Origin of the sequence: Nioella sediminis, assembly GCF_001879695.1 — a bacterium.
Classification (GTDB): Bacteria; Pseudomonadota; Alphaproteobacteria; order Rhodobacterales; family Rhodobacteraceae; genus Nioella; species Nioella sediminis.
In genome coordinates, this window is record NZ_MNBL01000032.1 from 1 (window position 1) to 56,705 (window position 56,705).

Genomic DNA, 56,705 nt, shown 5'->3' on the forward strand with positions numbered 1-56,705 from the left:
CCGCCCCGAAAAATCTTCCCGAAGATTTTTCATGCCATGAAGGATTTTCTGGAAAATCCTTCTGCGTCGCCGCATGCGCAAATTTTGGTCTTTGTCTGCACGCCCGGTGTACGGGGGGTGTACAGGGGGTGTACGGGGGGCACCCCCCCTCTTTCGCGGCCAAATCGCGCATTGCCGCAATGCAGCACTTGCGTGCCGCGACGCAATAATCTACCCAAGGCGGGAACTTTTACGACATATCCTTGCCCAAGGGGAACCACCCATGTCCTTCCGCCTGCAGCCCGCTGCCCCCGCCCGTCCGAACCGCTGCCAGCTTTTCGGCCCCGGCTCCAACACCAAGCTGTTCGCCAAAATGGCCGCCTCCGCCGCCGATGTGATCAACCTCGATCTGGAAGATTCCGTCGCACCCTCCGACAAGGAGCAGGCCCGCGCCAATGTGATCGAGGCCATCGGCAATGTGGATTGGGGCACCAAGACGCTCTCGGTGCGGATCAACGGGCTGGACACCCCCTATTGGTACCGCGATGTCGTTGATCTGCTTGAACAATCCTCGGCCCGGCTCGACCAGATCATGATCCCGAAAGTGGGCTGCGCCGAGGATGTCTACGCCGTGGATGCGCTGGTCACCGCGATTGAGGCTGCCAAAGGCCGCACGAAGAGAATCGCCTTCGAAGTCATCATCGAATCGGCCGCCGGCATCGCCCATGTCGAAGAGATCGCCGCATCCTCCCCGCGGCTGGAAGCCATGAGCCTCGGCGCCGCCGATTTCGCCGCCTCCATGGGCATGCAGACCACCGGCATCGGCGGCACGCAGGAAAACTATTACATGCTGCGCGAGGGGCAGAAATACTGGTCCGACCCCTGGCACTGGGCTCAAACCGCCATCGTCGCCGCCTGCCGCACCCACGGCATCCTGCCGGTCGATGGCCCCTTCGGCGATTTCTCGGATGACGAGGGCTATATCGCGCAAGCCATGCGCTCTGCCACTCTGGGCATGGTCGGCAAATGGGCCATCCACCCGAAACAGATCGCACTTGCAAATCAAGTGTTTACGCCGTCTGAAGCCGCCGTTGCAGAGGCCCGCGAAATCCTTGCCGCGATGGAAGAGGCCAAGGCCTCGGGTGCGGGGGCGACCGTCTACAAGGGCCGTCTCGTGGACATCGCCTCGATCAAACAGGCCGAGGTGATCGTGAAGCAATCCGAGATGATCGCCGCCGGCTGATCCCTCAAAGGCCCCGCGCCACATGCCCGGGGCCTTTTCTTGCGATGCGGAACGTTGCAAATCCCGTCCACCCCCTGCATATAGCCAAGGGTCAGACGGAGGCTTTGCATGAACTATCTCGACTTCGAAAAACCCCTCGCCGAGATCGAGGGAAAGGCCGAAGAGCTGCGGGCCATGGCGCGCGGCAACAAGGAGATGGATATCGAGGCCGAAGCCAAGGCGCTCGACAAGAAGGCCGCCGACATGCTGGCCGACCTCTACAAATCGCTGACGCCCTGGCGCAAATGCCAGGTGGCGCGCCACCCCGACCGGCCCCATTGCCGCGACTATATTCAGGCGCTGTTCACTGAATACACGCCGCTGGCGGGCGACCGGAACTTCGCCGATGACCATGCGATCATGGGCGGGCTGGCCCGCTTCAACGACCGTCCCGTCGTGGTGATCGGCCATGAAAAGGGCCATGACACCAAGACCCGGATCGAACGCAATTTCGGCATGGCCCGTCCCGAGGGCTACCGCAAAGCGGTGCGCCTGATGGATCTTGCCGACCGGTTCAACATGCCCGTCGTGACACTGGTGGACACGCCCGGCGCCTATCCCGGCAAGGGCGCGGAGGAACGCGGCCAGTCAGAGGCGATTGCCCGTTCGACCGAGAAATGTCTGCAGATCGGCGTACCGCTTGTCTCCGTCGTGATCGGTGAAGGCGGATCGGGCGGGGCCGTGGCCTTTGCCACCGCCGACAAGGTGGCGATGCTGGAACACTCGATTTACTCGGTGATCAGCCCCGAGGGCTGCGCCTCGATCCTTTGGAAGGACGGGGCCAAGATGCGCGAAGCGGCCGAGGCGCTGCGCCTGACCGCGCAAGACCTTGAAAAACTTGGCGTCTGCGACCGGATCATCAAGGAACCGCTTGGCGGCGCGCAACGCGACCGGGCGACCACCATCACCCGCGTGGGTGAAGGGATCGAGGCGCTGCTGGCCTCCATGGACGGAAAATCCCGCGACGACCTGATCGCGGGCCGCCGCAGGAAATTCCTCGATATGGGCTCAAAAGGGCTGGCCGCGTAAGGCCCCCTACCGACCGAACCACATCCGCTGAAACAGCCCGTCGCGCAGCATGATCTGGTGGTAAAGCGCCCCCAGAATGTGCAGCGCCAGCATCGCCATGATCAGCTTGGCAAGAATGCCGTGGATCACGCGCGGGCTGAATTCAAAGAAGCTGTCGGGCAGCGGCGTGGTACCGGCCAAGGCATCCGAGAGGCCCGACATGCGGCCCAGAACCATGCCCGACACGGCCATCAGGATCACGAAGATATTCAGAAGCTTGGGCATCGCCTGCCCCAGCTTGTCCAGAAAGGCGCTGCCGGTTTTGGCGTGCTCAGGCGCGGGCATGAACCGGCGCAGGACAATCCGCAGGACGGTCAGCACGAGGATCACCAGCCCGATCAGCCGATGCGTGGCCAGCATCGACAGCTTGTCGGGGTCGGCATTGTCCATCGGTTCCAGCACGAAGGTGCCCACCCCCAGCATCAAAAGCATCAGCACGGCAACGATCCAGTGCAGGGCGACGGTAACGGGGTGGTAACGGTAAACGGACATGGCGCATCCTTTCGCGGCACTGGTACGTTCGGTCAGCGGTATGGTCACCGCCTTTAGTTGTCAACGGCAAGTATATTTCCCGGTCAATCCGCCGCAACGGCATGCTTGCCCGAATTCCCTGCCCGCGTCACCATCCCCCGCAAGGAGGACCCCAAATGCCCAACCATCTGTGGATGCAGGACGACCATCACGCCTATGCCGACACCGTTCGCCGGTTTCTGGACGAGGAATTCCAGCCGCATCGCGACGAATGGAAAGAGGCGGGCAAGATCCCCAAGGATTTCTGGCGAAAGGCCGGGGATCTGGGCATTCTTGGCGCGACCACGCCCGAGGCAAACGGCGGCCTCGGCCTGTCCCGTCATTTCGATGCGGTGACCTATATCGAACAGGCCAAGGCAGGGGATAGCGGATGGGGATTTGCCGTCCACAACATCGCCGCCCACTACATCATTGCCTATGGCACCGACGAACAGAAGGCGCGCTGGCTGCCCAAGCTGGCGACCGGCGAGATGGTCGGTGCCATCGCCATGACAGAACCGGGGACCGGCAGCGATTTGCAGGCGGTGCGCACAACGGCGGTGCCCGACGGGAATGAATACCTGATCAACGGCTCCAAGACCTTCATCACCAACGGTGGCAGCGCCGATCTGCTGATCCTCGTGGCCAAGACCGACCCCACATCGCGCGCCAAGGGCGTGTCGCTGATGGTGGTGGAAACCGAAGGGCTGGAGGGTTTCCGCGTGGGCCGCAAGCTCGACAAGATGGGGATGCGGAGGAACGACACGGCGGAGCTGTTCTTTGAGGACGTCCGCATCCCGCGTGACCACCTGCTCGGGACCGAGGAAGGTCAGGGGTTTTACCAACTGATGCGGCAATTGCCGTGGGAGAGGCTGATCCTCGGCTACGCCGCACTCGGGTCGTCGCAATGCGCGCTCGATGTGACGCTCGCTTATGTGAAAGAGCGCAAAGCCTTCGGCCAGCGGGTCATGGATTTCCAGAACACCCGCTTCAAGCTGGCCGAATGCGCGACCAAGGTGGAAATTCTCGCGGCCTTCCTCGACCAATGTCTGGAGGAGCTGGAACAGGGCACCCTGACCGCCGAGAAAGCCGCCATGGCCAAGTGGTGGGGCAGCCAGACCCAATGCGAGATTGTGGATGAATGCCTGCAACTGCATGGCGGTTACGGCTACATGAACGAGTACCTGATTGCCGAGCTCTATGCCGATGCCCGTGTGCAGAAGATCTATGGAGGCACGAATGAGATCATGAAGGAGCTGATCGCACGGGACCTGGACCGCGACTGACGCGATCGCCGCGTTTACTGGGCCATTGCCGCAGGCACGGCACCATGGCACCGTCTGTTCGACCCGCAACAGGACCAACGACGATCACACCCATGACGCTCATTCCCCCCCGCATACGCTACAGGCTGACGGGCGTAGAACCCCCGACGGAGTTTAAACGCCGGATGGAGGACCGCCTCCAGCGATGGTATCGCGGCACGGATCCGCATCCCGATCCGGCCCTGCAACGCAGGCGGCTGTCGGTGGCGGCTCTCGCCAACAAATCGGCAATGCGCGCCTATGCACAGCAGATGAACCTGCCGCTGCCCGAGCGCTACGCCGAGGCGAATGACGTGGACGGCCTCGACATACCCGCGCTTCCGCAAAGGGTGGTCATCAAGCCAGACAACCTGTCCAGCAACAAGGGCGTGTTGCTGTTCGACGGAGAGACAGAGGTCTTTTCCGGCGACACCGTGCCCTTGTCCGAACGCGGGGCCTATGTGAAACGCAGGATGGACCCATTGATTTCCGCCAAGCCCGCAACCCGACTGATTGCCGAGGAGTTTCTGAAGGATATCGACCCTGGCAAGGTCATTCCCCGCGATTTCAAGACCTTCGTGGCAGGCGGTCGGACGCATGTGATCAAGGTCGTCGACAGGAACGGCAAGGCGGGAACGACCTTGGAACGGTACTATCGCCGGACCTGGAAACCGTATCGGGATCTGCAATATTCAAACAGCCTGGCCCCGCCGATCCCCAGACCCGAGCGATACGAAGAACTGCTCGATCTGTCCGATCGGATTGCGCGCGACATTCAGTGCTTCATGCGGCTGGATTTCTACATCACGCAGCGCGGTGTGGTGTTCGGGGAATTCACATCCTACCCCAATGCGGGCAACAAGCACACGGCCCGTGGCAGCCGCGTCTTTTGCGAGTTGATGGACCGCTATCCGGACCCGTTCTGAACCGTGGTTCACCCGACCCAGTTGCCGAGCCTTGCGCCCTGCGACGGTCGGAGCGGGTGCAATGCGACCGACCAATCGAATTTTCGCAAAATCCTCTGAACACGCCACGAAAATTCCCGCATTGGGCCGCTGATGCGCACGGCTGACGGACGACACCCAAAGGGTTCATTCCGCAATCCCCATAGCCAACCGGAGGTCCGATCCCATGAAACCCACCCGTCTCGTTGCAACCGTCCTGACCTTGACCGCCCTGTCATCCGGCGCGGCGCTGGCCCAGACATACACCACGCCCGACGGCTGTTCCTACACCCGCGCGCAGGCGCCGGGCTATCCCGCGACATGGCATCTGATTCTTAACCCCGAGCGGATCGGTCTGCCGACCCCCACGGCCCGCTGTGCCGCGATGCTGTAGGTCAAAGCGACAAGGGCGCCAGCCGGTCGTGCAGGATTTGTGCCGACCGGCGCAGGGCGGCTTCCTCGCCCTCGCTCAGTTCTGGCCACAGCGTCGCGGTCACGCCCTCGCGCCCCACCGTGCGGGGCAGCGACAGGGCCACATCCGGCACGCCCAGAACATCCGGTTCCACGACCGACACGGACAGCACCGCCTGTTCGTCGCCTGCAATCGCCGCCACGATCCGCGCCAGCCCGCCGCCGATGCCGTACCATGTCGCGCCCTTGCCTTCGATGATCGTATAGGCCGCGCCGCGCACGCCTGCGTCGATCCTTTGGCGCACATCTTCGGTCAGTGGCGCCGAGACCTGCGCGGCGAAGCTTTCCAGCGGCACCGACCCGGCCCGCGCGCTGGACCAGGCCAGCACCTCGGAATCGCCGTGTTCGCCCAACACATAGCCATGGACCGACCCCGGAGAAATCCCGAGATGCCGCCCCACCAGCCAGCGAAACCGCGCGGTGTCGAGGATCGTGCCCGACCCGATCACGCGCCCCGGCGGCAGGCCTGTCAGCCGCGTGGTGATCTGAGTCATCAGATCGACTGGGTTAGAGGCGACCAAAAGGATCGCCCCGGGACTGACCGCCATGACCTGCCCCACCACCTGCCGGAACACATCCGCATTCCGTTCCAGCAGCGCCAGCCGCGTTTCCCCCGGTTTCTGCGACACGCCACAGGACAGGATGACCACTCCCGCCCCGTCCAGATCGGCATATTCGCCCGCGCGCACGATGGCGGGCGAGGCGAAGGGAATGGCATGGGCGATATCCTCGGCCTCGGCCCGCGCACGCGCGCGGTCAACGTCCACCAGAACGATCTCGGACGCTTCGCCCTGCATGACCAATGCGAACGCGGCCGTAGCCCCGACCATGCCTGCCCCGACGATTCCGACTTTCACTGCATGCCCTGCCAGCTTGTGAGACCTGCCTCAGGGTAGCGCAGCACCGCCATGGCTGACCAGAGCGGAAACCCGCGTCAGCACAGCCGCTGGCTGAGCCGCTCCAGCAGGCCCAGACACTGGCCCATCTGGGTCAGTTCGATGAATTCATCGGGCTTGTGCGCCTGCTCGATAGAGCCCGGACCGCAGACGACGACCGACATGCCCAGATCCTGAAAAAGCCCCGCCTCGGTCCCGAACGGCACCAGCCCCGCGCCATTCGCGCCGGTCAGTTCCATGACGATATCGCGCGCCTCGTTCTCGCTGGCCGGGATCAGCCCGTCGACCTCGCCCACGACCTCCGTTTCGATACGCGCATCGGGGCTGACAGAGCGCATCGCCGGCAGCAGCACCTCCTCGCAATAGCGGTGCAGGTCGCCCCGCACGAAATCGGCATCCGATTTCTGCACGGGCCGCATTTCCCAATCCACCTGCGCGCGGCCGGGGATGACATTATGCGCCACGCCGCCCACAAGCGCGCCGGTGTTGATCGTGGTCCAGGGCGGTTCAAAGGCACTGTCTGCGGGCGCGCGGGTCTTCAGCGCCTCTTTCAGCTCCATCAGCCGGTTCACGTAGCGCACCGCGTATTCCACCGCGTTCACCCCGTGGTCGGGGGCGGACCCATGCCCTTCAAGCCCGGTGAAATGGGTGGAATATTCGCAGCACCCCTTGTGCCCTTCGATGATCCGCATCGAGGTGGGTTCGCCCACGATGGCCATGTCGGGCAACAAGTCGCGCCCGCGCAGCGCCTCTACCAATGCCTGAGCCCCGAGGCAGCCGACCTCCTCGTCATGGGTAAAGGCGAAATAGACCGGCTTCTTCAGCGCCCGCTCGGCAAAGAGCGGCGCCATCGCGACAGAGGCCGCGATAAACCCTTTCATGTCACAGGTGCCGCGCCCAAAAAGCTTGGCGTCGTCGGCGCGCATCCGAAACGGGTCGCTCGTCCAGTCCTGGTCCGCCACCGGCACAACGTCGGTGTGACCCGACAACATGATGCCCCCCGGCACCTCCGGCCCGATCCGGGCAAAGAGATTGGCCTTGCGCCCGGTCCCGTCCTGCAACACCTCCACACGCGCGCCCGCCGACTCCAGGTGATTGGCAAGGCAGGCGATCATGTCGAGGTTGCTGTCGGGCGAGATCGTCGGATAGGCGATCAGCTCCTCCAGCAATGCGGTGGTCTCGGGCAGCCCGGTCATGGCTTGACGAAGAGCTTGCGCTCCACGTTGCACAGCGTTTCCGCCGGACCGTCCTCCTTGATCAGGATGGTTTCCGTGGTCTCAAGGCCCCAACTGTCCATCCACAGCGCGGGCATGAAATGGAAGGTCATGCCCGGTTGCAGCACGGTCTCATCCTCGCCCCGAATGGACGCGGTGCGCTCGCCCCAGTCAGGCGGGTAGGACAGGCCGATCGGGTAGCCCATGCGTCCCTTGCGGTCGAACCCGTGCTTGTGCAGCACCTCCATGAAGGCGTTGAACACGTCGCGCGTCTGGTTGCCCGCGCGCGCGGCGTTCAGCCCCGCCTCGATCCCCTCCATCTGCGCGGCCTCGACCCGGCGCATCTCGTCCGACGGCGTGCCAAGGAAGATCGTCCGGCACAGTGGCGCGTGGTAGCGGCGATAACAGCCCGAAAGTTCGAAGAACGTGGCCTCGCCCTCGCGCATCTCGTCCCCGTTCCAGGTCAGGTGCGCAGCGGTGGCATCAAGCCCCGAGGGCGTCAGCGGCACAATCGCCGGGTAATCGCCCCAGATATCGTCCACCCCGGTGATCCCAGCATGCATGATGTCCGCCACAAGGTCATTCTTGCGCACCCCCGGCGCGGCACGTTCCAACGCGACCCCGACAACCTTTTCCGAAATCTTGGCCGCCTTGCGGATAAAGCCGATCTCTTCCTCCGACTTCACCAGCCGCTGCCAGTTCACCAGCGCCGTGGCATCGACCAGCGTCGCATTGGGCAGTTCGGCCCCCAGAACCGCATGCGCCTTGGCGGAGTAATAGTAGTTCTCCATCTCCACCCCGATCCGCGCGCCCGCAAGGCCCAACCGGGTGAAATGTTCCGCCAGATCCTGCATCGGGTGATAGACGCTCGACTGAATGTAATGGTCGGAATAACCGTGGATGTTTTCCGCCGCCATCCAGCAGGTCCGTTGCCCACCAAGTGCGTCCATGGAGCGACCCCACCATTCCGGCTCGCCCTCCATGCGCAGGATCACGCCCTGATGCACGTAGAAGGACCAGCCGTCATAGCCCGTCAGCCAGGCCTGGTTCGACGGGTCGGCCACGAAAATCGCATCGAGCCCGGCGTCCGCCATCGCGGCCCGTGTCTTGGCAATCCGCCGGTCATATTCCGCTTGGCTGAACGGTGCGCATCCCGCTGGCATGTCATCTCTCCCTGTCTGGCTGTCCCGGTCACGCTAGGGGAAATCGTAGACACCGCAACAGCTTTTCCGACACCGCGCTTGCCGAACGCGTCAGGATCGGTCAGGACCGGGGGCAGCGAAAGGCGAGGCAATGACCAGACTGATCCTATTCAACAAGCCCTACGACGTGCTCTCGCAATTCACCGACAAGGGCACCGAGGGCAGCACCCGCCGCACCCTGTCGGAATTCATCGACGTGCCGGGGGTGTACGCGGCGGGCAGGCTCGACCGCGACAGCGAGGGGCTGATGGTCCTGACCGATGACGGCCGGTTGCAGGCCCGCATCACCAGCCCCCGCGCGCAGACGCCCAAGACATACTGGGCACAGGTCGAGGGCACCCCGACGGAAGGCCAGTTGCAGGCCCTGTGCAAAGGGGTCACGCTCAAGGACGGCCCCACGCGGCCTGCCAAGGTGCGGCTGATGGAGGAACCGGAAGGCCTCTGGCCCCGAACCCCGCCCGTGCGCTTTCGCAAGACCGTGCCCGACGCGTGGCTGGAACTGACAATCACCGAAGGCCGCAACCGCCAGGTCCGCCGCATGACCGCCGCCGTGGGCCTGCCCACCCTGCGCCTGATCCGGGCCCGCGTGGGCAAATGGGCACTCGACGGCCTCGCCCCCGGCGACTGGCGCGATGCAACGGCAGAACTCGCCGCCCCTTCCCCCCGCCGCAAACCGCGCTAAACCCGAAGGGCATGAGCTTGATGCCAGACCCCGCCAACCGCCCCCGCCTGCGCCACCTGCCGTGGCTCGCGCTCGGCTGGACCGCCGTGGCGCTCGGCTTCGCGGGCGTGGTCCTGCCGATCCTGCCGACGACACCCTTCCTGATCCTCGCGGCCTTCGCCTTCTCCAAAAGCTCCCCCCGCCTGCGGCAATGGCTGGTGGATCACAACATCTTCGGCGGACCGATCCGCGATTGGGAAGAAAAGGGCGCGATCCGCCCGCGCTACAAGGTCATGGCCTGCACCGCGATGGCGCTGGTCCTGCTGGTCAGCATCCTCTCCAACCTCAGCGGCATGGTCATCCTGATCCAGATCATGGCCATGGGCGGCGCGGCGGCCTTCATCCTGTCCCGACCGAACGGCGACTGATCGCCCCGCCCTTTTCATCTTGGCCAAAATACCTCCGCCGGAGGCGTCCCGCCCTCTCAGCTCGCGGGTCATCCGTGACAGCGAACCTCCAGCAGCCACGAACCCGTGGCAACGCGGCCCGAGGAGGGCGCCAGAGGCGCCTGACGAGGGGCGCTCCCGGATCGTCGCGCGATGCGCGGCGAAACGAGGGAACACTCTGCCAGGAGATCGCCGATGTTTGACCGAGAACCCGCCGGGATGCTACTCCGAAGGACAACCCGGACGCGGCCATGGGGCCGGTGGTCACCGCCGCGGACCGGGGCAAGAGGCCGTGGCAAGAACGGATCGGGCGCTTAGCGTACCCGCCGGAGGCTTTTCTTGACCTGTTTTTCCCGATCCCTTTTCGTGGCCCTCTTTTCCGTGGCCCTTCTGCACGCCCCTCAGGCAGGCGCCCAGATGCACAGCTATACCTGTAGCGATGCCGATGCGTTCTTCGGATCCGTCTACGCACCGGGCTGGGACTACATCTCCGGCTACGGCTCCCGCTCTGACTGCGAGAACGCCTGTTGGGGCTTCGCCAACTGCGAGGCCTATTACTGCACCACCATCGGCTATTGCGTCGCGCTCCATGCCGGTCCGAGTGCCTCAAGCAGTGGCACCGGAGGCGGGGCCGGGACCGGCTCGGTCGGGCCAAGCCGGTCCAACCTGCCCTTCGGCGCGGCCTGCGGCTTCAACTCCGAATGTCAGTCCGGTCAGTGCTGGCTTGGCTTCTGCCAGTAGCGGATTTCGCGTTTCGTCTGCACGCAGGGTGCACGGGGGGTGCACAGGGGGTGTACGCCCGGCACCCCCCCTTTTTTTTCGCCGCCGGACGGGCCGGAACAGGCCCGCCGCTAGCGGCTCAAGGTCCGCGCCACGGCGTCCTTCCACCCGGCATATAGCCGCGCGCGCCCGGTCTCATCCATCCCCGGCTCGAATTCCCGCTCCAGCGCCCAGGTATCGGCAAACCCGTCACGGTCCGGGTAGATCCCGGCCTTCATCCCGGCCAGCCACGCGGCCCCGAGCGCGGTGGTTTCCAGGATCTCGGGCCGGTGCACCGGCGCGCCGAGAATGTCCGCGAGAAACTGCATGGTCCAGTCCGACGCGCTCATCCCGCCATCGACGCGCAGGATGCCGTCTCCGCCCGCCCCCTGCCAGTCGGCGCGCATCGCTTCCCACAGGTCACGTGTCTGATATCCCACGCTTTCCAGGGCCGCGCGCGCGAATTCCGCGGGGCCGGAACTGCGCGTCAGACCGAACACAGCCCCCCGGCAGTCCGCATCCCAATAGGGGGCACCAAGGCCGGTGAAGGCCGGAACGAGATAGAGGTGTTGTTCGGGATCAGCGGATTCGGCCAATCCCTGTGTCTGAGGCGCCGCGTCGATGATCTTCAGCCCATCCCGCAGCCATTGCACCACCGCCCCCGCAATGAAGATGGAGCCTTCCAGCGCATAGGTGGGCGTGCCGTCGAACTGGTAGGCGATCGTTCCCAGCATCCGGTTTTGCGACCTGACCAGCGTGTCGCCGGTATTGAGCAGCGCGAAACAGCCCGTTCCATAGGTTGATTTCAGCATCCCCGGCGCGAAACAGGCCTGCCCGATCGTCGCCGCTTGCTGATCGCCCGCGACGCCCAGAATGGGCAGCGCCGCACCGAAGAGGCCCGGCTCGGTCGCGCCGAACTCCGCCGCGCAATCCTTGACTTCGGGCAGCAGGTTCATCTGGATGTTCAGAAGCCCGCAGATCTCTGCATCCCACTGGCCCTCGCGGATATTGTAAAGCAGCGTCCGCGCCGCGTTGGTGGCGTCGGTCACATGCGCCGCGCCGCCGGTCAGACGCCAGATCAGGAAGGTATCGACCGTGCCGAAGGCCAGTTCGCCGCGTTCCGCCCGCTCGCGCGCGCCCTCCACGTTGTCCAGCAGCCAGGCCAGTTTCGTCCCGGAAAAATAGGGGTCCAGCAGCAGCCCGGTCTTGTCCTGCACCATGGCCTCGTGCCCTGCCTCCCGGAGGGAGGCGCACCGATCCGCCGTGCGCCGGTCCTGCCAGACGATGGCGTTGTGCAGGGGAGCGCCGGTCGTCCGGTCCCACAGCAGCGTGGTTTCCCGCTGGTTGGTGATGCCGATCCCGGCAATCTCGGCCGCCGAAAGCCCGGCCTTGTCCAGCGCCGCGCGGCAGGTGTCGACAACCGTGGTCCAGATGTCCTCGGGGTCATGCTCGACCCAGCCCGAGGCCGGGAAATGCTGCGTGAACTCCTGCTGCGCGGTGGCCTTGATCTTCATGTCGCCGTCAAAGACGATGGCACGGCTTGATGTGGTGCCCTGGTCGATGGCCAGAATATGGGTCATCGGTTCCTCCCTTGTTGTCGCGATCCTAGCGGGCGTTTCCTGACCCGCAAGTCATTCGGTTGATCCTGGCAGGGTTCGCCGCCTGCCGGCGTCGACCAGGGGGCGGCCCGCCTCAAGCCCCTTTGGGGCCCTCGTCGAGCCGCGTTGCCACGGGATATCGGGAAGCGTCGTGTGCCGGATCGGATGGTGGATGTGGTTGCGGGGTCGGGATGCCTCCGGCGGAGGTATTTTGGCCAAGATGAAAGACAGGCGCTCATTCCACTGCTGCCGGAGCATTGGCGGAAGCGATCATGAAGCGGTCGATGGCGGCGATCTGGTCCTCGGTCAGCCTGAGGCCGAGCCGGGTACGACGCCAGACCACATCCTCGGCGCGTCGGGCATATTCCCTGCGCATGAGCCAATTGAGTTCCGCCTCGGTAAGCGTTGCACCAAAATCACGGCCAAGGTCGGCGGCGGCGGTTGCATTCCCAAGGATATCGCGCGCCTCGGTGCCGTAGTGGCGTACCAGCCGCTTGGCCCAGGCCGGGGTGAGGAACGGGTAGTCGGTGCGCAGCCCGTCGATCAGATCCTGCACGCCAGCCACGGGGAAATCCCCGCCCGGCATGGGCACGCCAGCCGTCCAGTCCCCGCGCGACAGGGGCAGATGCTGGCCGATTTTCTCCAGCGCGCTTTCGGCGAGCTTTCGATAGGTGGTGATCTTGCCGCCGAAGACGTTCAGCACCGGCGTCCCGTTCGCATCCACCTTCAGCACATAATCCCGCGTCGCCGATTGGGCTGCGCTGGCCCCGTCATCATACAGGGGGCGGACGCCGGAATAGGTCCAGACCACGTCCGCAGGGGTCACGGGCTGTTTAAAATACTGGGACGCGAAGGCGCAGAGATAGTCCTGCTCCTCGCCCGTACAGATCGGTTTCACCGACGGGTCGGGGTGGTCGAGATCGGTGGTGCCGATCAGGGTGAAATCCTCTTCATAGGGGATCGCGAAGATGATCCGCCCATCCTCGCCCTGAAAGAAATAGCACTTGTCGTGATCGTAGAGCTTTCGTGTTACGATATGACTGCCACGCACCAGCCGCACATTTTCGCGGGAGTTCACGCGGATCTTGGTCTGGATCACATCGCCCACCCAGGGACCTGCCGCGTTCACCAGCATCTTTGCGCGCACCGTCCGCTGGCCGGTCTCATCCTCCAGCGTGATGGCCCAGGCATCCCCATCTCGGGCCGCGGAAATCACCTTGGTGCGCACCATGATCCGCGCGCCGCGTGCTTCGGCATCGCGGGCGTTCAGCACCACCAGCCGTGAATCCTGCACCCAGCAATCGGAATACTCATAGGCCTTGGCAAATCGGTCTTGCAGCGGCTGTCCTTCGGGGGCGGTCCGCAGCTTCACCGTCCGCGTGGCGGGCAGGATCTTCCGCCCGCCCAGATGGTCATATAGGAACAGGCCGAGCCGGATCAGCCAGGCCGGACGCCGCCCGCGCATCCACGGCATGACCAGCCCGAGCAGCCGCGAGGTGGGCGTCGTGCTCTCGAACCGCATATCCTTGTGATAGGGCAGCACGAAGCGCATGGGCCAGCTGATATGGGGCATCGCGGACAGCAGAACCTCGCGTTCCTTCAGCGCCTCGCGCACCAGCCGGATCTCGAAATACTCAAGATAGCGCAGCCCGCCATGAAAGAGCTTGGTCGCGGCCGAGGATGTCGCCGAGGCGAGGTCGTTCATCTCGGCCAGACCGACCGTCAGCCCCCGGCCCGCCGCGTCCCGCGCGATTCCGCAGCCGTTGATGCCGCCGCCGATGATGAAGAGGTCATATTCCTCTGACATGAGAGTACCGCTTTCCTGATGATGCGCGACTCCTCTCACTTCATGTTCGCTTTGTCAATTTTCATGTTCGCTTTTCTTCGCTTTCGCGCGCAGTTTTCTTCGCTATAAGGGACGTGGAAGGAGAGACCATGCCCATCACCCCCCGCCAATCTGATATTCTCGACCGGGCCCGCAGCGACGGCCGGGTGATGGTGGAAGGGCTGGCAGAGGCCTTTGGCGTGACCGTCCAGACCATCCGCCGCGATCTGACGGAGCTATGCGATGCGCGGCTGCTGGACCGTATCCATGGCGGGGCGGTGCTGCCCTCGGGTGTCACCAATATCGGCTACGAGGACCGCCGCCGCCTGAATGCGGATGCGAAGGAGGCCATCGCCCGCGCCTGTGCCAACGAGATCCCCAATGGCGCCTCGCTCTTCCTCAATATTGGCACCACGACCGAGGCTGTGGCCCGCGCTTTGCAGGGGCATAGCGGGCTGATGGTGGTAACGAACAACATGAACGCCGCGCAGATCCTCGCCGCGAACCCCTCTTGCGAGGTGGTTCTGACGGGCGGCGCGTTGCGGCGGGCGGATGGGGGTCTTGTGGGCGATCTGGCGGTGCAGACGATCCGGGCCTTCAAGGTGGATGTGGCGGTGATCGGGGCGTCGGCTCTGGACGCCGACGGCGACCTGCTCGACTTCGACATTCAGGAGGTGCGGGTGGCCCACGCGATCTTGCAACAGGCGCGGCAGGCGATCCTAGTCGCCGATCAGGGCAAGCTGACGCGGGCGGCCCCGGTTCGTATCGGTTCGCTGTCCGATCTGGATATCTGGGTGACCGACACCGACCCGCCCGCGGCGCTGCGCGCGCTCTGCCGGGACTCGGGCACCGAGATCAGGGTTGCTGGACCCGCGTGAGAAGCGCCTCCACCGCAGGCCCGAGCGCCTCGACAATCAGCGCCACGCCGTCGGCATTCGGGTGGATGCCATCGGCCTGCATGACCGCCCGCAGATCCGGGGCCGCGACGACCGGGGCGAGGAAGCTTTCAGCGTAGAGCGTGCCATAGTCCGCGGCCAGATCCGGGTAGATCGCATCGAAGGCTGCCTGATAGTCGGGGCCGTAATTCAGCGGCGCCTCCATGCCGACCAGCAGCACCTCGACCCCTGCCGCGCCCGCCGCGTCCAGAATGCCGGCCAGACTGGCCCGCGCAGCCTCTGGCGGCAGGCCGCGCAGCAGGTCGTTGCCGCCAAGCGTCACGATCAACGCCTGAACATCCGATGTCAGCGTCCAGCCGATCCGCGCCAGACCGCCCGCCGTGGTATCGCCCGAGACGCCCGCATTGATCAGCCGCACCTCATGGCCCCGCGCCTGCAACCATGCCTCCAGTTGCGGGACAAATCCCTGCTCGGCGGGCAGCCCGTAGCCTTGCGTCAGGCTGTCACCAAGCGCCGCAATCACCACCTCGTCGGCCCATGACGGCGCGGCACAGAGGCCAAAGGCCAGCACAGCCGCCTTGCCCAGACCCGCCATCCCCCCATATCCATGAGAGATATACGCCCGGAGCCTTTTCATGACGTCCCCCATTCTGTCCCTCACCGACGTGACCCTGACGCTTGATGGCAATGCAGGCCCCGTTGAAATCCTGCACGGGATCACGCTTGCGGTTGAAGCCGGGGAAACGGTGGGGCTGGTGGGGCCGTCGGGATCGGGCAAATCGTCTCTCCTCATGCTCATGGGCGGTCTGGACCGGGCCACGGGTGGAACGGTCACAGCGCTTGGCAAGAACCTGACACCGATGACCGAGGACCAGCTGGCCCGTTTCCGCAGGGACAATATGGGCGTGGTCTTTCAAAGCTTCCACCTTATTCCCACCATGACGGCGCTTGAAAACGTGGCGACACCGCTGGAACTGGCGTGCCGCAAGGATGCCTTCGCACGGGCAGAGGAGGAACTGGCCACCGTGGGGCTTGCCGACCGAATGCACCACTATCCCGGCCAGCTTTCAGGCGGGGAGCAACAACGTGTGGCACTGGCCCGCGCCGCCGCGCCGCGCCCGCGCATCCTGTTGGCCGATGAACCCACGGGCAATCTGGATGAGACCAACGGGCGCGCGATCATGGACCTGCTCTTTGACCTGCGCGACCGGCATGGCGCAACGCTGATCATGGTCACCCATGCGCCGGAACTGGCCGCCCGCTGCGACCGGGTGATCGGCCTGCGCGACGGGCGGCTGGACGGATGATCCGGGTGGAGAAATACCCTGTGATCGGGCAGATCACCCGCAACCCGGCGGGGCAGCTTACCCTGATGCCAGAGCAGAATCTGGACCGCGAGGGAATCCTTTACCTTGTCGAACGCATGGCCCCGACAGATCGGCGTCTGGCCGTGCCCGGCGGAATGCTGCGCTTTGCGGAATCGGGGCGGCTGATGGCGATGCTCGCCCGTGCCCTGCCTGAATGTCACGCGGCACTGGATGAGGGTGCCGTGATTGACGCCCGCTTCCGGGACATCACAGAGCCGATGGAGGCCGGGTTTACCGTGCATGAAATACAATCCCGGCTTGCCCCGCCTTGGAACCGGGGGCTGCGCAGATGAGGACCGCCTTCCGCATTGCGGCCCGCGACCTGCGCGGGGGGCTGCGCGGCTTCCGCATCTTTTTGGCCTGCCTGACGCTCGGGGTGGCAGCGATTGCCGCCGTGGGCTCGGTCCGGCAGGCGGTGCAGACCGGGCTGGAGGAAGAAGGCGCGGTGATCCTGGGCGGCGATGCCGAGATGACCTTCGTCTACCGCATGGCGACGGAAGAAGAGGCCGCCTGGATGGCCGCCCGCGCGCTGGCGGTGTCCGAGACCGTCGATTTCCGGTCCATGGCGGTGGCTGAAGTGGATAGCGAAACGGTGCGCGGCCTGACGCAGCTGCGCGGCGTTGACGGCCGCTATCCGCTGTATGGCGAGGTCGGGCTTGACCCGGCCATGACCATCACGGAGGCGCTTGCCACGACCGACCTGCCCGGCGCGGTGATGCACCCGACGCTGATCGCGCAGATGGGGCTGCAGATCGGGGATCGTGTGACCTTCGGGGTGCAGGAGTTCGAATTGCGGGCGGCGCTGACCCATGAACCCGACATGGCCGGTGGCAATTTCGGCCCCGGCCCGCGCACTCTGGTGCGGCTGGATGCGCTGGAGGGTTCCGGCCTGCTTGGCCCCGGAACGCTCTATAACAGCCAGTATCGCCTTGCGCTGCCAGAGGGCACCGATCTCGAAACGCTGGAGACCGAGGCGCGCGACCTCTTCGCCGACAGTGGCATGCTCTGGAAAGATTCGCGCAACGCCGCCCCCGCCCTTGGCCGGTTCGTCGAACGGATCGGCGCGTTTCTGGTGCTGGTGGGGCTGGCGGGGCTGGCCGTGGGGGGCGTGGGCATTTCGGCGGCCGTGCGCAGTTACCTGACCGGAAAGACCGAAACCATCGCCACGCTGAAAACCCTCGGGGCCGAGCGGCGCCTGATCTTCACGGTCTACCTCCTTCAGATCGGCGCGATGACCCTGCTTGGGCTGGTGTTCGGGTTGGTCCTCGGGGCGGTTCTGCCGCTCGGGCTTGCGCCGCTGATCGCGGGGGCGCTGCCGGTTCCGGCTGACTTCGGGTTCCACCCCGCGCCACTGGCCGAGGCGGCACTCTATGGCGCGCTGACGGCGCTGATCTTCACCCTCTGGCCACTGGCCCGTGTGGAGCAGGTCCGCGCCGCCGCGCTTTACCGCGAAACGGCAGGGCTCGCCCGTCTCTGGCCGCGCTGGCCATTTCTCCTGATCATCGCCGGGCTGGCGGCGGCCCTGATTGCGCTGTCCGCATGGCTGTCCGGTATCCCGCGCCTGGCCTTCTGGTCCGCAGCAGCGATCCTGTCCGCGATGATCATCCTCGTGCTTGCCGCCAGCCTTGTGCGCCTGATCGCGCGCCACGCAGCCCGTCATACACGCGGCCACCCGGCGCTGCGGATGGCGCTTGGGTCTATCGGCGCACCGGGATCGGAGGCTTCCAGCACCATCCTGTCGCTCGGGCTTGGATTGTCTGTTCTGGCCGCCGTGGGCCAGGTCGACACCAACCTGCGCGCCGCGATCCAGCAGGATTTGCCAGAGGTCGCGCCCGCCTTCTTCTTCGTCGATATCCAGCCCGACCAGATCGCCCCCTTCCTGACGGCGATGGACACCGACCCGGACGTCACCCGCGTGGACAGCGCGCCGATGCTGCGCGGGGTTATCACCCGGATCAACGACCGCCCGGCGGCAGAGATCGCGGGCAACCACTGGGTGATCCGGGGCGACCGGGGCCTGACCTACCGCGCAGACGCCCCGCCCGCGCGCGAGATCACGGACGGCGCGTGGTGGCCAGAGGATTACGATGGCCCGCCGCAGATGGCCTTTGCCGCCGAGGAAGCGCTGGAAATGGGCATCGGCCTTGGCGACAGGATGACCGTCAATGTCCTGGGCCGCGACATCACCGCGACGATTGTCGCGCTTCGGGAGGTGGATTTCTCAAATGCCGGGATCGGCTTTGTCATGACCCTGTCGCCCAATGCGCTGGCCGGGGCACCGCACACCCACATTGCGACGGTCTATGCAGACCAGCAGGCTGAGGCCGACATTCTGCGCGAGGTCGCCGCGATCGGCCCCAACATCACCGCGATCAGCGTGCGCGACGCGATCGACCAGGTGGCGCGGGCCTTGTCGGGCATCGCGGCGGCCACGTCCTGGGGGGCGGCGGCGACGTTGCTGACCGGCTTCATGGTGCTGATCGGCGCAGCGGCGGCGGGCGAACGCGCGCGGGCCTATGAGGCGGCGGTGCTGAAGACGCTTGGCGCCAGCCGCGCGCGCATCCTTGGCAGCTTCGCCCTGCGCTCGGCACTTCTCGGCATGGCGGCGGGTGCGGTGGCCGTGGCGGCAGGGGGGTTGGCCGGATGGGCCGTGACGCGCTTCGTGATGGAGACCGACTTCGCGTTCAACCTGCCCTCGGCCCTGGCCATCACGCTTGGAGGCGCACTGGCAACCTTGCTGGCCGGTTTGGCCTTCGCCCTGCGCCCCCTGGCCATTCGCCCCGCCGCAATCCTGCGCAGCGAGGGCTGAAACCGGCGAAGCTTTGCCACAGCGCCGCCATACCCTCTTGTTTTTCCTGCCTCGCCAGAGCAAGTGCTACTCATGATCCGCCGCCTGCGCAGCATATTGTCCCGTCCAGTCAGCGACGCATCCCCCGCCCCCGCGCGGGATGCCCTGCCGCGCCCGGAATTCGCCACCTATGTCATCGGCGATCTGCACGGGCGGGCCGACCTGCTGGAACGGGCGCTGGACCGGATCGACGAACATGTGGGCCGGACCGGTGCCCGCAACCCGCAGGTGGTTTTCGTCGGCAACTATATCGACCACGGCCCCGACAGCGCCGCGACGCTGACCCGGGTATGGGAACTGTCCAAGGAACTGCCGAAGAACGTGACCTGCCTGATGGGCAATCACGAACGGATGCTGCTGGATTTCCTGTCAGACCCCAAGACACGCGGCCCCCGTTGGCTGCGATCCGGCGCGCGTCCGACGCTTGACAGCTTCGGCCTTCATACCAGCCAACTGGAACCCGGCTGCGCGCCGGAACTGTTCCGGCAAGAGGCGCTTGCGCTGCGCAGCCACATGTCGCCCGCGCTGCTGGACTGGCTGGACAACCTGCCCCTGTCCTGGAACTCCGGCAATCTCTGGGTCGTCCATGCCGCCGCCGATCCGCAGCATGCGATGCAAGACCAGTCGCCCCGCGTCCTGCTGTGGGGCCATCCCGAATTCGACACCCGGCCCCGGTCGGACGGCACCTGGATCGTGCATGGCCATACCTCCGCCGAGGCGCCGGTCAGCACCGAAGGCAGGATCTGTGTCGATTGTGGCGCTTGGGAAACCGGGCTGCTCTGCACCGCCGCGATGCTGCCCGATGGGCGCTATGAATTCCTCTACGCCTGATCGCGCGCGGAATTTCTTAACCTTTTCGGGCCATGCGCCGTGGACAGAGGCGCCCCGCTGTCTCTAAACTCCTGCGGGCAAGGTTCCTGAGTAGTGAGTGCCGCCGGTGAAAGACATTGGCGAACGTGACATCCTGGCCCCCGGCGACATCGAAGCGCTGGTCTTGGATGTGTTTTTGCGCGCGGGCCTTACGGCTGACAGCGCAGCCCCCGTCGCGAGATCCATCCGCCACGCCGAAACCGCCGGGTTGCGCCGCCTCGGTCTGGGGCTGGTTCCGCATATGGTGGAGCATCTGCGCTGCGGGCGGGTCAATGCGGCCGCAACACCCCACATGGTGGATAGCGGACCCGCTGCCCTGACGGTCGAAGCCGATGGCGGCTTCCCCTGCCCCGCGGTCGCGATCTGCCTTGAAACGCTATGCAACCGCGCCCTGACCCATGGCATCGCGGTTCTGTCCGTGCGCAACGCCTATCCGGTCGGTGCCGGGCGTCTGTTTCTCGATCATTGCGCGGCGCGGGGACTGGTCGGGTTCGCCAATATCGCCGGGCTCGTGGCTCGCGCCGCGCCCAATGGCAGCATGGTGCTGGAGATCGAGCAGCGTCAGCTTGGCCTGTCGCAGTCGTCACCGATGATGCAAAGCCGCGTTGTCCCTGACCGGGGGACAGGTCGCACCGTCCCCTTCGAAGGCCCGCTCGGCCCCGCCTTCCGGTTGCATCACAGTTTCGTCGCGGTCCGTCCTTCGCTTTGGCATCACGCCCCGGACCCGCCCGTCGCAGTGCAGAATTCCGGTATCGCGGTTTCCCCCGTCCTGTTAGAAAAGATCATCAACGCCTGAGGCATGATCGCCTCGGGCAGAAGGTGACAAGATCAGATGGGCGGCGTTCTGAAAGGTGTTTCGATCCGGGGGCTGGAAGTGTTCGAGGCCCTCGCGCAGACCGGGTCGGTCGGCGAAGCCGCGCGCCGTTTGGGCATGAGCGCACCCGCCGTGTCCCAACAGTTGAAGAACCTCAACACCGCAGTCGGCGTTCCGCTGGTCGATCAGGGCCGGCGACCAATGACGCTGACCCCCGGAGGCCGCCAGTTCCTGCGCCATGTGGAGGCCGCGCTTGGTGCCCTGCGTACCGGCCAGCGCGACCTGACCACGCTGGATCTGTCCGATGTCTCTTCGCTGCGCATGGGGATCATCGAGGATTTCGAGAACGAGGTCACCCCGACGCTGACCGCGCGGCTTGCGGAAACCATGCAGAACTGCGTGTTCCTGCTGAACACCGGCGCCAGCCACACGCTGCTGAACCGCGTGACCCGGAACGAACTTGACCTCGCGATTTGTGCCGAGGGACGGGAAAACCCGCCGGGTGCCATCATCCATCCTCTGCTGGACGATCCCTATATCCTTGCCATACCGAAGGGCACCAGCCTTGCGAACGGGCTGGAGGGGCTGTCGCATCTGCGCTTTCTGCGCCGCGATCAGGCACAGGTGATGGGCCGCCAGATCGAGGAGATGCTCCAGCGGCAGGGTCAGACACTTCCCAACAGGTTCGAACTGGATTCCAACCAGTCGATCAGCGCGCTTGTGGCCGGGGGCCACGCGTGGACCATCACCACCCCGCTCAGCCTGCTGCGCGGCGGACGTTTCCTTGACGGGATAGATGCCCGCCCCCTGCCCTTCGCGGGAACCTCGCGCCGGATCTCGCTGTGTGCCACCGGCGACTGGTCGGGCGATATTCCGCGCCAGATCGCGGCCATCGCCCGCGACCTGATCGAACAGCATTTCACGGCGCCGGGGCTAGACCTGATGCCGTGGTTGCAGGGAGAGTTCAGGATTCTGTCCGACGACTGATTGCCAATGATTCCGGCAAGCCAGGTCGCAACACGGCTGCCACAACATCTGTTTCACCTTCCCTCCCCGCCTGATCTGACTGTGTAGAAAAGAAAACCACTGGTACCGTCGGGCTTTTGGCGATCACGGTTCCTGACTATCCATTTGAAAAAGAATATTTTTAAGGTCGACTTGTAAAAATATTTACAGTCCGCACCGTGCCTTCCGAAAATCAGTTACAGAAACCTTTAAATCGCTCAGCAAACAATTCTCCAGTTCACGAAATTTTGTAATGTTCAGATCAGGGAAAACGCAACTTATGCACCCTCTTCGGCAAATACCGCCGACCGGAAGGAGGAAACTCCGGTTCACGCGGCAGCCCGAAGCAACGGTTGGGGGAGGCTAACCAGAACATTCAGCCCTTTCGGGCCCCGCGCAGGACCAGCCAAACCGCAAATTGGCCCCTGTCCGAATATGCAGGACACGTGGAAAGCAGCAGTTTTCCGCCCCGGTTCGACGTGTCATCTGTTTGGGACAAGAACCGAAACTCTTTAAGGGAGAGACCATTGCCCAACGATACGAACATGATGCCCGACCTTCTGCCCGGCGCTCATATCGACAGCACCAAATACGCCGACATGTATGCGGCCTCGATCAATGATCCCGAGGCCTTCTGGGGCGAACACGGCAAGCGCATCGACTGGATCAAGCCCTACACCAAGGTCAAGAACACCTCCTTCGCCCATGACAACGTGCATATCAGCTGGTTCGAGGACGGCACCACCAACGTCTCGGCCAACTGCATCGACCGTCACCTGGCCACCCGCGGCGATCAGACCGCGATCATTTTCGAACCCGATGAGCCGACCGACGAAGCGCAGCACATCACCTACAACCAGCTGTCCCAGGAAGTCGGCAAGTTCGCCAACGTCCTGAAGGAACTGGGCGTCGGCAAGGGCGACCGCGTCATCCTCTACCTGCCGATGATCCCCGAAGCCGCCTACGCCATGCTGGCCTGCGCGCGCATCGGTGCCATTCATTCCATCGTGTTTGCCGGGTTCTCTCCCGACGCCCTCGCCGCGCGGATCAACGGCTGTGATGCCAAGCTGGTCATCACCTCCGATGGCGCCCCGCGCGGCGGGCGTGTTACCGAGCTGAAGGACAACGTCAACAAGGCGATGCTGCATTGTGGCGACGACGTTCAGTGCCTGGTGGTCAAACGCACCGGCGGGCAGGTCGCATGGCGTGAAGGCCGCGATCATTGGTACAACGAGCTGGCCGAGCAGGTCAGCACCTACTGCATGCCGACCGAGATGAATGCAGAGGATCCGCTCTTCATCCTCTACACCTCCGGTTCAACCGGGCAGCCCAAGGGCGTGGTGCACACCACTGGCGGCTATCTGGTCTATGCCTCGATGACCCACCAGTACACGTTCGACTATCAGGATGGCGATGTCTTCTGGTGTACGGCGGATGTGGGCTGGGTCACCGGCCACAGCTATATCGTCTACGGTCCGCTCGCCAATGGCGCGACCACGCTGATGTTCGAAGGCGTGCCGACCTACCCCGACGCGGGCCGCTTCTGGGAGGTTTGCGCCAAGCACAAGGTCAACCAGTTCTACACCGCCCCGACCGCCATTCGCGCGCTGATGGGCAAGGGCACCAGCTTCGTCGAGAAGCATGACCTGTCCAGCCTGAAGCTGCTCGGCACCGTGGGCGAGCCCATCAACCCCGAAGCCTGGAACTGGTACAACGAAAACGTCGGCAAGGGCCGCTGCCCGATCGTCGACACCTGGTGGCAGACCGAAACCGGCGGTCACATGATGACCCCGCTGCCCGGCGCCCACACGCTGAAACCCGGCGCGGCGCAGCACCCGTTCTTCGGCGTCAAGCCGCTGGTGCTGGAGCCCACCTCGGGCGAGATCATCGAGGGCAACGGTGTCGAGGGCGTTCTGGTCATTGCCGACAGCTGGCCCGGCCAGATGCGCACCGTCTATGGCGACCATGACCGCTTCGTGAAAACCTATTTCTCGGACTACAAGGGCTACTACTTCTCAGGCGATGGCTGCCGCCGCGATGCCGATGGCGACTACTGGATCACAGGCCGCGTCGATGACGTGATCAACGTGTCCGGCCACCGCATGGGCACCGCCGAGGTCGAAAGCGCATTGGTCGCGCATGAGACCGTGTCCGAAGCCGCTGTTGTTGGCTACCCGCACCCGGTCAAGGGCCAGGGCATCTACTGCTATGTCACGCTGATGAACGACGAAACCCCGTCCGACGAGCTGAAAAAGACGCTGTCCGACTGGGTCCGCCAGGAAATCGGCCCGATCGCGAAACCCGATGTCATCCAGTGGGCCCCCGGCCTGCCCAAGACCCGCTCGGGCAAGATCATGCGCCGCATCCTGCGCAAGATCGCCGAGAACGACTTCGGTTCGCTTGGCGATACCTCGACGCTGGCCGATCCGTCGGTGGTCGACGAGCTGATCGAAAACCGGGCCAACAAGTAAGGCAGGGTTGATGAGCACCGACACCATGACCCGACCCGTCAACCTGATCCTTCTCGGCCCTCCGGGCGCCGGGAAGGGCACCCAGGCCCGCATGCTGGAAGAAAGCTTCGGCCTTGTGCAGCTGTCCACCGGGGACCTGCTGCGCGAGGCGGTTGCCGCTGGTACTGATGCCGGCAAGGCCGCCAAGGCGGTGATGGAGAAGGGCGAACTCGTGTCCGACGAGATCGTCATCGCGATTCTGTCCGACCGGCTGGACCAGCCCGACGTGACCAAGGGCACCATCCTCGACGGCTTCCCCCGCACCGAGGCGCAGGCTGCGGCGCTCGATACGCTGCTGGCTGACCGTGGCCAGAAGATCGACGCCGCCATCAGCCTCGAAGTGGATGACGAAGCGATGATCGCCCGCGTCTCGGGCCGCTACACCTGCGCGGCTTGCGGCGAAGGCTACCACGACGAATTCAAGCAGCCCGCCACGGCGGGAACTTGCGACAAATGCCAGGGCACCGAGTTCAAACGGCGCGCTGACGACAATGCCGAAACGGTGCGCACGCGCCTGACGGCATATCATGCCCAAACCGCCCCGCTCATCAGCTATTACGCCGCGCGTGATGCGCTGACGCGGGTGCCCGCAATGGGGGACATCGACGAGATCGCTGCCGACCTTGGCAAGATCGTCGGAGGAGTCACGGAAGGCTAACACGAGATTCGTCGCCACCTTGCTGGAGGGGTGGCGGCGATAAAAAGACCCGGACCGGTCGGGAGGGCAGGTTCGGGAAACCCAATCGAAGGGAGAACTCACATGGCTGACTCGCCATCTAACAACGAATACTGGTCGGCGAACATCCGTCTGGTCACCATCTGCTTGGTGATCTGGGCGCTTGCGTCGTTCGGCTTTGGCATCCTCCTGCGTCCGCTGGTCAGCGGCATCGCAGTGGGCGGCACGGACCTGGGCTTCTGGTTTGCTCAGCAGGGATCCATCCTGGTCTTCCTGGTGCTGATTTTCTTCTACGCCTGGCGCATGAACTCGCTCGATAAGCAGTTCGGCGTCGACGAAGAATAAGGACGGACCGACCAATGGATCAGACGACACTTAACTTCATCTTCGTGGGCGCGTCCTTCGCGCTCTATTTCGGCATCGCCATCTGGGCCCGTGCCGGATCGACCTCGGAATTCTACGCTGCTGGCCGTGGCGTGAACCCGGTTGTCAATGGTATGGCAACGGCTGCTGACTGGATGTCGGCTGCCTCGTTCATCTCGATGGCAGGTCTCATCGCCTTCACCGGCTACAACAACTCGCTCTTCCTGATGGGCTGGACCGGTGGCTACGTGCTGATGGCCATGCTTCTGGCGCCTTACCTGCGCAAGTTCGGCAAGTACACCGTGCCGGAATTCGTGGGCGACCGCTATTACAGCCAGACCGCACGCGTTGTGGCCGTGGTCTGTCTCATCGTGATCTCGACCACCTACGTGATCGGTCAGATGGCGGGTGCAGGCGTTGCGTTCTCGCGCTTCCTCGAAGTGCAGTCCGACACCGGCCTGATCATCGCGGCCTGTGTGGTTGCCGTTTACGCCGTTCTCGGCGGCATGAAGGGCATCACCTACACGCAGGTGGCTCAGTACTGCGTGCTGATCATCGCCTACACCATCCCGGCAATCTTCATCTCGCTGCAGCTGACCGGCAACCCGATCCCGGGTCTGGGTCTGTTCTCCAGCATGAACGAAGGTCTGCCCGGTGGCGTCGAAGCCGGCGTTCCGCTGCTGACCACCCTGGACGGCCTGCTGACCGACCTGGGCTTCAACGAGTACACCGCCACCACCAACCCCTGGCTGATGGCGCTTTACACCCTGTCGCTGATGATCGGTACCGCGGGTCTGCCCCACGTGATCATCCGCTTCTTTACCGTGCCCCGCGTTGCTGACGCTCGCTGGTCCGCGGGTTGGGCGCTGGTCTTCATCGCGCTGCTCTATCTGACGGCCCCGGCCGTTGGCGCAATGGCCCGTCTGAACGTCATCACCACCATGTGGCCGAACGGCGTTGAAGGCGAAGCCGTGGCAGTCGACGATCTGCCCGACTGGTTCCGCACCTGGGAAGTCACCGGTCTGCTTGGCGTTGAGGACCTCAACGGCGACGGCATGATCCAGTACTACAATGCTGGGTCCGAAGCTGGTGCAGCCCTGGCCGAAGCGCAAGGTCTGGAAGGCAACGAACTTGTCACCTTCAACCGTGACATCCTCGTTCTGGCCAACCCGGAGATTGCACAGCTTCCGGGCTGGGTAATCGGTCTGATCGCTGCCGGTGGTCTTGCAGCCGCTCTGTCCACTGCGGCAGGTCTGTTGCTGGCGATCTCCTCGGCGATCTCGCACGACCTGATCAAATCGACGATCAACCCCAACATCTCGGAAAAAGGCGAGCTCATGGCCGCCCGTGTCTCGATGCTGGTCGCGATCGTGATTGCAACCTACCTGGGTCTGAACCCGCCAGGCTTCGCAGCTCAGGTTGTGGCACTGGCCTTCGGTCTGGCAGCAGCTTCGCTGTTCCCGACCCTGATGATGGGCATCTTCTCGAAGCGCATCAACTCCAAGGGCGCGGTTGCGGGTATGCTGGCTGGTCTGATCTCGACCTGTCTGTACCTGTTCCTGTACCTGGGCTGGTTCTTCATCCCCGGTACCGCGATGCTGGACAGCAGCCAGTACCTGTTCGGCATCCCGCCGACCCACTTCGGCCCGATTGGCGCACTGTTCAACTTCGCCGTTGCCTACCTGGTGTCCAATGCCACCGAAGAGGTGCCGCAGGAGATCCAGGAGCTGGTGGAATCGGTTCGTATTCCGCGTGGCGCCGGCGCAGCCGTCGACCACTAAGGGATCGCCAAATCCCGGGGCCTGCGACACCGCAGGCCCTGTTCAAGACACCGGCGCATCCCGACAGTCCGGGGTGCGCCATTTCTTTCCGGGGGAACCCGTTCCATGCCTCAGACGATCCGAGAATTCCTCGCCCATACCCACCCCTATGACGGCCTGCCCGCCGAGGCGCTGGACAGGCTCGCTGTCACGGTGGAGGCGCGTTCGATCAAGGCCGACACCCAGATCTACAGCCATGGCGAGCCGCTTGAGGCCCTTTACCTGATCATTCGTGGCCGCGTGGACATTACCGACGACACCGGTGCCGTCCTGTCCATCCTCGGCCCCCGCAACACCTTCGGCGAACGCGGCCTGATGCGCGACGGGCTGGCCGTCACCTCGGCACGCGCCGAAGAGGACACAGACCTCATCGCCATCCCCGCCGCCATCTTCAAGGCGCTTGTGGCGGACCATCCCGGCGTCGCCAAGTTCTTCGACCGCACCCGCCCCGCCCGCGCCAAACGGCAGGACCTCGCAACCATGTCGCTGGCCGACATGATGACCCGCGATCCAAGGCAGGTTGCACCCGACACCCCCATTCTCGCCGCCGCGCAGGACATGCGCGATCATGGCGTATCATCGCTGATGATCACCGAGGGCGAGACGCTGAAAGGCATCGTCACCACCCGCGACCTGACCAACAAGGCGTTGGCCGAGGGGCTGCCCCATGATACGCCGGTGAGCCGCGTCATGACCGCCGATCCCATTGCCCTGCCCCCCTCCGCGCTTGTCTCGGACGTGCTGCACGCGATGGTCGAGCGGCGCATCACCCATATGCCCGTGGTCGAGGCCGGCAAGCTCGTGGGCATCCTGACCCAGACAGACCTGACCCGTTTTCAGGCCACGTCGTCGGCTGCGCTGATCCGAGAGATTGCCGACGCCCAAAGCTGCGCGGACCTGGCGCGGATCGTCGGGCGCATCCCGCAACTGCTGGTGCAACTCGTCGGTGCCCATAACGCCCACCACGTTGTCACAAGACTGATCACCGATGTGGGCGACGCCACCACCCGCCGCCTGCTGGCCATGGCAGAGGACAAGCTGGGGCCGCCTCCCGTTCCCTATCTCTGGCTCGCCTGCGGGTCGCAGGGGCGGCAGGAACAGACCGGCGTTTCGGATCAGGACAACTGCCTGATCATAGACGACGCGATGCAGCCCGAACATGACAGCTATTTCAAGGCGCTGGCGAAGTTCGTGTCGGACGGGCTGGATGCCTGCGGTTATTTCTATTGCCCCGGCGATATGATGGCGACCGCCGACCGCTGGCGGCAGCCGCTCAGCGTCTGGCGGGGCTATTTCCGCAAATGGATTGCCAAACCCGACCCCGAGGCGCAGATGCTGGCCAGCGTCATGTTCGACCTGCGCCCGATTGGTGGCGACGAAAGCCTCTTTGCCGACTTGCAGGCCAATACGCTGAAAAGCGCGGCTGAGAACTCCATCTTCGTCAGCCACATGATCGCCAATTCGCTCAAGCACACGCCGCCCCTTGGCCTATTCCGGGGCTTTGCCACCGTGCGCTCGGGCGAGCACAAGAACACCATCGACCTCAAGCATAACGGCGTGGTTCCCATCGTGGATCTGGGCCGCATCTATGCGCTTCAAGGCCAGCTGCCCGTTGCCAATACCCGCGCCCGGCTGGAAGCGGCGATAGAGGCGGGCAAGGTGTCCACCACCGGCGGGCGCGACCTGCTCGATGCCTATGACATGATCGCCGAAATCCGGCTGGAACATCAGGCCGCACAGATCCGCCGGGGTGAGAAGCCCGACAATTTCATGCCACCCACGGACCTGTCCGATTTCGAGCGCAGCCACCTGCGCGACGCTTTCGTCGTGGTCAAAACCATGCAATCCGCCGCCGGCCAGGGCCGTGGCATTCTGAGCTGAGGAGCACCCCCCGCCCATGTTCTGGACCCTTCTGACCGCTTTCGTCGCTGGCTTTGTCGGCGCCGGTACCGGACTGGCCCTACGCCACCTGAGCGGCAATCGCCTGCCAAAGGGGATCATTCCGGTTGCCGCCGGTCTCGCCATGATCGTCTCGACCATCGCTCTGGAATATGGCTGGTACAGCAATGTGCTGGACACGATGCCCGCCGATACGCAGGTCATCTCCGAACGCACGCAGCAGGCCTGGTATCAGCCCTGGACCTTTGTCAACCCATGGGTGCGGGGCTTCATCGCCCATTCACCCTCGGAAACGGTCGAAACCGCGACCGGCTCCGGCGTTCTGGCGGTGCAGATCCGCATCCACGAACGCTGGCAGCCCGAGGTCATCCGCCCGATCCTTGTCGACTGCGCCAATAGCCGCCGGGCCGACGTGAATGCCGAAACCGAATTCGGCGACGATGGCCAGCCCACCAATGCCAGCTGGCTGGAGGTAGAGGCCTCCGACCCGATCCTGCAATCCGTCTGCGGCGGGGGGGTCGCGGACTAACCCGATCCGGTCCGGGGCGACGCGCGACCGCCCCGATCCGCCACGCACCAAAGGGGCAAGGAGGAGGCCCCAACCACATGTTCACCCAGCTTTCCCTGCGTCTGCGCATCTTCCTCTTCTTCGCGTTCCTTGCCGTCGCGACCTCGGCCCTCGCCATCGCGGGGCTGACGCTTGGCTATATCCGTTTGGGCGAGGATCACGCTCTCTCTGCCTTCGTCATTGCCGGGCTGATTGGCGTCGTCGCCATCTTCGGTCTGACTACCTGGGTCTGGGTCCTGTTCGACGAAAACGTCGCCCGCCCGGTGGAACGGCTGGCCGCCGATATGCGCGCCCGCGCCCATGCGGATGTGGAGCAGGAGATCGACCACGCCCCCGCCCGCTACCTGGGCGACCTTGGCACCGCTGCCGCCGCCGTGACGGCCAACCTGACCGAAACGCGCAACGCCATGGCCATGGCCGTGGGCCGCGAAACCGCGCGGCTGTCGCTTGAGAAATCCCGCCTCGAAACCCTGCTGGCCGAAGCGCCCGATGGCGTCCTTTTCTGCACGCCCGATCATTCCGTGGTGCTCTACAATGCCCGCGCGGTGGAGATCCTGGGCCATACGGAGGCGCTCGGCCTCAATCGCCCCGTTCGCCACCTGCTGATGCCGGGGCCGATCCTGCAAGCCTATACCCGGCTGCTGGAGGCTGGCGAAACCGAGGGCGCCGACATCCTCTGTGCCACCCGCCGCGGTGCCCGACTGCTGGAGGCACGCATTCGGCTGCTCTATCTCGAAGGGCAGGAAACCAGCGGTCCGGGCTATGTGCTCAGCCTCCGCGACGTGTCGAAAGATCTCAAGGTTCATGCCGAACGCGCCACGCTGCTCGACCGGCTGATTGACGCGACCGATGACGTGCTCCCTGCCCTGCCGGAGCCGCAGAAATCCACCCTCAGTGAAACGCTCTCCGATATCGCCGCCCGCAAGGCCGCAACCGACACCCAGTGGTGGCCGATGGAGGCGCTGCCGCTCACCGATCTGGGCGCCGCCCTGCGCGCCCGTCTCGCCCGCAAGGACGTGGCGCTGACCCTCGACCTGCCCACCCGCCGCATCCGCTGCGACGGCTACGCGGTTACCCGAATGCTGGAACGTCTGGCGCTTGGATGGTCCGGCCAGGGGGCTACCGCCTTTACCCTGCGCCTCGCGCAACTGGGCGACAGCGCCGTGACCCTCAGCCTCGAATCCAACGCCCCCGCGCCCGACCGATCCGACCTGACAGACTGGCTCTCCGCCCCGCTTTCCCCCGGTTTCGCGTCCTTCTCGGGCGGTGACGTGCAGACCACCCATGGCACCCGCGTGACATTGGGCGACGGCGCAGAGGGTCGTTCCGCGCTACAGTTTTCTATGCCACTCGCCGCCCCCAAACAAACGCTTCCCGCCCGCGCCATCCAGTATGATTTCGACCTGCTGCACGCGGACCTGCCGAAAGAGCTGTCTCAGGCCCCGCTCAGCAAGCTGAATTTCGTGATCTTCGATACCGAGACCACCGGCCTCAACCCGCAGGTGGACGAGATCTGCCAGATCGCCGCCGTGCGTGTCGTGAATGGCCGGATCCGCCCCGATGAACGCTTCGACATGCTGGTCGATCCCGGCCGCAAGATCCCCACCGCCTCCACCGCCGTCCACCACATCACCAACGAGATGGTTCAGGGCGCGCCCGGTGTGGCAGAGGCGCTGACCCGCTTCCACCGCTTCGCCGACAATAACGTGCTGGTGGCGCATAACGCGCCCTTCGACATGGCCTTCCTGCAACGCCGCGAAGCCGAGATCGGGTTGCGCTTCGACCAGCCCATTCTGGATACGGTGCTGTTTTCCGCTATCCTCTTCGGCCAATCCGCTGAACACACGCTCGATGCGCTCTGCACCCGGCTCGCCATCACCATCCCCGAGGACGACCGCCACACCGCCATCGGCGACGCCATCGGCACGGCAGCGGCCTTCGCGAAAATGATTCCGATGATGGAAGCGGCAGAGCTGCCCACATTGGGGGCAACCATCGCCGCTTTCGACCGCCATGCGCGGCTCATTGGCCATCTCAATTGACCAAAGCCTGCGGGCCAGATCCTCTACAAGAAAGACCGGAGACGACCATGGCCCGCGTGCCCCTCTACAAACAAGCCGAGACCGAACTGTTGCGCCGGATCACATCCGGTGAATGGCCCGCCGGCATGCGCCTCGGGAATGAGTTTGAACTGGCCGAGGAATTCGGCGTCAGCCAGGGCACGATGCGCCGCGCGCTGATGTCGGTCGAGGCCATGGGCCATCTCAGCCGCAAACCGGGGCGCGGCACCGTGGTGGCAGACCCCGAACCGGCAATGCCGTCTGCCCCGCCGGACCTGCGCCGCCTGTTCCTGCCGGATGCGACCCCCCTGCCGCTTGAGCCGTTTCGCGCCCGGCTGGACTTGCGTGACCCGGTTGACGCGGAGCGGGAATTCTTCTCGGGCCGGGTACAGGCGCTTGGTCGAACGCTCAAATCCAGTGGAGAGCGGATCGCATTGGAAATGATCCTGATTGATGCCGGGCTGGTGCCCACGATGGACGAGGATCAGCCGGTGGAGTTCCTCCCCCTCCTCCACGCGCTCGACCTGCCAACGGCAACACTGGAGGACCGGCTGCATGCCGAGGTCACCAGCATGGGCGACTCCGTCGCGCTGGCCTGCGACCGTCATACCGGGCTTCTCTGCCTGACCCGCATTGCAAGGGACAGTGCCGCCAGGGTGCTGGCCGTGCAGTTCCTGCGCATCATGGAACCGGCCAGCTACAGGACGCTGCCTTCCTGAAGCTGCACGCGCGGCCCATTCAAACGCCTGCCCGAGCCGGGATGATAGAGGCCTTCAGCGCCCCGAGACGCGGTCCTTCAGCTTGGCCCACCGGACCAGAACCCAATCGACCGTTGGATCGATCACGCGGTCCTCGAACCGTTCCCAGAGCCGCCAGAGGAAGAACAAGAACGCGGCCAGCAGAACGAGGATCACGATATTGAGCCACGGGAAGACGCTGGCGTCGGGACCGTCCACCGCGCGGATCGCGACCGCATTGGGATAGATCGACAGCGCCGGCATGCGCCAGCCGTAATGGGTGATCATCACCCATTGCGGATTGGCCGAGGTGCTGGTCAGATCCGCTGCCTCCGCGTGCAGGTTGGAACTGTCGAGCTTGAAATAGGGTGGCCAGCCAAAGCCGGTGTCCTCGTTCCGATAGACGCTGACATCGCCATCGGGCTGGGTCGTGTTGATCAGCCGAAGATCGCGGTTGGTGCCGTCGGTGTTTCCGGTGTCCGAGCGGGCATAGAACATCCGGTTCCAGCCAGAGAGGTCCGCCCGGATGATCTCGGTCCCCGTGATCCGCACGATGTCGCGGCCGGGCAGCGTGTAGTGCAGGAACCCGCCAATGAAGAGCGCGATCAGCAGCAGGACAATCCAGCGAACCCATCTCATATCGGTCAAATCCTTCCCGTCGAATGGCCTTTCCCTATCCTGTCAGATGGGGAGCGCCAAGCCAAATGCGAGGGCTTGCGGCATGATGGCCTTGGGCGCAAAGTGCAGCCCATGAGAGATGATCCCAGCCTAGACCGCCTGTTTGCAGAGATTGCCGCCCGCGAGGCGGAGCTGATTGCCCTGACGCAAGACGTTGTGCGCATCCCCACGCTGAACCCGCCGGGGCTGCACTACCACGATATCTGCGATTTCCTCGGCGACCGGCTGCGGCGCAAGGGGTTTCACGTCGACATGATCCGCGCCCGTGGGGCACCCGCCGACAGCGAGAAATATCAGCGCTGGAACATGGTGGCGCGCCATCAGGGGGCGGGTGGCACCGGCGAGTGTGTGCATTTCAACAGCCATCATGACGTGGTCGAAGTGGGCCATGGCTGGACGACGGACCCGTTCGGCGGCGAGCTGAAGGACGGGCGCATCTACGGGCGCGGCACTTGCGACATGAAGGGCGGGCTGGCGGCGTCGGTGATTGCGGCGGAGGCGTTCATCGCGGCTTTCCCCGACTATTCCGGCGCTATCGAGATCAGCGCCACGGCCGACGAGGAATCGGGCGGCTATGGCGGCGTGGCCTATCTGGCGGAGCATGGCTGGTTCTCGCCCGAAAAGGTCCAGCATGTGATCATCCCCGAACCCTTGAACAAGGACCGCATCTGCCTAGGCCATCGCGGTGTCTGGTGGGCCGAAATCGAGACCAAGGGGCGCATCGCCCATGGGTCCATGCCCTTCCTCGGTGACAGCGCCATCCGCCATATGGGCGCGGTGCTGGAGGAGATGGAACGCACGCTTTACCCATTGCTGGCGGGCAAGCGCACGGAGATGCCAGTGGTGCCGGAAGGGGCCAAGCAATCCACGCTCAATGTGAACTCGATCCATGGGGGCGAACCGGAGCAGGACGCGGATTACACCGGCCTGCCCGCGCCCTGCGTCGCCGATCGCTGCCGCATCGTCATCGACCGGCGCTTCCTGATCGAGGAGGATCTGACCGAGGTAAAGGCGGAGGTCAGCCGGATGCTGGAAGGGATCAAGGCCAGTCGCCCGAATTTCGAATATGACATCCGCGATCTGTTCGAGGTGATCCCATCGATGACGGACGAGGATGCACCGGTCGTGAAAACCGTGCAGGCCGCCATTGAAAAGGTACTGCACAAACAGGCGGAATTCGTGGTGTCCCCGGGCACCTATGACCAGAAGCATATCGACCGGATCGGCAAGCTGAAGAACTGCATTGCCTATGGGCCGGGCATTCTCGACCTCGCGCATCAGCCTGATGAATGGGTTGGGGTGCAGGACATGATGGACAGCGCCAAGGTGATGGCCCTGACCTTGCGGGAACTGCTGACCTGAGAGGGCGCCCCATGCCGATGCCTTTGCCCCGTCAGCCCCCTGCCGGGCTTCCCCTTCAGTTCACGATGGCGCGCAGAACCCCGGATCATTTGAGCATCAAACCATTGCAGGCAGGGCAATCCGGGGTTGCGGATTCAACTGTGGTGAAAAATCAGGCAGACGCGTAGGGGCGCGGGCTGAACCTCCCTTCTTTCCGAAAGACAGTCTCCATGCCCAACACGCCCCACAATCTGCACGCCTTCAGCTTTCTCATGGCTGCATTCGATCTGCGCGATCTGTTTCCCGGCACCCGCCGCCGGTCCGCGTCGGAGCCTGCTCCGCACTGGATCGATTTCCTGCATCCGGCTTCGAAAACCAAGAACTGATCCGCGCCCAAACACTCACGGATGAAATGCCCGCACCGCGCTATTTTGCGCGGTGCGGGCATGTCCAGGGATTTGCCGCTCCGGGTTGGTCCCGCACCGGCGCGGCATGGCCGGAAACGCGCCGTGACCTCCATGACATCGCGCGGAAAAGCATCGCCATCCGAACCCAGGCCCTTTGATAGCGATAATCAACTCTGCCAGAGGTTCGGTTCGGGCCGACAGGTCAGGCATTCCGTGTCGGCATTCATTCGACCAAGATCACGCCACAGCTCCAGCAAAGCGTTCCGACCCCGCCGAAGGCAAGACGGGCGGGATTGGCAGTTCGTCACGGGCTGTCCACCCTGATCACAATTTCGAACTCGCTGACATTTTTCTTGACGCGATATTGCATCACCTGCAAGCATGTTAAACACCACGCAACGCACCTAGGGGTCGGAACATGGCGACGCGTCACCGTAGCGCTGGATTTGTGCATGGCCCCGCCGCCTTGCGCAGGCTTTTCAAAGGCTGCAGCACCGCAACCTTTCCCACCGGGAATATCGCCCTATGATGTATTCTCGGGACCATCGGGCGAACCTGACTTCTGAATTCCTGAAACACTGGGGGGCTGTCCGACCCCGACACGACCGGAATGATTCGAGATCACCGGTCAGACACACGGAAAGCCTGCCCCGGCCACGTCTTCCGGTGCGGGATCAAGGCCGCTCTTGGGCGTGTTGCCACAGGGCTTCGTTACCAACACACAACAACAGGGGATGACAATCATGAACAGAAGGGATGTTTTCGTTGCTGCCGCGCTTGGAACCGGGGGGGTGATGCTGGCCAGCACCACGCCAGCCGAGGCCCATATCGCGGAATCGCGCCTTGAGCGCATTCTCAGCAGCGGCACCTTGCGGGTCGGCACCACCGGGGACTTCAACCCGATGTCCTTCCGCGACCCGGCCACCAACAGCCGCGCGGGCTATGACATCGAGGCGATGACGCAGCTTGCCGCCGACCTCGGGGTCGAGATCGAATGGGTGGTCGCCGAATGGGCCACGATCACCGCGGGTATCGCCGCCGACCGCTATGACATCTTCTCGGGCGCGTCGGTCAATGTTTCCCGCGCGCGCGTTGCGGCGTTCTCGGTGCCCTATACCGAGGCGGGGACAGTGCCACTGTCGCTGGCCGGAAATGCAGGCCGCTTCGAAACCTGGGAATCGATCAACCAGGCCGGTGTGCGGGTTGCGGTGTCCATGGGCACCGTGTTCGAGGAACAGGCCCGCGCCCATTTCCCCGATGCCGACATCCAGGGGGTGCAGTCGCCCGCAACCGGTTTCCAGGAGGTTCTGTCGGGCCGTGCCGACGTTACCATCACATCGAATGTCGAGGGCGGGACGCTCGTGTCCCGCTTCCCGGAGTTGCGCATTCTCGTGCCAGGCTCCGAGATGCGCAACCGCAGGCCCTTCGCCTACGTCGTGGCGCAGGACGATCAGGTCTGGCTGAACTTCGTCAACACCTGGGTCACGCTGAAACGGACCGAGGGCTTCTTCGACGGGCTCAATCGCCGGTGGCTTGGCCAGAGCTGAGCAAGACATGACCAAAGCTTCTTTCGAAGCCCGGGGGCGCTGGCGGCTGCCAGCGCTCCTTGCGGTTGCGGTGCTGGTTCTTGCCGGCTGCTCGGGCTCCGGTTCGGGCGGGGGCTATACGTTCGCCTGGTATATCCTGTCGCCTGCCGACGGGCGGGGGCAAGCCAACCTCTCGTTCCTGCTTATGGGGTTCTGGGCGACGATCTCGATCTCGACCCTGGCAATGATGATCTCGCTGGCCATCGGGCTCCTGGTGGCACTGATGGGCATATCGAAGCGCCGGTGGGTGCATCGCCTGAGCCGGGTTTATGTGGAATTCTTCCGCTCGATCCCGCTGCTGGTCATGATCCTGTGGGTCTATTACGGCCTGCCATCGCTGACCGGCATCCAGTTCGGGGTCTTCATCACGGGCCTGATCTGTCTTGCGATTTCGGACAGCGCCTTCACCTCGGAAATCTTCCGCTCGGGCCTGCAATCCATCAAGGTCGGGCAGGGCGAAGCGGCGCGCAGTCTCGGCCTGTCACCATGGCAGACGATGCGGCTGGTGATCCTTCCGCAGGTGATCCGCGCGGTTCTGCCCGCGCTCGGCAACCAGTATGTCTACATCCTCAAGATGTCGTCGCTGGTGTCGGTGATCGGCTTCCAGGAACTGACGCGCCGCGCGAACGAGCTGACGCTGACGGAATTCCGCCCGCTGGAAATCTACAGTTTCCTCGTGCTGGAATACCTGATCCTGATCCTGCTGGTGTCCTGGGGCGTGCGGGTGATGGAACGACGGATGGGAACCGGGGTTCATGGCCGGGGTTGAACGCATCCTCTACGGCCTTCCGATCAGCGTCTACAGCTGCAAACTGCGGCTGGCGCTGGCCCTGAAGGGGGTCGTTCTGCCGGAAACGCCGCCGCCGGGCGGCTATGCCAGCGCCACTTACAGGGCAATCGTGCCACAAGGGACGATTCCGGCGCTGGTGGAAGGCGATTTCGTGCTGACCGAGTCTGACGCTATCGTCGAATACCTGGATGAGACCGGCATCGGGCGCCCTCTGCTGCCCGCCGAACCACGCGCAAGGGCACGCGCCCGCGCCCTCTCGCGGCTGGTCGATACGCGGCTGGAACCGGCGGTGCGCGCGTTGTTCCCGCTGGTCGGGGCCGGACAGCCCGTGCCGGAAGTCGCGCGCGATGCGATCCTGCGCCCGCTGGAAATTCTGGAGAAGCTTGCCGGGGATGGGCCGTACCTTTCCGGCCTCTCCACACCCGGCCTGCCCGATTGCGGAATCTGGGCCGTGGGCACGGTTCTGGAAACACTGGACGAGGTTCTTGGGCTCCACCTGCCCCTGCCCGCGCTGATCCGGGCGGGCGACGGGGTGCCAGCCACGGCGACCCATCTTGCCACCTACCGGGCCGTGCTTGCCGATTGGGCCGCACAGAAGGCGGGGGCCGCATGAACCTGCAGGAAATGAGCTGGGAAGAGGTCGGCACCTATCTTGAAACCCGCGACGACGTGGTGCTGCCCGTTGGCTCCACCGAACAGCACGGGCCGATCGGGCTGATCGGCACGGACGCGCTCTGCGCCACCGCCGTGGCCGAGGGCGCGGCGGCGTTTTCGGGCACGATCATGCTGCCGCCGGTGGCCTACACGCCCGCACCGTTCAACATGGCCTTCCCCGGCACGATCTCGGTCTCGGAAGCGACCTTTTCGGCCCTTCTGTCCGACATCATCGCCTCGCTCGCCACCCAAGGCTTTCGGCGGCTCTACGTTCTGAACGGACACGGCGCCAACCTGGCCCCGATGCGCGCACTGGCCGAAACCGCGCCCCTGGCGATGCGAATCCGCTCGTGGTGGGACTACCCCGAAACGAATGCCCTGAGGCAAAGCCTCTACGGCGACTGGGAAGGCATGCACGCCACCCCGTCCGAGATCGCGATCACCCAGGCCCGGCACCGCCGCATCGACCGCGCGCCCCTGCCCGCACCAAGGGCGCTCGACGCCGCTTTCCGCGCCGCCCATGCAGGAGACCGTCACGGACCACCGGAAGACCACCGGGCCGAATTTCCTTGCGGGCGGGTCGGGTCATGGTCGGAGCTGGCCAGGCCCGAACACGGCGCCGACCTGCTGGCCCTGGCGATCCGGGAAGCCGCCGCAGACATGCAGGATTTCGCGCGGCTGGCCGGACCGGACACCGGGTAGCCTCTGCACGGGCTTCATCTCCGCGCACGGGGCGCGGGGGGAATGGCGCAGCCTCGGCTTCCTCGACAGGCCGGATCAGACCGCTTTCCAGCCCCCATCGGCAGAGGATGCGAGGATCGTTTCCACCAGATGCTGAATACGAGTCCCGGCATCGAATCCGAAGGGTTCCGGCTGTTGACCGGCAATTGCCCCGACATAGCCTGCGATTTCGATGGCCTTGAGATCGTTGAACCCGATCTGATGGCCCGGCGCGACGCAGAAAAGCCCATACGGGTCATGCTCCGGCCCGGCTTCGATCTTGCGAAACCCGCGCCGACCGGGGGCATCCTCGGTAGAATAGAAATGCAGCTCGTTCAACCGCTCCTGGCTGAGGATGAGAGCCCCTTTGGAGCCGTAAACCTCGAAGTCATGCTGCATCTTGCGGCCCGTGGCGATCCAGTTGGCCTCGATGGCCCCGGACGCGCCGTTTTCAAAGCGCAGGAAGGCGCGGGAGGCGTCATCGACCAGCACTGGCGCAGCGGTCCCGTTGCGATCGGGACGGCTGTCGATGGCCGTCACGCAATCGCCCATCACGCGGGTGATCGGCCCAAGCAGATATTCCGCCGTGGCCAAAGCGTGGCTTCCCAGATCGGCCAGCACACCGCCGCCTGCCGGATCGGTGCGGAAGGAATGGGGCGCGTTGGCATCGGTCATGTAGTCCTCTGCGTGGATGCCGCGATAGCTGCGGATCTCTCCCAACTCGCCCGCCTCTATCATCTGCTTGGCCAGCCCCATCATCGGGTTGCACAGGTAGTTGAACCCGACCTGCGTCACGACCCCGGCGGCCTTGGCGGCGGTGGCCATTTCGCGGGCATCAGCCGAAAGCGGTGCAAGCGGCTTTTCGCAATAGACGTGCTTGCCCGCCGCAATCGCCGCCAGCGCCATTTCCTTGTGCAGCGCATTGGGGGCGGTGATGTCGATCACGTCGATCTCGGGATCGGTCAGCAACTCGCGCCAATCGGTGGTCCATCCATCGAACCCGAAGCGTTTGGCGGCCTTCGCGGCGGCCTCCTCGGTCACGTCAGCAACCTTGTGCAACGACAGGCCAAAGGGCAGGTCAAAGACCTTCTCTGCCGTCGCATAGCCAAGCGCATGGGCCTGTCCCATGAAGCCGGTGCCAATCAGGCCCACCCGGAGTGTCTTGCGGTCAGACATCAATCACCTCTGCATTGATGATAAGGCTTCGCTCGATGGTTCCATCAAGGAACCCGAGCGCGTTTTCAAGGGATGCCAGCGCCATACGCTCGCTGGCCTCTGCCGTCAGCCCCGCCACATGGGGCGTCAGGAGGGCGGTGTCGCAGGCTGAAAGCGGCATGTCGGCGCCGGGCGGTTCCGCCTCGAACACATCAACGCCCGCACCGCCGACTTGGCCGCTGGCCAGAGCGTCTGCCAGCGCGGCCTCGTCGATCACACCGCCCCGCGCGGTGTTGGCGATGATCACGCCGGGTTTGCAGCGCTTCAGTTCCTCCGCGCCCAGGATCGGCCGGTCGCTCTTCGGGATATGGACCGAGATGCAGTCGGCCCATGGCAATCCCTCGTGCAGCGAAACGGGGCGCACCGGGCCATCGGGCCAGCCCATGCGTTCCAGATAGGGGTCATGGGCGCGGACCTGCATGTCGAACCCCGCCGCCATCTTCGCCAGCTTGCGGCCTGACCGGCCATAGCCCACGATCAGCAGGGTCTTGCCCGAGATCTCCTGTTGCTCCAGCCGGTTGCGCCAGCCCCATTGGGCCGGGTCGCGCACAGCGCGATCTGCCCTGAGCACCCGTTTCGAGGCCGCCAGCAGGAACATCATCGCCTGTTCCGCGACCGAGGTGGAATTGACATCGCCTACGATGGTCAGGGCAATACCGCGGTCGTTCAACGCCTTCAGGTCCACGGCGTCATAGCCCACCCCGTGGCGCGATACGACCTTAAGGTTCGGGGCCTTGGTGATTGTGTCCGCCGTCAGGGGCTGTGTGCGCAGAACCATGGCGTCTGCCGTTGCGACATAGGGCAGGTAGGCCTCTTCCGAGATCTCCTCCACATAGTCCACCTCGATTCCCTCGGCGCGCAAATCGGCAATCCGGGCTTCGCCCGCCGGGTGCAGTTTGCCAGCAACCAGAAGACGGGGCATCAGTAGGTGCCTCCGGTGTCGGTGGACTTGGCGTCCTGCCCCACCCGGTCCCGCCATGCGGTAACCGACGCGGCGGCGGCACCAGCCAACAGGCGGGAATCGCCCGATACGGTGGTCAGGGAATAACCCATCCCGATCATCCGCGCGGCATAGTCCGGCGTTCCGCAATGGATGCAGGCGCGGATACCATTGGCGCGACAGGTGTCGGCGATACGCTGGATCAGTTCCAGCATCTCGGGTTCTTCGCGGTCGAAGCCCGGTGGCAGGCGTCCTTGCTGCGTGCCAAGGGTCAGATCGGCAGGGCCGACATAGATGCCATCCAGACCCGGCGTCGCGGCGATTGCCTCAAGGTTCTCCATACCCTCTGCGGTTTCGATCATCGCCAGCGCCAGCACCTCGTCATTGGCGGCCACGCCATAGCCCGGCATCGCCACGGCGGCGCGGGTGGGGCCGAAACTGCGTTGCCCAAGGGGCGGATAGCGCATGTAGCTGACGAACTCGGCGGCCTCGTCAGCGGTGTTGATCATCGGGCAGATGATGCCCATGGCCCCCGCATCGAGCGCCTTCATGATCGCGGCAGGGTCGAGCCACGGCACCCGCGCCATCAGGGTCGCCCCCGACGCCTTCATCGCCTGCAACATCGGCAGGGCTGCGGCATAGTCCAGCGCGCCGTGCTGCATGTCGATGGTCACGCTGTCATAACCTTGCGCGGCCATGATCTCTGCCGTGAAGGGATTGCCGATGGAACACCAGCCATTCAGCGCCGGCTGGCCCGCATCCCACAGGGCCTTGAGCTTGTTCTTCTGCATGATGTCCCCCTTCAGAACACGATCTGTGCCAGCTTGGTATCGAGGTAATCCTCGATCCCCTCGCTGCCGCCTTCCCGCCCGATGCCCGAGAAGTTGGTGCCGCCGAACGGCGCTTCGGATGCCGCAAGGGCAAAGCTGTTGATCCCCACCATGCCCGATTTCAACGCCCGCGTCGTGCGCCTTGCACGAGAGGGGCAGCGGGTGAACGCATAGGCCGACAAGCCCATGGGCGAGGCATTGGCGCGGGCCAGAACCATATCCTCGTCGGTGAACCGGGTAATCGCGGCAATGGGGCCGAAGTTCTCCCCCTCGAAAACACGCATGTCATCGGCGACATTGCTCAGCACAGTGGGTTCATAGAAATGCCCCGCATTGAAGCCGGATGCCCGCTGCCCACCCGTTTCCAGCGTCGCGCCAGCGGCCACCGCCTCCTGTACGATGACGTCAATCTCCTCCAGTCGCCCCGCATTGATCAGCGGCCCCATTTCGGTGTCCGGGTCCAGCCCGTCGCCGAGCCGGATCGCAGCGGCGCGACGGGCGAATTCGGCGACGAAAGTGTCATGCAGGCTGTCATGGACAAAGAAACGGTCCGGCGTGACACAGACCTGCCCGGCATTGGCGAACTTGGCGGGCACGGTCATATCAAGCGCCATATCAAGATCAGCATCGTCATAAATGATCAAGGGCGCATTGCCGCCCAGTTCCATCGACACCTTCTTCACCGTGGCTGCCGCATCGCGGATCATCTGCTGGCCCACGCGGGTGGACCCTGTCAGGGACACCTTGCGCACCCGGGGATCGGCCATGATCGGGCCATAGGTGTTTGCCGTCGTGCCCACCACGAGGTTCACCGCCCCGTCCGGCAACCCGCCCGCACGAATACAGTCGACCATCACCATCGCCACGCCCGGTGTCTGGGACGAGGGCCGCAGAACCACGGGGCAACCGGCGGCCAGCGCCGGGGCCAGTTTGCGGGCGGGCAGGCTCGCGGGGAAGTTCCATGCGGTGAAAGCCCCGACGATGCCGACCGGTTCGCGCGTGACCTCGAACCGACCACCGGGCACGCGGCTTTCCACAACGCGCCCGTAGATGCGCCGCGCCTCTTCGGCGTACCAGCGGAACTGATCGACCGAGAGCACCCATTCACGGCCTGCTTGCGCGATCGGCTTGCCGGTCTCGGCAGAGATCATCCGTGCCGCTTCATCCGCCCGCGCGGCCATTTCGTCAGCGATCCGGTGCAATGCGTCGGCTCGGGCAAAGCCGCCCATCTCGACAAGAGCAGGCAGCGCCTTTGCAGCGGCATCTATCGCGGCAACCGTGTCTTCGGGGCGGGCAGTCGGGACGGCGCCAAGGGATTTCCCGGTGACCGGGGACTCCACTTCGGCCCGCTGGTCCGATCCGCGCCATGCCCCGCCCACGAACTGGCCAAATCCTTCATACATAGCGTTTTCCTCTTTGCCCGACCCGTTTGAGAGGCCCGATAAACAAACACGGGTCGATCCCGTGCCACCCGAAGCCATGTCAGCGCAATACCCTTCGAATCCCTATATTGCAATAAATTATTCGCACATATTACATTTTGCAATATCTGTTGCATTCTGTGCATGGCCGCTTGCCGCAACGCCTCTCACGCCCTGCCAGAACATGCTCATCACGGTGCTCTTCCGAAAGGCGACGCGCCACCCCTGTGACCCTGCCGCGAGGCAGGGTTTCACAAGCCTTTCATGCTGACGTGATCCTGGTGTCACATGTCTGCGGCACGGGGAGATGTCCAACCGCTGGAGACAACACATGACCTATCGCACCGTTCTGCTTGGCACCGCCGCCGTCCTGATGGCTGGCCCCGCACTGGCAGATATGAACTTCAATCGCATCGCTTCGTTTGCCGTGGCGCAAAACACGCCGGATGCAGAGGAATCCTCGTCCGAGATCATTGCCGCCACCGCCGATGGCATGACGCTGGTCTATACCGACAGCCCCGCCGAAGTCCTTGGCTTCATCGACATCACCGACCCCGCCGCACCCGTTGCCGCCGGTGTGGTCGCTCTGGACGGAGAGCCGACCTCGGTCAGCGTCATCGGTCAGACCGCCTATGTCGGGGTCAACACCTCGGCCGACTACGTCAACACGTCGGGCCACCTGCTGGCGCTGGATGTCGATAGCCGCACCGCCCTGGGCGATTGCGACCTTGGCGGTCAGCCCGACAGCGTCGCCGCCGCACCTGACGCAAGCTTCATCGCCGTTGCCATCGAGAACGAGCGCGACGAGGATCTGGGCGACGGCCGCACCGGCCAGATGCCCGCAGGCTACGTCGCCATTGTACCACTGACCGATGGCGTCATGGATTGCGACGCGATGATCACGGCTGACATCACCGGTCTGGCCGAGGTCTCGCCGGAAGACCCGGAGCCCGAATTCGTCTCGATCAACGGCGAAAACGAGATCGTCGTGACCCTTCAGGAAAACAATCACATCGTGGTTCTCAACGCGGCTGGCGAGGTGCTGAGCCACTTCTCGGCCGGGGCGGTGGACCTCGAAGGCATCGACACCGTGGACGAACGCGCCGCGCTGGTCTTCGACGGCAGCCAGCCCGGTCGCCCGCGCGAACCCGATGCGGTGACCTGGATCGACGACAGCCACTTCGCCACCGCCAATGAAGGTGACATGGATGGCGGATCGCGCGGCTGGACGATCTTCCATCAGGACGGCACGGTCGTTCACGAATCCGGGGCCTCCTTCGAACATGCGATCGTCCAGATCGGCCATTATCCCGACCGCCGGTCCGACGCCAAGGGCGTAGAGCCGGAATCGGTGACCTTCGGGGTATTCGGCGGCACACCCTATGTCTTCGTGGGGGCCGAGCGGGCCAGCGTTGTGGGTGTCTATGACGTGACCGACCCGGCCAATCCGGTTCTGGATCAACTCCTTCCCTCGGGCATCGGGCCGGAAGGCTACGTGGTGATCCCCGAGCGCGGGCTGCTGATTTCGGCCAATGAGGTCGACGGGCTGGAAGACGGTGCGGCGCGCAGCCATGTCATGATCTACGAATACCAGGACGCACCGGCGGCCTACCCGCATCTGACTAGCGCCGGCATGGACGAGCTGACGGGATGGGGTGCGATTTCCGGTACGGTGGCCGATCCGGAAACCGGCCTGATCTACGCGGTCAATGACAGCTTCTACGGCTTCCAGCCGACGATCTTCGTCATTGATCCGTCGACGGAGGGCCCCTCGCAGATCATCGACACGATCCCGGTCACCCGCGGTGGCCGCCCGGCCCAGATGCTGGACCTGGAAGGCATCACGCTGGACGGTGAAGGCGGCTTTTGGGTGGCCTCGGAAGGGCGCACCGACCGGATGATCCCGCACGGGATCTACCACATCAGCGCCGATGGCGAGATCGAGCAGTCGATCCCGCTGCCCGCGGAACTGCTGGCCGTGGAACGCCGTTTCGGCTTCGAGGGCATCACCATGGTGGGCGACACCCTGTGGATGGCCGTGCAGCGCGAATGGGGCGACGATCCGGAAAACCACGTCAAGCTGGTGGCCTACAACACCGTTACCGGCGACTGGGGCGCGGTGCGCTACGAGCTGACCGATCCCGAAACCGGTTGGGTCGGCCTGTCAGAGATCGTGGCCCACGGCGACTATGTCTACCTGATCGAGCGCGACAACCAGATCGGCGCCAATGCGGTGACCAAGCAGATCACCCGCGTGGCACTGGCGGACATGGTACCCGCACCGCTTGGCGGCGATCTGCCGGTGGTGGAGCATGAGGTGGTCCTGGACCTGATCCCCTATCTGACCTCGACCGGCGGCTATGTGCTGGACAAGGTCGAGGGGCTGGCGATCATGCCCGATGGCACGATGTGGGTGTCGACCGACAATGACGGCGTCGACGATCACTCGGGCGAGACCATGTTCTTCGCCATCCCGCCGATGTAAGCTCATTTAATCAGGCGTGGCCCCCGGCGGAGCGATCCGGCGGGGGCTTTTTCATGATGATTTTCACCCTCATGCAATAATGCATGGTTCGATTGCATATTCTCTCAATTCACGCATGATGGCCATTGGTCTATCCCCGCCTCAACAGAGATGAAGGAGACCGAAAATGAAAGCGATGGTTTATCACCGATATGGCGGCCCCGAGGTTGTGGGACCGTTCGAAATGCCTCGGCCGGAAGCGGCGGAGGGCGAGGTTCTGGTCCGCGTTACGGCGGCCGGAATCACCACGGCGGACTGGCGGTTGCGCGCCTCGGCCTTTCCCGGTGGTCTGTGGCTGCCGGGGCGGCTGATGACCGGGCTTTTCCGCCCGAGCAAACCGGTTCTGGGCGGGGATTTCGCCGGTGTGGTCGACGCCGTCGGCACGGGCGTGACCCGCTTCAAACCCGGTGACCGGGTGTTCGGGTTCAGCGGCTTCGGGGCGCATGCGGAATATATGACGATGTCGGCAGAAGGCGCGATTGCCACCGTTCCCGGCGGCCTGTCGGACCAAGAGGCCGCTGCACTGCCCTTCGGGGCACTGTGCGCGCTGGAGTTCTTGCGAGACGTGGCCGATGTGCAGCCGGGTCAGCGGGTGCTGGTCGTTGGAGCTTCGGGCGGGGTTGGCGGCTACGCGGTGCAGATCGCCCGGTGGCTGGGGGCCGAGGTCACGGGCGTCGCCAGCGGCGAGAACCTATCCTATGTCCGGGCGCTTGGCGCTGAAGAGACCGTGGACTACCAGACAGAGGATGTCAGTCAGCGTGATACGATGTTCGACGTGGTTTTCGATACTGTCGGTGCAATGGACTTTCGGTCGGCCAAGCGCATCCTTGCGCCAAACGGGCTGTTTCTGCCGCTGAACTTCGGACTGGGCGATGTGCCTCGCGCGATGTGGTCCGGTCTGGGGCGAGGGCCCCGGATGAAACTGCATGTCAACGGCGACAGCCGGGACGGAGTGCAGATGCTTTCAAGCCTGGTGGTCGAGGGGCATCTGAAGCCGCTGATCGACCGGGTATATCCGTTTGATCGGATCCGCGACGGCTATCTCCATGTGGAAGGGCGCCACCGGCGCGGGGCGGTGGTTCTGGATATCGCCGATGAGGATGACAGCGCACCAGTGGCCATCTGAGCGGGGGAAGGATCTTGCAAGATCCTTGGAAATTCCTTGCAAGGAATTTGGTCCCGCCCGGATCAGGTCTGTCGCGCCATGCGACGTTCCCGCCAGAGGATCATCAACCCGCCAGCGATGATCAGGATGGCCCCTGGAAACAGGTCTGAAAACGGGCTTTCCCCGAAGAACAGCCAGCCAAGAACGAAGGCCGTGGGAATGCCCAGATAGGCGAAGGGGGCAAGGTTTCCGGGTTCGGTCATGCGGTAGGCCACCACCATGCTCAGCACCGCCGACCCGCCGCAGAGCCCCATCAGCAGGATCCAGCCCATATCGGCCACAGACGCGGGCGCGGTGAATCCGCCAAGCGCCATGGCAAGCGCAAAGGCCCCGATTGCAGAGACTGACGAGGACCACAGGTTGATCAGCGGGCTTGGCACGTCTTCGTCCATCATCCGAGAGGATACGCCGGCGAAAGCATAGAGCGCGGCAGCGATGAGGGGCAGCAGCGCCTCCCATGTGAAGCTGTCGCGCCCCGGCCCCATCACCATCACCACTCCGGCAAACCCCACAAGCGCGGCAGACCAGCGGAAAAGGCCCACCCGCTCGCCCAACAGGGGCACGGAATAGACGAGGATGAACAAAGCGTTGGAATAGGAGATCGTGGCCGCCGTGGCGAAAGCCAGCCGCCCGAGCGCAAGATAGAAGCAGAACTGCGCGACGGTCACCGCGAGTCCCCGAATGACCGGAATCTGCCATTGCCTGAGGCGCAGCTTGCGCCCTCCTGCGTGCCAGTTCCGTGTCGACCACAGCGCGATGCTGGCCGGGATCAGACCGAACAGATTGCGCCATGCCGACAGCTCTGCCGCGCCATAGGTGCTGGACAAGTGCTTGATGATCAGTCCCATCAGGTCGAACAGCAGTATCGCCAGCAGGCTGAACAGCACGCCGGGCAGCACCTTGTTCACGCGGGTGGTCTGGGGAGATGTCATCGGGGCAATCGTTGCAAAGAAAAACCCCCGCCTCGCGGCGGGGGCTGTCTGCGGGGCAGACCTTAGTCGGTCCAGCGGACCCCGGTCAGGTCGATGGCCTGGGTGGGCGAGTTTTCCCACAGCCCCTCGATATCGGCATTGGCGACACCGGTCTTGGCCAGCTGGAACAGGTAGCCGTTCACGTAGTCCTCGGCGATGATCCGCTGTGCCTGCTGCAGCAGGGCAGATCGGCCCGCCGGGTCGGTGGTGGCGTTGAGTTCCTCCATGACCGCATTGAACGCGTCCGAGGCATACTGGAAGTAGTAGTCCTCGCGCCCGTAAATGCCGATATCCATCGGCTCGGTATGGCTGACGATGGTCAGGTCGAAGTCATGACCGCGGAACACCTGTTCCAGCCACTGTGCCCATTCGAGATTGGTGATCTCAACATCCAGCCCCACATCGCGCAGCTGCGCGGCGACGATCTCGCCCCCGCGACGCGCATAGGAGGGCGGCGGCAGCATCAGGCGCAGGGTGATGCCCTCGGCCCCGGCCTCGGCCAGCAGTTCGCGGGCGCGGTCGGGGTTGTACTCCGACATGCCGGTCAGATCGACATAGTCGGGGTTATGCGGCGCGAAATGGGTGCCGATGGGGGTGCCATAGCCGAACATGGCGCCGTCGATAATGTCCTGCCGGTTGATCGCATGGGCAATGGCCTGACGGACGCGCACGTCGGACAGGTGATCGGCCATGTTGTTGGTGGACAGGATCGTTTCGCCCTCGGTCGAGCCGACGATGACGTTGAACCGTGGATCAGCGTCGAACTGGGCCAGCGTTTCGGGGCTTGGGAAGACCGGGAAGGCATCCACATCGCCCGCCATCATCGCCGCGAAGGCGGCGTTCGGGTCGGAGATGAAGCGGAAGGTCGCGGCCTCCAGCGCCACCGGGTCACCCCAATAATCCTCGTTGCGGACCAGTTCCACCCGGTCGCCCTGCACCCATTCGCTAAAGCGGAAGGGGCCGGTGCCCACGGGGTTGGTGGCGTTCGTGTCGGCGCTTTCGGGCGCAACCATCACCGCATCGCCCCAGGCCATGTTGAACAGGAAACTGCCATTGGGGGCCGACAGAGTCACCACAAGCGTCGTGTCATCCGCCGCCTCGGCACTGTCGATCCCGGCAAAGAGCCCGCCTTGCGCATTGGTGGACCCTTCCGCGCGGGCACGGTCGAGGCTGAACACGGCATCCTCGGCGGTGAAGCTGGTGCCGTCATGGAACATCACGCCATCACGCAGGTGGAACGTATAGGTCAGACCGTCCTCGGAAATGTCCCAGCTTTCGGCAAGGCCGGGAATGACCGACCCATCAGAGGCGAAGCGGGTCAGGCCTTCGAAGATATTGGCATAGGTCACCTCGTCAATCGCGGCAGCGGCGCCAGAGGTCGGGTCCAGATTGGGCGGCTCCAGCTGCATGCCGATCGTGATATCGGTCGTGGTGGCAAAGGCGGCGGTGCTGCCCAGAACCAGCGCAAGCGCCGTGGATTGCAGGATACGCATGTGAATTCTCCCTGTCTTGGCCGGTCGCGTGCCGGTCCTCGTGCCCATGAAAGGGCCAAGTGCGCGCATAATCAAGCGAGTCGACGGTTAATTTTCATGCATACCCGCCGCTACAAAGCCAAAATTCCGCGCCGCAGCGCAATATGCCGCACCGCAAAAGGCGTCGCATGACCAGAGGCAAAGGCACCGATGACTCCGCAAGGCCAATTCTGACCAGACACAGTTGCGCAACGGACCATACGCCTCGTTCCGCATCAGAATCCCGCCACGCCATCAGCGCAGCGGTCCCGCTTGGACTGATGTCTACCGGAGCGACGGCAAAGTCAGAGATCCAGCCGACCCGCTCGGATCTGGCTCGGCGTTGCGTTCAGGCGGCGGGCGCAATGCCCCGACAGGCTTGCAGCGCTTGAAAAGCCTGCCGCATAGGCGATGGCGGTCACCGATCTGGCACTGTTGCGCAGCATCCAGACCGCGGCCCTAAGCTTCATGTCGATCATGTAGGACTTGGGCGACATGCCGACCTGTGCCTTGAACAGACGCAGGAAATGCCGCTCCGTCAGGCCAAGTGACGCGGCGATCTGGCCGATCCGGGGGGTTTCGGTCGCGCGTTGGTCCAGCATCACAAGCGCCTTCTGCACCCTTGGATCCGTGGCCTCGATATGACGCGACAGGCCCACGCGTTGCAGTTCCCCAAGCCCCGTGCCTTCTGTCAGGGACAACTGGTGTACCGCCTTTGCGGCCCTGTCCGGCCCGAAATGATCGCGGATGAGCCGGGTCATGAATGACAGGATCGAGATGCCGCCGGGGATCGTTACGATGCCCTCTTCCCCTTCGTAATCGGATCGGGTCGTTGCCCGGTGATTGGGGAAATGCAGCTTGAAATCCGCCTCGTGATAGGGGTGGATGCAGGCAATCTGCCGGTCGAGCAGCTTTTCCTGCGCAAGGATGAAGCTGCCGGTACAGACCCCGGCGATGGTGCGGCCAACCCTATGGGCCGCGTGGATGTAGCGCCGATGTGCCGCCGGGGCAGCATCGATGTCCTTCAGCAGCCCGCCCACTACGAAGAGAATGTCAAACTCTCCGGGGTGAACATAGTCGTGGGTCGTGCCCACCTCGATCCCGCAGCTCGCACGGATGCGAGCGCCGGGCGGCCCGAGGATGTGCCACCGGACGTAACGCTGCTGCGAATGATCGCCGTAATCGCCCGCATGGCGCAGGCTTTCGACGATGCCCGTCAGCGACATCATCGGGAAGGTCGGCCAGAGCAGAATCCCAACCGTGAGCGACACGGACCGGCTGTCGGATCGGTCCAGCCGCGCATCCCAGATCCTGTCCAGCCAGTCGACATAGGACAGGTCGGAGGCGGGGCTTGGCGGGTGATCTGGGATCAAGGGCACCTCTCGGAGTCTGTTTTCCTAACATAATGTCCGATTTCCGAAAGACCATCCCGAAAACACACCTCTACCAAGAAGGCACCGGACACGGGGCGCACCAGCGATCCGGGTCGCTCAACAAGGGAGACTGATATGTTCAAGAGGCGTAATTTCATTGCCGGTGCCGCTGTGGTCGCGGCAATGGCAGCTGCGGGGCCGACCCTGGCGCAATCGGAAGCCTTCGACCTGGTCGAAGACGGGCACATGACGGTGGCGTTCACCGGCGACATGCCGGGCTCGGGCTGGCAGGATGGCCGCCTGATCGGCTATGACGGCGAAATCATGCAGCGCATCAGCGAACGGCTGGGGCTGGAGGTCGCGCCGGCGCTCATGGAGTGGTCTGGCACCATCGCATCGGTGCAGGCGGGCCGCGTCGACGTGATGCTCGGCACCATGGGCTGGACCGAGCAGCGCACCCAAATCATGACGCTGTCGGAGCCGATCCACTACTTCCGCAATGGCATCATGCAGTCTGTCGATACCGACTGGGACAGCCTCGCCGACCTGGAAGGGCGCACCGTGGGCACCATCACCGGCTTTTCCTTCGTGCCCGAACTGCGCGCGATCCCGGGGCTGGAGCTGAACCTCTACGACACGTCCGATGCGGCGGTGCGCGACCTGCTGGCAGGCCGGATCGAAGCGGTCATCGGCGATCCGCCGGTGATCGGCTACGCGATCAGCCAGAACCCCGATTGGGGCATGCAGTTCCTCGCCTTCACCGACAACAACCCCGATTTCCCGCTGCTGACCGGGCTCGGCCAGACGGTGTTCGGCTTCAACCAGGCGGATGACGACCTGCGCCAGGCAGTGGACGAGATCATTCTTGAAATGTGGTCCAGCTGCGAGATGGCCGAGATCGGCGCGCGCTACGGGCTTGTCGGTGATGTCTGGTACAGCGCCAACGGCGAGAATTTCCGTGCGGGCGTTGACCGCCCCGAGGATTACGCCCTGCCCGAGTGCTCCAGCTGATCCCATCGGACCGAGACCTTCGGGGCGGCCCCGTGCCGCCCCGGATACCCGGTGAAAGGAAGCCTTCCATGTCAAACCCAATCCTGTCCGTCAGCGGGCTTCACAAGTCCTACGGTGCTGTCGAAGTGCTCAAAGGCATCGATTTCGAGGTGTCTCCGGGCGAAAAGATCGCGCTGCTTGGCCCGTCTGGGTCGGGCAAGTCGACCTGCCTGCGCTGCGTGAACTTCCTGGAAACGCCCACGCGGGGGGAAATCCTGCTGGACGGGGAACGTGTAGGCGTCGGGTCGGGCGGACGCGCGATGAACAACCGGGATCTCGCGCCGCAGCGGGCGCAGATGGGCATGGTGTTTCAGGGCTTCAATCTCTGGCCGCATCTGAGCGTACGGGACAATATCGCCATCGCGGTGCGCAAGGTCCAGAAATCCAGCGCCGCCGAGGCGCGCGACCTGGCCGAGGCGATGCTGGCCAAGGTGCACATGGCCGAAAAGGCCGACGCGATGCCCGGTCAGCTTTCAGGTGGCCAGCAACAGCGCGTCGCCATCGCCCGTGCATTGGCGCAGCGGCCGAAACTGATGCTCTTCGATGAGCCGACCTCGGCGCTCGACCCCGAGCTAGTTGGCGAGGTGCTGAACGTCATGCACGAACTGGCCGACGAAGGCCGGACGATGCTGATCGTCACACATGAGATCGCCTTTGCCCGCGACGTCGCTGACCGGGTGCTGTTCCTCTACGATGGCGTGATCGAAGAGGAAGGCCCGGCGCGCCAGGTCATCGAAACCCCGCAGAAGGACCGCACCAAGGCGTTCCTGAGCCGCATGAACGGCTGATCCCATGGACTTCCTGACCTCGACCATTCTGCCCGGCTTGCTGACCGGGGCGACGGTGACGATCACTGTGACGCTGGCCTCGCTCGCCATTGCCGCGACGCTCGGTTTCCTGCTGGCGCTTGTGCGTGAGTTTTCCGGCTTGCGCCTGCTGAACTTCGCGATCGACGCCTATGTGGAATATCTGCGCAACATCCCGGCGCTGAGTCACCTCTTCATCCTCTATTTCGGGCTGGCCTCCATCGGCTTTGCGATCACCTCGATCCCCGCCGCGATCATCGGCCTGGGGTTGGTCGGTTCGGCCGTGACCTGCGATATCTACCGCTCCGGCTTTTCCGCGCTTGGAAAGGGTCAAAGCGAGGCGGCCCTGGCCGTGGGCATGACGCCGATGCAGGTGATCTGGCTGATCCTGTCGCCGCAGGCCTTCCGGGTCGCGTTGCCGCCACTTGGCAACTACGCGCTGCAACTGCTCAAGGACACGTCCGTCGTGTCGGCCATCGCCGCGCCCGAGATCATGTTCTACGCCCGCTCGATGGTGACATCGACCTTCCAGACGACGCTGATCTATTCCTCGGCGGCGCTGATCTACCTCGCCATGAGCCTACCGCTGGCCTGGGGCGTGACCCGGCTTGAAAAACGGTTTGGAGGCGCGACCGATGTTTGAATTCCTCTCCGTCTTTGTTCAATACGCGGACCAATGGGGCCCCCGCCTGGCAGAGGCCGCCGTTGTCTCCGCCCGGATTTCGCTGCTCGGCTTCGCCCTCGCGGCGGTGGTAGGGCTGGTCCTGGCGCTTATGCAGGACACGTCCAGCGCGCTGTTGCGCGGAGTGGCGAAGGGCTACGTGATCTTCTTTCGCGGTGTGCCGGTGCTGGCGATCCTGTTCCTGATCTATTTCGGCCTGCCCGGCATCGGGGTGGTGTTCGATGCGGAACCGGCGGCGATCGTCGGGCTTGGCCTGGCCTTCGCGGCACAGATGGCCGAAGTGTACCGTGCCGGGCTGTCCGCCATTCCCAAGGGCCAGTGGGAGGCCGCGCGGAGCGTCGGCTTCCTGCCCGGGCAGGTGCTGTTCCTGATCATCCTGCCACAGGTGGCGCGCATCGTTGCCGCGCCGGTGATCGTCACTTTCGTGGCGCTGCTGAAGGACAGCTCGCTCGCCTCGCTGATCACGGTGAACGAGCTTGTTCTGGAAGGCCGCGCGCTGGCGACGGAGTATTTCCTGCCGCTTCACATCTACATCTGGGTCGGCGTGATGTATTTCATCATTGCCTTCCCGCTGTCGATGCTTGCCAAGCTGCTGTCGCGGCGGGCCAGGTTAGGCACGCGCTGAGATGCCCGGTGTTCAACATCCCCCCCTGATCGGTGTGACCGTCGATCACCATGACGCAGAGCCTCCGAGCGAAGCCACCTACACGGTACGCCGAAACTATGTCGATGCGCTGAATGAGGCCGGGGCGGCCGCGGTCCTGTTGCCCTTCGACCGGGCTGCGGTGCCCCGCTACGCCGAACTCTGCGACGGGCTGCTCGTCACCGGGTCAATTCCGGGGCATCCCGGATCCACCGAACGGCAGATGTTCGACAAGGCGATGATCCGGGCTGTGATGGACCGGGAACGACCAGTGCTGGGAATCTGCAACGGCTTGCAGATGATGGGGCTGGTGCTTGGCGGTCGGGTGGTCGATGTCGCCGCGGGCCCGCACGGCCCCGATCACGCGGGCGACTGCATCGCCGAACGGCTGGTCCATGGCATTCGGATCGCGGATGACGGACTTTTGCACCGGATCGGAATGTCGGTCGGGGACAAACACGGACATTCCGTCAACAGCCTGCACAGGCAGGCACTGGACAGAAGCGGCGCATACACGGTCAGCGCCGAGGCCGACGACAAGGGAGTCGAAGCCATCGAGCTGCCCGGCCACCCCTTCGCCCTTGGCGTCCAGTGGCACCCGGAATACCGCTTGACCGCATTGGACCGCGCAATCCTCGCTGCATTCGTCGCCGCCTGCCGCCCCGCGCGGGCGTCGACGCTGCACCCGGATTGAAAGTGACGCTGATACGCCGGGTGGGCTGACCTGCGGAGCCGAAGCGCGAAAACAGAAGGTTCGCCCGCGTGTCACCAGCCATGGTATCGTGGCCATCCTTGCCCCCACTGCACCGGGGCGCGGATCTCGGGCTTCCCGAAAACCAGTATCGTTTTATGTCAGCAGGTTAGCCGTGAAGTGGCGGAGACGAAGTCTGCCTCTGCCATTTCCAGCATGTTCCGAAAAGGTCTCGAAACCGTCTATTTTCCCCTATTTTACAAGACCATTAGTTCCAGAAGGTTCCTTCACATTCCTGATTGTTCCTGCTATAAGTGGGGGGACAAATGGGGGAACATATGGCCCGTGACACCGGAATGAGACGACCCGAGAAAGCCCTGACAGCGCAAGAGGTCAGAACGGCAAGCGAACCTGGCAAGTATTTCGACGGGCATGGCCTCTACCTTCTCGTGAAATCGAACGGCGCACGGTCATGGGTGCAGCGCATCGTCATTCGCGGCAAGCGGCGGGAAATGGGGCTTGGCAGCGCATCGCTTGTGTCGCTCAAGGAAGCTCGTGAACAAGCCATTGCCAACCGCAAGCTGGCGCGCGCTGGGGGCGACCCGATCCAAGCCAAGCGCGAGTCTGAGGCCGTGCTGACCTTCGAGGAAGCCGCCCGCAAGGTGCATGAGTTGCACCGGCCTACATGGCGCAATCCCAAACACGCGGCGCAATTCCTCTCTACGCTTGAAACCTACGCCTTCCCCCACATCGGGCGCATCAAGGCGGCAGACGTGAACACGGCAGACGTATTGCGGGTTCTCTCACCGATCTGGACCGAGAAGCCCGAAACCGCGCGCCGCGTTCGTCAACGGATCGGCACCGTGATGAAATGGGCTGTCGCGCAAGGCTGGCGGCAGGACAACCCGGCAGAGGCCATAGACCGCGCCCTGCCCAAGACAGAGCGTGTGAAGGCCCACAGGAAGGCCCTGCCCTATCAGGACGTGCCAGCTTGCCTTGAGGCCGTGCAAGCGTCCAAGGCCGGGGAAATCACCAAGCTGGCGTTTGAGTTTCTCGTGCTCACCGCGACCCGATCCGGGGAAACCCGCAATGCAGTTTGGGATGAAATCGACATGAAGGCTGGTGTGTGGACCATTCCGGCCCAGCGCATGAAGGCGAAGAAGGAACACCGCATCCCGCTTTCCGCCCGCGCGATAGAAATCCTTGAGGCCGTGAAAGCACTAGGCGACGGATCTGAGCTTGTGTTTCCCGGCACGAAACTCGGAAGGCCCTTATCTGACATGACCCTTTCCAAGTTGGTGAAAGAGTTGGGCTTCGACGTAGATATTCACGGGTTCCGCACGTCTTTCAGAACATGGACGCAGGAGCGAACAACCTATCCGCGCGAGGTGGCAGAGGCAGCCCTAGCGCACAGCATCAAGGACAAGGCAGAGGCGGCTTATGCCCGGTCGGACGTTTTTGAGAAGCGACGGAAGATGATGGGGGCTTGGGCGCAGTGTCTCAATGGAGTGTCTGCAAGTGAAAGTAACTTGGTGAGATTAGGTGCAAATTCATGAACAACGGAGAAAAGAACCGGAAAACTATTGTCCAAAATGTTCACGTAAATCATTGGACCCGCGACTCTCTCGGATTCCCAAAAGTTGCCTTTGAAGGCCAAGAGCAGCCCGCAGAAGTATGGGCTGTTCATTTCACCGTACGTGAGGGCATGTTGCCCGAGAAATCGTTCTTCGAGCTTTTTTTAACTGAGGAGGAAGCCAATCAAAAAGCTGACGCTTTTCCAGCTGGTTCAGAGTACGAAGAAGTTTCGCGGCAATGGCTCAAGACCCAAGGAGAGGACTTTTTTCGCAAGATTATCGACACGGGAGGCATGTTTCTCGGAGCGGGTGACGAGGACCTATACCTCCCTTGGAAAGTGCTTGTTGACGGAGGAATCACTGCCCCCAATGGGGTTCATGTTTCGCAGAAAGTTTTAGATCGCCTTGGACAAGAACGCATTGAAGGGCTGAAGAACCGCTTTGGAGATAATTGGGAAGCAGCAGCAGAATTTGAGTATTGCTGGCTAGAAACGCACCATTCATCGGCAGTTTGCATAGCTGCTGAATGCCGCTATCACTA

The 56,705-nt window shown here is 64.2% G+C and carries 53 protein-coding genes (1 of these 53 running past the window's edge); 38 read left to right on the forward strand and 15 right to left on the reverse strand.

Annotation, left to right across the window (positions count from 1 at the left end):
• Positions 1–262 precede the first annotated feature (262 nt).
• A complete protein-coding gene (locus tag BKY26_RS03700) occupies positions 263–1,222 on the forward strand; it encodes an L-malyl-CoA/beta-methylmalyl-CoA lyase (RefSeq protein ID WP_071689056.1) in 960 nt (319 codons plus the stop codon).
• Positions 1,223–1,330: 108 nt separating this feature from the next.
• Positions 1,331–2,290, forward strand: a complete 960-nt coding sequence (locus tag BKY26_RS03705) for an acetyl-CoA carboxylase carboxyltransferase subunit alpha (RefSeq protein WP_071689057.1) — start codon at positions 1,331–1,333, stop codon at positions 2,288–2,290.
• Between the two features lie 6 nt (positions 2,291–2,296).
• On the opposite strand, the gene BKY26_RS03710 is transcribed toward BKY26_RS03705, so the two are convergent.
• Positions 2,297–2,821, reverse strand: coding sequence for a cytochrome b (locus BKY26_RS03710; protein WP_071689058.1), 525 nt, complete (start codon positions 2,819–2,821; stop codon positions 2,297–2,299).
• A 155-nt stretch (positions 2,822–2,976) separates the two neighbouring features.
• Here BKY26_RS03710 and BKY26_RS03715 point away from each other — a divergent pair, with 155 nt between their 5' ends.
• The 3 genes from BKY26_RS03715 to BKY26_RS03725 all read left to right on the forward strand — a co-directional run bounded on the left by BKY26_RS03715 (position 2,977) and on the right by BKY26_RS03725 (position 5,481).
• On the forward strand, positions 2,977–4,125 hold the full coding sequence (locus tag BKY26_RS03715) for an acyl-CoA dehydrogenase family protein (protein WP_071689059.1): 1,149 nt from the start codon (positions 2,977–2,979) through the stop codon (positions 4,123–4,125).
• A gap of 164 nt (positions 4,126–4,289) precedes the next feature.
• On the forward strand, positions 4,290–5,069 hold the full coding sequence (locus BKY26_RS03720) for an ATP-grasp fold amidoligase family protein (protein ID WP_071689060.1): 780 nt from the start codon (positions 4,290–4,292) through the stop codon (positions 5,067–5,069).
• A 205-nt stretch (positions 5,070–5,274) separates the two neighbouring features.
• The gene (locus tag BKY26_RS03725; protein ID WP_071689061.1) at positions 5,275–5,481 is read left to right on the forward strand and encodes a hypothetical protein; all 207 of its coding nucleotides are present in this window, start codon (positions 5,275–5,277) and stop codon (positions 5,479–5,481) included.
• 1 nt (position 5,482) lies between these two features.
• Here BKY26_RS03725 and BKY26_RS03730 read toward each other — a convergent pair whose 3' ends face one another.
• The 3 genes from BKY26_RS03730 to BKY26_RS03740 form a co-directional block, all read right to left on the reverse strand.
• The gene (locus BKY26_RS03730; protein ID WP_071689062.1) at positions 5,483–6,415 is read right to left on the reverse strand and encodes an L-lactate dehydrogenase; all 933 of its coding nucleotides are present in this window, start codon (positions 6,413–6,415) and stop codon (positions 5,483–5,485) included.
• Between the two features lie 77 nt (positions 6,416–6,492).
• Positions 6,493–7,650, reverse strand: a complete 1,158-nt coding sequence (argE, locus tag BKY26_RS03735) for an acetylornithine deacetylase (RefSeq protein WP_071689063.1) — start codon at positions 7,648–7,650, stop codon at positions 6,493–6,495.
• Complete coding sequence (locus BKY26_RS03740) at positions 7,647–8,831, reverse strand: M24 family metallopeptidase (RefSeq protein WP_071689064.1); 1,185 nt, start codon at positions 8,829–8,831, stop codon at positions 7,647–7,649. Before BKY26_RS03740 ends, argE begins: the two co-directional genes overlap by 4 nt.
• A gap of 130 nt (positions 8,832–8,961) precedes the next feature.
• Here BKY26_RS03740 and BKY26_RS03745 point away from each other — a divergent pair, with 130 nt between their 5' ends.
• The 3 genes from BKY26_RS03745 (at position 8,962) to BKY26_RS03755 (ending at position 10,718) form a co-directional block, all read left to right on the forward strand.
• A complete protein-coding gene (locus BKY26_RS03745) occupies positions 8,962–9,552 on the forward strand; it encodes a pseudouridine synthase (protein WP_071689065.1) in 591 nt (196 codons plus the stop codon).
• A gap of 11 nt (positions 9,553–9,563) precedes the next feature.
• Positions 9,564–9,959 (forward strand): YbaN family protein, encoded by a 396-nt coding sequence (locus tag BKY26_RS03750; protein WP_245764422.1) that lies wholly within the window; start codon positions 9,564–9,566, stop codon positions 9,957–9,959.
• 357 nt (positions 9,960–10,316) lie between these two features.
• A complete protein-coding gene (locus BKY26_RS03755; protein WP_071689066.1) occupies positions 10,317–10,718 on the forward strand; it encodes a hypothetical protein in 402 nt (133 codons plus the stop codon).
• Between the two features lie 110 nt (positions 10,719–10,828).
• Here the strand turns inward: BKY26_RS03755 and glpK are convergent, their stop codons facing one another.
• Both glpK and glpD read right to left on the reverse strand, forming a co-directional pair.
• Positions 10,829–12,316, reverse strand: coding sequence for a glycerol kinase GlpK (glpK, locus tag BKY26_RS03760; protein ID WP_071689067.1), 1,488 nt, complete (start codon positions 12,314–12,316; stop codon positions 10,829–10,831).
• A 253-nt stretch (positions 12,317–12,569) separates the two neighbouring features.
• Complete coding sequence (gene glpD / locus BKY26_RS03765) at positions 12,570–14,141, reverse strand: glycerol-3-phosphate dehydrogenase (RefSeq protein ID WP_071689068.1); 1,572 nt, start codon at positions 14,139–14,141, stop codon at positions 12,570–12,572.
• 128 nt (positions 14,142–14,269) lie between these two features.
• Here glpD and BKY26_RS03770 point away from each other — a divergent pair, with 128 nt between their 5' ends.
• A complete protein-coding gene (locus BKY26_RS03770) occupies positions 14,270–15,037 on the forward strand; it encodes a DeoR/GlpR family DNA-binding transcription regulator (RefSeq protein ID WP_071689069.1) in 768 nt (255 codons plus the stop codon).
• On the opposite strand, the gene BKY26_RS03775 is transcribed toward BKY26_RS03770, so the two are convergent.
• Complete coding sequence (locus tag BKY26_RS03775; protein ID WP_071689070.1) at positions 15,015–15,692, reverse strand: arylesterase; 678 nt, start codon at positions 15,690–15,692, stop codon at positions 15,015–15,017. The genes BKY26_RS03770 and BKY26_RS03775 overlap by 23 nt on opposite strands.
• Between BKY26_RS03775 and BKY26_RS03780 the strand changes: the two genes are divergently transcribed.
• The 14 genes from BKY26_RS03780 to BKY26_RS03845 all read left to right on the forward strand — a co-directional run bounded on the left by BKY26_RS03780 (position 15,691) and on the right by BKY26_RS03845 (position 32,574).
• Positions 15,691–16,362 (forward strand): ABC transporter ATP-binding protein, encoded by a 672-nt coding sequence (locus BKY26_RS03780; protein ID WP_071689071.1) that lies wholly within the window; start codon positions 15,691–15,693, stop codon positions 16,360–16,362. The genes BKY26_RS03775 and BKY26_RS03780 overlap by 2 nt on opposite strands.
• A gap of 5 nt (positions 16,363–16,367) precedes the next feature.
• Positions 16,368–16,715: a hypothetical protein gene (locus BKY26_RS03785; RefSeq protein ID WP_131541761.1), complete on the forward strand. Its 348-nt coding sequence runs from the start codon at positions 16,368–16,370 to the stop codon at positions 16,713–16,715.
• A complete protein-coding gene (locus BKY26_RS03790; RefSeq protein WP_071689073.1) occupies positions 16,712–19,231 on the forward strand; it encodes an ABC transporter permease in 2,520 nt (839 codons plus the stop codon). Before BKY26_RS03785 ends, BKY26_RS03790 begins: the two co-directional genes overlap by 4 nt.
• A gap of 72 nt (positions 19,232–19,303) precedes the next feature.
• On the forward strand, positions 19,304–20,101 hold the full coding sequence (locus BKY26_RS03795; RefSeq protein WP_083431309.1) for a metallophosphoesterase family protein: 798 nt from the start codon (positions 19,304–19,306) through the stop codon (positions 20,099–20,101).
• 106 nt (positions 20,102–20,207) lie between these two features.
• Positions 20,208–20,936, forward strand: coding sequence for an Ldh family oxidoreductase (locus BKY26_RS03800; protein WP_158514295.1), 729 nt, complete (start codon positions 20,208–20,210; stop codon positions 20,934–20,936).
• A gap of 36 nt (positions 20,937–20,972) precedes the next feature.
• A complete protein-coding gene (locus tag BKY26_RS03805; protein ID WP_071689075.1) occupies positions 20,973–21,941 on the forward strand; it encodes a LysR family transcriptional regulator in 969 nt (322 codons plus the stop codon).
• A 563-nt stretch (positions 21,942–22,504) separates the two neighbouring features.
• Positions 22,505–24,430, forward strand: a complete 1,926-nt coding sequence (acs, locus tag BKY26_RS03810) for an acetate--CoA ligase (protein ID WP_071689146.1) — start codon at positions 22,505–22,507, stop codon at positions 24,428–24,430.
• A 10-nt stretch (positions 24,431–24,440) separates the two neighbouring features.
• Positions 24,441–25,127 carry an adenylate kinase gene (locus tag BKY26_RS03815; protein ID WP_071689076.1) on the forward strand — a complete coding sequence of 229 codons (687 nt, stop codon included), beginning with the start codon at positions 24,441–24,443 and terminating at the stop codon, positions 25,125–25,127.
• 102 nt (positions 25,128–25,229) lie between these two features.
• A complete protein-coding gene (locus BKY26_RS03820; protein ID WP_071689077.1) occupies positions 25,230–25,490 on the forward strand; it encodes a DUF4212 domain-containing protein in 261 nt (86 codons plus the stop codon).
• 14 nt (positions 25,491–25,504) lie between these two features.
• Positions 25,505–27,289, forward strand: a complete 1,785-nt coding sequence (locus BKY26_RS03825) for a sodium:solute symporter family protein (protein WP_071689078.1) — start codon at positions 25,505–25,507, stop codon at positions 27,287–27,289.
• Between the two features lie 105 nt (positions 27,290–27,394).
• Complete coding sequence (locus tag BKY26_RS03830; protein ID WP_071689079.1) at positions 27,395–29,209, forward strand: DUF294 nucleotidyltransferase-like domain-containing protein; 1,815 nt, start codon at positions 27,395–27,397, stop codon at positions 29,207–29,209.
• A 16-nt stretch (positions 29,210–29,225) separates the two neighbouring features.
• Positions 29,226–29,756 carry a hypothetical protein gene (locus BKY26_RS03835; protein WP_071689080.1) on the forward strand — a complete coding sequence of 177 codons (531 nt, stop codon included), beginning with the start codon at positions 29,226–29,228 and terminating at the stop codon, positions 29,754–29,756.
• A gap of 77 nt (positions 29,757–29,833) precedes the next feature.
• Entirely contained in the window at positions 29,834–31,837 is a 2,004-nt protein-coding gene (locus tag BKY26_RS20600) for a 3'-5' exonuclease (RefSeq protein ID WP_071689081.1), read from the forward strand.
• A gap of 47 nt (positions 31,838–31,884) precedes the next feature.
• Positions 31,885–32,574: a GntR family transcriptional regulator gene (locus BKY26_RS03845; protein ID WP_071689082.1), complete on the forward strand. Its 690-nt coding sequence runs from the start codon at positions 31,885–31,887 to the stop codon at positions 32,572–32,574.
• A gap of 54 nt (positions 32,575–32,628) precedes the next feature.
• Here the strand turns inward: BKY26_RS03845 and BKY26_RS03850 are convergent, their stop codons facing one another.
• Positions 32,629–33,231 (reverse strand): DUF1523 family protein, encoded by a 603-nt coding sequence (locus tag BKY26_RS03850; protein WP_071689083.1) that lies wholly within the window; start codon positions 33,229–33,231, stop codon positions 32,629–32,631.
• A gap of 111 nt (positions 33,232–33,342) precedes the next feature.
• Here BKY26_RS03850 and BKY26_RS03855 point away from each other — a divergent pair, with 111 nt between their 5' ends.
• The 6 genes from BKY26_RS03855 (at position 33,343) to BKY26_RS03875 (ending at position 38,750) form a co-directional block, all read left to right on the forward strand.
• Positions 33,343–34,632 (forward strand): acetylornithine deacetylase/succinyl-diaminopimelate desuccinylase family protein, encoded by a 1,290-nt coding sequence (locus tag BKY26_RS03855; protein WP_071689084.1) that lies wholly within the window; start codon positions 33,343–33,345, stop codon positions 34,630–34,632.
• 209 nt (positions 34,633–34,841) lie between these two features.
• Positions 34,842–34,997 carry a hypothetical protein gene (locus BKY26_RS20160; RefSeq protein WP_158514296.1) on the forward strand — a complete coding sequence of 52 codons (156 nt, stop codon included), beginning with the start codon at positions 34,842–34,844 and terminating at the stop codon, positions 34,995–34,997.
• A gap of 764 nt (positions 34,998–35,761) precedes the next feature.
• Positions 35,762–36,565, forward strand: a complete 804-nt coding sequence (locus BKY26_RS03860) for a transporter substrate-binding domain-containing protein (protein ID WP_071689147.1) — start codon at positions 35,762–35,764, stop codon at positions 36,563–36,565.
• Between the two features lie 7 nt (positions 36,566–36,572).
• Positions 36,573–37,373, forward strand: coding sequence for an amino acid ABC transporter permease (locus tag BKY26_RS03865; RefSeq protein ID WP_083431310.1), 801 nt, complete (start codon positions 36,573–36,575; stop codon positions 37,371–37,373).
• Positions 37,360–38,007 carry a glutathione S-transferase family protein gene (locus tag BKY26_RS03870; protein ID WP_071689085.1) on the forward strand — a complete coding sequence of 216 codons (648 nt, stop codon included), beginning with the start codon at positions 37,360–37,362 and terminating at the stop codon, positions 38,005–38,007. The genes BKY26_RS03865 and BKY26_RS03870 overlap by 14 nt, the downstream gene beginning before the upstream one ends.
• Positions 38,004–38,750, forward strand: a complete 747-nt coding sequence (locus tag BKY26_RS03875) for a creatininase family protein (RefSeq protein WP_071689086.1) — start codon at positions 38,004–38,006, stop codon at positions 38,748–38,750. The genes BKY26_RS03870 and BKY26_RS03875 overlap by 4 nt, the downstream gene beginning before the upstream one ends.
• A gap of 75 nt (positions 38,751–38,825) precedes the next feature.
• Here BKY26_RS03875 and BKY26_RS03880 read toward each other — a convergent pair whose 3' ends face one another.
• The 4 genes from BKY26_RS03880 to BKY26_RS03895 are packed head-to-tail and all read right to left on the reverse strand — an operon-like array spanning position 38,826 to position 43,156.
• Complete coding sequence (locus BKY26_RS03880) at positions 38,826–39,944, reverse strand: Gfo/Idh/MocA family protein (RefSeq protein ID WP_071689087.1); 1,119 nt, start codon at positions 39,942–39,944, stop codon at positions 38,826–38,828.
• Positions 39,937–40,905: a hydroxyacid dehydrogenase gene (locus BKY26_RS03885; RefSeq protein WP_071689088.1), complete on the reverse strand. Its 969-nt coding sequence runs from the start codon at positions 40,903–40,905 to the stop codon at positions 39,937–39,939. Before BKY26_RS03885 ends, BKY26_RS03880 begins: the two co-directional genes overlap by 8 nt.
• Positions 40,905–41,714 carry an HpcH/HpaI aldolase family protein gene (locus tag BKY26_RS03890; protein ID WP_071689089.1) on the reverse strand — a complete coding sequence of 270 codons (810 nt, stop codon included), beginning with the start codon at positions 41,712–41,714 and terminating at the stop codon, positions 40,905–40,907. Before BKY26_RS03890 ends, BKY26_RS03885 begins: the two co-directional genes overlap by 1 nt.
• A gap of 11 nt (positions 41,715–41,725) precedes the next feature.
• Entirely contained in the window at positions 41,726–43,156 is a 1,431-nt protein-coding gene (locus BKY26_RS03895; protein ID WP_071689090.1) for an NAD-dependent succinate-semialdehyde dehydrogenase, read from the reverse strand.
• Positions 43,157–43,505: 349 nt separating this feature from the next.
• Between BKY26_RS03895 and BKY26_RS03900 the strand changes: the two genes are divergently transcribed.
• Both BKY26_RS03900 and BKY26_RS03905 read left to right on the forward strand, forming a co-directional pair.
• Positions 43,506–45,659 (forward strand): esterase-like activity of phytase family protein, encoded by a 2,154-nt coding sequence (locus BKY26_RS03900; protein WP_071689091.1) that lies wholly within the window; start codon positions 43,506–43,508, stop codon positions 45,657–45,659.
• Between the two features lie 166 nt (positions 45,660–45,825).
• A complete protein-coding gene (locus tag BKY26_RS03905) occupies positions 45,826–46,824 on the forward strand; it encodes an NAD(P)-dependent alcohol dehydrogenase (RefSeq protein ID WP_071689092.1) in 999 nt (332 codons plus the stop codon).
• 62 nt (positions 46,825–46,886) lie between these two features.
• Here the strand turns inward: BKY26_RS03905 and BKY26_RS03910 are convergent, their stop codons facing one another.
• The 3 genes from BKY26_RS03910 to BKY26_RS03920 form a co-directional block, all read right to left on the reverse strand.
• Positions 46,887–47,795: a DMT family transporter gene (locus tag BKY26_RS03910; RefSeq protein WP_071689093.1), complete on the reverse strand. Its 909-nt coding sequence runs from the start codon at positions 47,793–47,795 to the stop codon at positions 46,887–46,889.
• A 62-nt stretch (positions 47,796–47,857) separates the two neighbouring features.
• Entirely contained in the window at positions 47,858–49,327 is a 1,470-nt protein-coding gene (locus BKY26_RS03915; RefSeq protein ID WP_071689094.1) for an ABC transporter substrate-binding protein, read from the reverse strand.
• A gap of 323 nt (positions 49,328–49,650) precedes the next feature.
• Positions 49,651–50,718: a GlxA family transcriptional regulator gene (locus BKY26_RS03920; protein ID WP_211267982.1), complete on the reverse strand. Its 1,068-nt coding sequence runs from the start codon at positions 50,716–50,718 to the stop codon at positions 49,651–49,653.
• 135 nt (positions 50,719–50,853) lie between these two features.
• Between BKY26_RS03920 and BKY26_RS03925 the strand changes: the two genes are divergently transcribed.
• The 7 genes from BKY26_RS03925 to BKY26_RS19955 form a co-directional block, all read left to right on the forward strand.
• Entirely contained in the window at positions 50,854–51,729 is an 876-nt protein-coding gene (locus tag BKY26_RS03925; protein WP_211267983.1) for a substrate-binding periplasmic protein, read from the forward strand.
• A 68-nt stretch (positions 51,730–51,797) separates the two neighbouring features.
• Positions 51,798–52,556 (forward strand): amino acid ABC transporter ATP-binding protein, encoded by a 759-nt coding sequence (locus BKY26_RS03930; protein ID WP_071689096.1) that lies wholly within the window; start codon positions 51,798–51,800, stop codon positions 52,554–52,556.
• Positions 52,557–52,560: 4 nt separating this feature from the next.
• Positions 52,561–53,217 (forward strand): amino acid ABC transporter permease, encoded by a 657-nt coding sequence (locus BKY26_RS03935; protein ID WP_071689097.1) that lies wholly within the window; start codon positions 52,561–52,563, stop codon positions 53,215–53,217.
• Positions 53,210–53,881, forward strand: a complete 672-nt coding sequence (locus BKY26_RS03940) for an amino acid ABC transporter permease (RefSeq protein ID WP_071689098.1) — start codon at positions 53,210–53,212, stop codon at positions 53,879–53,881. Before BKY26_RS03935 ends, BKY26_RS03940 begins: the two co-directional genes overlap by 8 nt.
• 1 nt (position 53,882) lies before the next feature.
• On the forward strand, positions 53,883–54,593 hold the full coding sequence (locus BKY26_RS03945) for a gamma-glutamyl-gamma-aminobutyrate hydrolase family protein (RefSeq protein ID WP_071689099.1): 711 nt from the start codon (positions 53,883–53,885) through the stop codon (positions 54,591–54,593).
• Between the two features lie 353 nt (positions 54,594–54,946).
• Positions 54,947–56,146: a tyrosine-type recombinase/integrase gene (locus BKY26_RS03950; protein WP_227434915.1), complete on the forward strand. Its 1,200-nt coding sequence runs from the start codon at positions 54,947–54,949 to the stop codon at positions 56,144–56,146.
• Positions 56,143–56,705, forward strand: the 5' portion of a protein-coding gene (locus tag BKY26_RS19955) for a hypothetical protein (protein WP_131541762.1). It continues 406 nt past the right edge of the window; only the first 563 of its 969 coding nucleotides appear in the window; the start codon lies at positions 56,143–56,145; its stop codon lies off the right edge, out of view. Before BKY26_RS03950 ends, BKY26_RS19955 begins: the two co-directional genes overlap by 4 nt.

Excerpts from the sequence above, each read along its gene's own strand:
- BKY26_RS03700 (WP_071689056.1), top strand. The coding sequence starts at position 263 with ATGTCCTTCCGCCTGCAGCCCGCTGCCCCCGCCCGTCCGAACCGCTGC.
- BKY26_RS03705 (WP_071689057.1), top strand. The coding sequence starts at position 1,331 with ATGAACTATCTCGACTTCGAAAAACCCCTCGCCGAGATCGAGGGAAAG.
- BKY26_RS03710 (WP_071689058.1), bottom strand. The coding sequence starts at position 2,821 with ATGTCCGTTTACCGTTACCACCCCGTTACCGTCGCCCTGCACTGGATC.
- BKY26_RS03715 (WP_071689059.1), top strand. The coding sequence starts at position 2,977 with ATGCCCAACCATCTGTGGATGCAGGACGACCATCACGCCTATGCCGAC.
- BKY26_RS03720 (WP_071689060.1), top strand. The coding sequence starts at position 4,290 with ATGGAGGACCGCCTCCAGCGATGGTATCGCGGCACGGATCCGCATCCC.
- BKY26_RS03725 (WP_071689061.1), top strand. The coding sequence starts at position 5,275 with ATGAAACCCACCCGTCTCGTTGCAACCGTCCTGACCTTGACCGCCCTG.
- argE (WP_071689063.1), bottom strand. The coding sequence starts at position 7,650 with ATGACCGGGCTGCCCGAGACCACCGCATTGCTGGAGGAGCTGATCGCC.
- BKY26_RS03740 (WP_071689064.1), bottom strand. The coding sequence starts at position 8,831 with ATGCCAGCGGGATGCGCACCGTTCAGCCAAGCGGAATATGACCGGCGG.
- BKY26_RS03745 (WP_071689065.1), top strand. The coding sequence starts at position 8,962 with ATGACCAGACTGATCCTATTCAACAAGCCCTACGACGTGCTCTCGCAA.
- BKY26_RS03750 (WP_245764422.1), top strand. The coding sequence starts at position 9,564 with ATGAGCTTGATGCCAGACCCCGCCAACCGCCCCCGCCTGCGCCACCTG.
- glpK (WP_071689067.1), bottom strand. The coding sequence starts at position 12,316 with ATGACCCATATTCTGGCCATCGACCAGGGCACCACATCAAGCCGTGCC.
- glpD (WP_071689068.1), bottom strand. The coding sequence starts at position 14,141 with ATGTCAGAGGAATATGACCTCTTCATCATCGGCGGCGGCATCAACGGC.
- BKY26_RS03770 (WP_071689069.1), top strand. The coding sequence starts at position 14,270 with ATGCCCATCACCCCCCGCCAATCTGATATTCTCGACCGGGCCCGCAGC.
- BKY26_RS03780 (WP_071689071.1), top strand. The coding sequence starts at position 15,691 with ATGACGTCCCCCATTCTGTCCCTCACCGACGTGACCCTGACGCTTGAT.
- BKY26_RS03775 (WP_071689070.1), bottom strand. The coding sequence starts at position 15,692 with ATGAAAAGGCTCCGGGCGTATATCTCTCATGGATATGGGGGGATGGCG.
- BKY26_RS03790 (WP_071689073.1), top strand. The coding sequence starts at position 16,712 with ATGAGGACCGCCTTCCGCATTGCGGCCCGCGACCTGCGCGGGGGGCTG.
- BKY26_RS03795 (WP_083431309.1), top strand. The coding sequence starts at position 19,304 with ATGATCCGCCGCCTGCGCAGCATATTGTCCCGTCCAGTCAGCGACGCA.
- BKY26_RS03805 (WP_071689075.1), top strand. The coding sequence starts at position 20,973 with ATGGGCGGCGTTCTGAAAGGTGTTTCGATCCGGGGGCTGGAAGTGTTC.
- acs (WP_071689146.1), top strand. The coding sequence starts at position 22,505 with ATGATGCCCGACCTTCTGCCCGGCGCTCATATCGACAGCACCAAATAC.
- BKY26_RS03815 (WP_071689076.1), top strand. The coding sequence starts at position 24,441 with ATGAGCACCGACACCATGACCCGACCCGTCAACCTGATCCTTCTCGGC.
- BKY26_RS03820 (WP_071689077.1), top strand. The coding sequence starts at position 25,230 with ATGGCTGACTCGCCATCTAACAACGAATACTGGTCGGCGAACATCCGT.
- BKY26_RS03825 (WP_071689078.1), top strand. The coding sequence starts at position 25,505 with ATGGATCAGACGACACTTAACTTCATCTTCGTGGGCGCGTCCTTCGCG.
- BKY26_RS03830 (WP_071689079.1), top strand. The coding sequence starts at position 27,395 with ATGCCTCAGACGATCCGAGAATTCCTCGCCCATACCCACCCCTATGAC.
- BKY26_RS03835 (WP_071689080.1), top strand. The coding sequence starts at position 29,226 with ATGTTCTGGACCCTTCTGACCGCTTTCGTCGCTGGCTTTGTCGGCGCC.
- BKY26_RS20600 (WP_071689081.1), top strand. The coding sequence starts at position 29,834 with ATGTTCACCCAGCTTTCCCTGCGTCTGCGCATCTTCCTCTTCTTCGCG.
- BKY26_RS03845 (WP_071689082.1), top strand. The coding sequence starts at position 31,885 with ATGGCCCGCGTGCCCCTCTACAAACAAGCCGAGACCGAACTGTTGCGC.
- BKY26_RS03850 (WP_071689083.1), bottom strand. The coding sequence starts at position 33,231 with ATGAGATGGGTTCGCTGGATTGTCCTGCTGCTGATCGCGCTCTTCATT.
- BKY26_RS03855 (WP_071689084.1), top strand. The coding sequence starts at position 33,343 with ATGAGAGATGATCCCAGCCTAGACCGCCTGTTTGCAGAGATTGCCGCC.
- BKY26_RS20160 (WP_158514296.1), top strand. The coding sequence starts at position 34,842 with ATGCCCAACACGCCCCACAATCTGCACGCCTTCAGCTTTCTCATGGCT.
- BKY26_RS03860 (WP_071689147.1), top strand. The coding sequence starts at position 35,762 with ATGAACAGAAGGGATGTTTTCGTTGCTGCCGCGCTTGGAACCGGGGGG.
- BKY26_RS03865 (WP_083431310.1), top strand. The coding sequence starts at position 36,573 with ATGACCAAAGCTTCTTTCGAAGCCCGGGGGCGCTGGCGGCTGCCAGCG.
- BKY26_RS03870 (WP_071689085.1), top strand. The coding sequence starts at position 37,360 with ATGGCCGGGGTTGAACGCATCCTCTACGGCCTTCCGATCAGCGTCTAC.
- BKY26_RS03875 (WP_071689086.1), top strand. The coding sequence starts at position 38,004 with ATGAACCTGCAGGAAATGAGCTGGGAAGAGGTCGGCACCTATCTTGAA.
- BKY26_RS03880 (WP_071689087.1), bottom strand. The coding sequence starts at position 39,944 with ATGTCTGACCGCAAGACACTCCGGGTGGGCCTGATTGGCACCGGCTTC.
- BKY26_RS03885 (WP_071689088.1), bottom strand. The coding sequence starts at position 40,905 with ATGCCCCGTCTTCTGGTTGCTGGCAAACTGCACCCGGCGGGCGAAGCC.
- BKY26_RS03890 (WP_071689089.1), bottom strand. The coding sequence starts at position 41,714 with ATGCAGAAGAACAAGCTCAAGGCCCTGTGGGATGCGGGCCAGCCGGCG.
- BKY26_RS03895 (WP_071689090.1), bottom strand. The coding sequence starts at position 43,156 with ATGTATGAAGGATTTGGCCAGTTCGTGGGCGGGGCATGGCGCGGATCG.
- BKY26_RS03900 (WP_071689091.1), top strand. The coding sequence starts at position 43,506 with ATGACCTATCGCACCGTTCTGCTTGGCACCGCCGCCGTCCTGATGGCT.
- BKY26_RS03905 (WP_071689092.1), top strand. The coding sequence starts at position 45,826 with ATGAAAGCGATGGTTTATCACCGATATGGCGGCCCCGAGGTTGTGGGA.
- BKY26_RS03910 (WP_071689093.1), bottom strand. The coding sequence starts at position 47,795 with ATGACATCTCCCCAGACCACCCGCGTGAACAAGGTGCTGCCCGGCGTG.
- BKY26_RS03915 (WP_071689094.1), bottom strand. The coding sequence starts at position 49,327 with ATGCGTATCCTGCAATCCACGGCGCTTGCGCTGGTTCTGGGCAGCACC.
- BKY26_RS03925 (WP_211267983.1), top strand. The coding sequence starts at position 50,854 with ATGTTCAAGAGGCGTAATTTCATTGCCGGTGCCGCTGTGGTCGCGGCA.
- BKY26_RS03930 (WP_071689096.1), top strand. The coding sequence starts at position 51,798 with ATGTCAAACCCAATCCTGTCCGTCAGCGGGCTTCACAAGTCCTACGGT.
- BKY26_RS03935 (WP_071689097.1), top strand. The coding sequence starts at position 52,561 with ATGGACTTCCTGACCTCGACCATTCTGCCCGGCTTGCTGACCGGGGCG.
- BKY26_RS03940 (WP_071689098.1), top strand. The coding sequence starts at position 53,210 with ATGTTTGAATTCCTCTCCGTCTTTGTTCAATACGCGGACCAATGGGGC.
- BKY26_RS03945 (WP_071689099.1), top strand. The coding sequence starts at position 53,883 with ATGCCCGGTGTTCAACATCCCCCCCTGATCGGTGTGACCGTCGATCAC.
- BKY26_RS03950 (WP_227434915.1), top strand. The coding sequence starts at position 54,947 with ATGAGACGACCCGAGAAAGCCCTGACAGCGCAAGAGGTCAGAACGGCA.